The sequence below is a fragment of the Streptomyces sp. NPDC099050 genome, from assembly GCF_044759865.1.
In the GTDB taxonomy this organism is placed as follows: domain Bacteria; phylum Actinomycetota; class Actinomycetes; order Streptomycetales; family Streptomycetaceae; genus Streptomyces.
In genome coordinates this window covers 229,131-284,253 of the sequence record NZ_JBIWAE010000006.1, presented here as the reverse complement: position 1 = coordinate 284,253, position 55,123 = coordinate 229,131, and the positions used below count along the sequence as shown (strand labels likewise).

At 71.6% G+C, this 55,123-nt stretch carries 54 protein-coding genes, 2 tRNA genes and 1 riboswitch (2 of these 57 only partly in view); of the genes, 22 read left to right on the top strand and 34 right to left on the bottom strand.

Annotated features, from left to right (window positions below; genetic code table 11):
• On the bottom strand, window positions 1–162 hold the start of the coding sequence (locus tag ACIQV3_RS13410) for an extracellular solute-binding protein (protein WP_403712533.1). 1,119 nt of this gene lie to the left of the window's left edge; 162 of the gene's 1,281 nt are visible here — the first part of the coding sequence; it begins with the start codon at window positions 160–162; the stop codon falls past the left edge of the window.
• Window positions 163–458: 296 nt separating this feature from the next.
• Here ACIQV3_RS13410 and ACIQV3_RS13405 point away from each other — a divergent pair, with 296 nt between their 5' ends.
• The 6 genes from ACIQV3_RS13405 to ACIQV3_RS13380 all read left to right on the top strand — a co-directional run bounded on the left by ACIQV3_RS13405 (window position 459) and on the right by ACIQV3_RS13380 (window position 8,132).
• Window positions 459–1,223, top strand: coding sequence for a GntR family transcriptional regulator (locus ACIQV3_RS13405; protein WP_243336098.1), 765 nt, complete (start codon window positions 459–461; stop codon window positions 1,221–1,223).
• Between the two features lie 216 nt (window positions 1,224–1,439).
• On the top strand, window positions 1,440–3,593 hold the full coding sequence (locus ACIQV3_RS13400; protein WP_403712532.1) for a carbon starvation CstA family protein: 2,154 nt from the start codon (window positions 1,440–1,442) through the stop codon (window positions 3,591–3,593).
• Window positions 3,590–3,787, top strand: coding sequence for a YbdD/YjiX family protein (locus ACIQV3_RS13395; RefSeq protein WP_327304624.1), 198 nt, complete (start codon window positions 3,590–3,592; stop codon window positions 3,785–3,787). The genes ACIQV3_RS13400 and ACIQV3_RS13395 overlap by 4 nt, the downstream gene beginning before the upstream one ends.
• Before the next feature lie 88 nt (window positions 3,788–3,875).
• Window positions 3,876–4,373, top strand: a complete 498-nt coding sequence (locus ACIQV3_RS13390; RefSeq protein WP_403712531.1) for a GNAT family N-acetyltransferase — start codon at window positions 3,876–3,878, stop codon at window positions 4,371–4,373.
• 91 nt (window positions 4,374–4,464) lie between these two features.
• Window positions 4,465–4,547, top strand: a riboswitch (cobalamin riboswitch).
• A 181-nt stretch (window positions 4,548–4,728) separates the two neighbouring features.
• On the top strand, window positions 4,729–7,113 hold the full coding sequence (locus tag ACIQV3_RS13385; protein ID WP_403712530.1) for a ribonucleoside-diphosphate reductase subunit alpha: 2,385 nt from the start codon (window positions 4,729–4,731) through the stop codon (window positions 7,111–7,113).
• Complete coding sequence (locus ACIQV3_RS13380; protein WP_403712529.1) at window positions 7,113–8,132, top strand: ribonucleotide-diphosphate reductase subunit beta; 1,020 nt, start codon at window positions 7,113–7,115, stop codon at window positions 8,130–8,132. The genes ACIQV3_RS13385 and ACIQV3_RS13380 overlap by 1 nt, the downstream gene beginning before the upstream one ends.
• 52 nt (window positions 8,133–8,184) lie before the next feature.
• On the opposite strand, the gene ACIQV3_RS13375 is transcribed toward ACIQV3_RS13380, so the two are convergent.
• A complete protein-coding gene (locus tag ACIQV3_RS13375; RefSeq protein ID WP_403712528.1) occupies window positions 8,185–8,406 on the bottom strand; it encodes a hypothetical protein in 222 nt (73 codons plus the stop codon).
• 81 nt (window positions 8,407–8,487) lie between these two features.
• Between ACIQV3_RS13375 and ACIQV3_RS13370 the strand changes: the two genes are divergently transcribed.
• Complete coding sequence (locus ACIQV3_RS13370; protein WP_403712527.1) at window positions 8,488–9,471, top strand: helix-turn-helix domain-containing protein; 984 nt, start codon at window positions 8,488–8,490, stop codon at window positions 9,469–9,471.
• 204 nt (window positions 9,472–9,675) lie between these two features.
• On the opposite strand, the gene def is transcribed toward ACIQV3_RS13370, so the two are convergent.
• The 8 genes from def to ACIQV3_RS13330 all read right to left on the bottom strand — a co-directional run bounded on the left by def (window position 9,676) and on the right by ACIQV3_RS13330 (window position 17,501).
• Window positions 9,676–10,311, bottom strand: a complete 636-nt coding sequence (gene def / locus ACIQV3_RS13365; protein WP_389691486.1) for a peptide deformylase — start codon at window positions 10,309–10,311, stop codon at window positions 9,676–9,678.
• A gap of 65 nt (window positions 10,312–10,376) precedes the next feature.
• Window positions 10,377–11,387, bottom strand: coding sequence for a tetratricopeptide repeat protein (locus ACIQV3_RS13360; protein ID WP_403712526.1), 1,011 nt, complete (start codon window positions 11,385–11,387; stop codon window positions 10,377–10,379).
• 117 nt (window positions 11,388–11,504) lie between these two features.
• Entirely contained in the window at window positions 11,505–12,773 is a 1,269-nt protein-coding gene (locus ACIQV3_RS13355; RefSeq protein WP_403712525.1) for an HD-GYP domain-containing protein, read from the bottom strand.
• A complete protein-coding gene (locus tag ACIQV3_RS13350; protein ID WP_403712524.1) occupies window positions 12,770–14,455 on the bottom strand; it encodes an HD-GYP domain-containing protein in 1,686 nt (561 codons plus the stop codon). Before ACIQV3_RS13350 ends, ACIQV3_RS13355 begins: the two co-directional genes overlap by 4 nt.
• A gap of 227 nt (window positions 14,456–14,682) precedes the next feature.
• Entirely contained in the window at window positions 14,683–15,024 is a 342-nt protein-coding gene (gene rsrA, locus ACIQV3_RS13345; protein WP_403712522.1) for a mycothiol system anti-sigma-R factor, read from the bottom strand.
• Window positions 15,021–15,665 carry a sigma-70 family RNA polymerase sigma factor gene (locus tag ACIQV3_RS13340; protein WP_008741505.1) on the bottom strand — a complete coding sequence of 215 codons (645 nt, stop codon included), beginning with the start codon at window positions 15,663–15,665 and terminating at the stop codon, window positions 15,021–15,023. The genes rsrA and ACIQV3_RS13340 overlap by 4 nt, the downstream gene beginning before the upstream one ends.
• A gap of 290 nt (window positions 15,666–15,955) precedes the next feature.
• Entirely contained in the window at window positions 15,956–16,636 is a 681-nt protein-coding gene (locus tag ACIQV3_RS13335) for an alpha/beta family hydrolase (RefSeq protein ID WP_403712521.1), read from the bottom strand.
• 49 nt (window positions 16,637–16,685) lie between these two features.
• Complete coding sequence (locus tag ACIQV3_RS13330; protein WP_403712520.1) at window positions 16,686–17,501, bottom strand: SOS response-associated peptidase; 816 nt, start codon at window positions 17,499–17,501, stop codon at window positions 16,686–16,688.
• Between the two features lie 53 nt (window positions 17,502–17,554).
• On the opposite strand from ACIQV3_RS13330, the gene ACIQV3_RS13325 reads away from it, so the two are divergent.
• The 4 genes from ACIQV3_RS13325 (at window position 17,555) to ACIQV3_RS13310 (ending at window position 21,201) form a co-directional block, all read left to right on the top strand.
• On the top strand, window positions 17,555–18,268 hold the full coding sequence (locus tag ACIQV3_RS13325) for a M50 family metallopeptidase (protein ID WP_403712519.1): 714 nt from the start codon (window positions 17,555–17,557) through the stop codon (window positions 18,266–18,268).
• Window positions 18,269–18,344: 76 nt separating this feature from the next.
• The gene (aroA, locus tag ACIQV3_RS13320) at window positions 18,345–19,706 is read left to right on the top strand and encodes a 3-phosphoshikimate 1-carboxyvinyltransferase (protein WP_403712518.1); all 1,362 of its coding nucleotides are present in this window, start codon (window positions 18,345–18,347) and stop codon (window positions 19,704–19,706) included.
• An 8-nt stretch (window positions 19,707–19,714) separates the two neighbouring features.
• Entirely contained in the window at window positions 19,715–20,725 is a 1,011-nt protein-coding gene (rsgA, locus tag ACIQV3_RS13315; RefSeq protein ID WP_403712517.1) for a ribosome small subunit-dependent GTPase A, read from the top strand.
• A 152-nt stretch (window positions 20,726–20,877) separates the two neighbouring features.
• On the top strand, window positions 20,878–21,201 hold the full coding sequence (locus tag ACIQV3_RS13310; RefSeq protein ID WP_112447780.1) for a multidrug efflux SMR transporter: 324 nt from the start codon (window positions 20,878–20,880) through the stop codon (window positions 21,199–21,201).
• Here ACIQV3_RS13310 and ACIQV3_RS13305 read toward each other — a convergent pair.
• A complete protein-coding gene (locus tag ACIQV3_RS13305; RefSeq protein WP_403712516.1) occupies window positions 21,167–21,772 on the bottom strand; it encodes a TetR/AcrR family transcriptional regulator in 606 nt (201 codons plus the stop codon). The two genes, ACIQV3_RS13310 and ACIQV3_RS13305, sit on opposite strands and share 35 nt — an antisense overlap.
• Before the next feature lie 133 nt (window positions 21,773–21,905).
• On the opposite strand from ACIQV3_RS13305, the gene hisN reads away from it, so the two are divergent.
• Together hisN and ACIQV3_RS13295 are read left to right on the top strand one after the other, a co-directional pair.
• Window positions 21,906–22,709, top strand: a complete 804-nt coding sequence (gene hisN, locus ACIQV3_RS13300; RefSeq protein WP_403712515.1) for a histidinol-phosphatase — start codon at window positions 21,906–21,908, stop codon at window positions 22,707–22,709.
• 230 nt (window positions 22,710–22,939) lie between these two features.
• Window positions 22,940–23,347 carry a cyclic nucleotide-binding/CBS domain-containing protein gene (locus tag ACIQV3_RS13295; protein WP_250750305.1) on the top strand — a complete coding sequence of 136 codons (408 nt, stop codon included), beginning with the start codon at window positions 22,940–22,942 and terminating at the stop codon, window positions 23,345–23,347.
• Window positions 23,348–23,417: 70 nt separating this feature from the next.
• Here the strand turns inward: ACIQV3_RS13295 and ACIQV3_RS13290 are convergent, their stop codons facing one another.
• Complete coding sequence (locus ACIQV3_RS13290; RefSeq protein ID WP_403712514.1) at window positions 23,418–24,872, bottom strand: catalase; 1,455 nt, start codon at window positions 24,870–24,872, stop codon at window positions 23,418–23,420.
• Between the two features lie 149 nt (window positions 24,873–25,021).
• On the opposite strand from ACIQV3_RS13290, the gene ACIQV3_RS13285 reads away from it, so the two are divergent.
• Window positions 25,022–25,438, top strand: coding sequence for a Fur family transcriptional regulator (locus ACIQV3_RS13285; RefSeq protein WP_403712513.1), 417 nt, complete (start codon window positions 25,022–25,024; stop codon window positions 25,436–25,438).
• A 118-nt stretch (window positions 25,439–25,556) separates the two neighbouring features.
• On the opposite strand, the gene ACIQV3_RS13280 is transcribed toward ACIQV3_RS13285, so the two are convergent.
• From ACIQV3_RS13280 to ACIQV3_RS13265, 4 genes are all read right to left on the bottom strand, one after another.
• Window positions 25,557–25,630, bottom strand: a tRNA-Met gene (locus ACIQV3_RS13280).
• Between the two features lie 58 nt (window positions 25,631–25,688).
• Window positions 25,689–27,608 (bottom strand): tetratricopeptide repeat protein, encoded by a 1,920-nt coding sequence (locus ACIQV3_RS13275; protein ID WP_403712512.1) that lies wholly within the window; start codon window positions 27,606–27,608, stop codon window positions 25,689–25,691.
• A 202-nt stretch (window positions 27,609–27,810) separates the two neighbouring features.
• Window positions 27,811–27,884 (bottom strand) — tRNA-Met (locus tag ACIQV3_RS13270).
• A 44-nt stretch (window positions 27,885–27,928) separates the two neighbouring features.
• A complete protein-coding gene (locus tag ACIQV3_RS13265; RefSeq protein ID WP_403712511.1) occupies window positions 27,929–30,844 on the bottom strand; it encodes a UPF0182 family protein in 2,916 nt (971 codons plus the stop codon).
• A gap of 126 nt (window positions 30,845–30,970) precedes the next feature.
• Between ACIQV3_RS13265 and ACIQV3_RS13260 the strand changes: the two genes are divergently transcribed.
• Window positions 30,971–31,543, top strand: a complete 573-nt coding sequence (locus tag ACIQV3_RS13260) for a PPA1309 family protein (protein ID WP_403712510.1) — start codon at window positions 30,971–30,973, stop codon at window positions 31,541–31,543.
• A 30-nt stretch (window positions 31,544–31,573) separates the two neighbouring features.
• On the opposite strand, the gene ACIQV3_RS13255 is transcribed toward ACIQV3_RS13260, so the two are convergent.
• The 4 genes from ACIQV3_RS13255 to ACIQV3_RS13240 form a co-directional block, all read right to left on the bottom strand.
• Window positions 31,574–32,665, bottom strand: a complete 1,092-nt coding sequence (locus ACIQV3_RS13255; protein WP_403712509.1) for a PDZ domain-containing protein — start codon at window positions 32,663–32,665, stop codon at window positions 31,574–31,576.
• Window positions 32,666–32,736: 71 nt separating this feature from the next.
• The gene (locus ACIQV3_RS13250) at window positions 32,737–32,955 is read right to left on the bottom strand and encodes a hypothetical protein (protein WP_403712507.1); all 219 of its coding nucleotides are present in this window, start codon (window positions 32,953–32,955) and stop codon (window positions 32,737–32,739) included.
• Between the two features lie 106 nt (window positions 32,956–33,061).
• On the bottom strand, window positions 33,062–33,523 hold the full coding sequence (locus ACIQV3_RS13245; protein WP_403712506.1) for a molybdenum cofactor biosynthesis protein MoaE: 462 nt from the start codon (window positions 33,521–33,523) through the stop codon (window positions 33,062–33,064).
• A gap of 196 nt (window positions 33,524–33,719) precedes the next feature.
• A complete protein-coding gene (locus ACIQV3_RS13240) occupies window positions 33,720–34,883 on the bottom strand; it encodes an SDR family oxidoreductase (protein WP_403712505.1) in 1,164 nt (387 codons plus the stop codon).
• 191 nt (window positions 34,884–35,074) lie between these two features.
• Between ACIQV3_RS13240 and ACIQV3_RS13235 the strand changes: the two genes are divergently transcribed.
• A complete protein-coding gene (locus ACIQV3_RS13235; protein WP_403712504.1) occupies window positions 35,075–36,478 on the top strand; it encodes a zinc-dependent metalloprotease in 1,404 nt (467 codons plus the stop codon).
• Window positions 36,475–36,999 carry an NUDIX hydrolase gene (locus ACIQV3_RS13230; protein WP_403712503.1) on the top strand — a complete coding sequence of 175 codons (525 nt, stop codon included), beginning with the start codon at window positions 36,475–36,477 and terminating at the stop codon, window positions 36,997–36,999. Before ACIQV3_RS13235 ends, ACIQV3_RS13230 begins: the two co-directional genes overlap by 4 nt.
• Before the next feature lie 87 nt (window positions 37,000–37,086).
• Here the strand turns inward: ACIQV3_RS13230 and ACIQV3_RS13225 are convergent, their stop codons facing one another.
• From ACIQV3_RS13225 to ACIQV3_RS13210, 4 genes are all read right to left on the bottom strand, one after another.
• A complete protein-coding gene (locus tag ACIQV3_RS13225; RefSeq protein ID WP_403712502.1) occupies window positions 37,087–37,842 on the bottom strand; it encodes an AIM24 family protein in 756 nt (251 codons plus the stop codon).
• A 17-nt stretch (window positions 37,843–37,859) separates the two neighbouring features.
• Window positions 37,860–38,540 carry an AIM24 family protein gene (locus ACIQV3_RS13220; protein WP_403712614.1) on the bottom strand — a complete coding sequence of 227 codons (681 nt, stop codon included), beginning with the start codon at window positions 38,538–38,540 and terminating at the stop codon, window positions 37,860–37,862.
• A 29-nt stretch (window positions 38,541–38,569) separates the two neighbouring features.
• On the bottom strand, window positions 38,570–40,210 hold the full coding sequence (locus ACIQV3_RS13215) for a TerD family protein (protein ID WP_403712501.1): 1,641 nt from the start codon (window positions 40,208–40,210) through the stop codon (window positions 38,570–38,572).
• A gap of 138 nt (window positions 40,211–40,348) precedes the next feature.
• Window positions 40,349–40,972 (bottom strand): M48 family metallopeptidase, encoded by a 624-nt coding sequence (locus ACIQV3_RS13210; RefSeq protein WP_403712500.1) that lies wholly within the window; start codon window positions 40,970–40,972, stop codon window positions 40,349–40,351.
• A gap of 139 nt (window positions 40,973–41,111) precedes the next feature.
• On the opposite strand from ACIQV3_RS13210, the gene ACIQV3_RS13205 reads away from it, so the two are divergent.
• The gene (locus ACIQV3_RS13205) at window positions 41,112–42,218 is read left to right on the top strand and encodes a ThiF family adenylyltransferase (protein WP_403712499.1); all 1,107 of its coding nucleotides are present in this window, start codon (window positions 41,112–41,114) and stop codon (window positions 42,216–42,218) included.
• Window positions 42,219–42,223: 5 nt separating this feature from the next.
• Here ACIQV3_RS13205 and ACIQV3_RS13200 read toward each other — a convergent pair whose 3' ends face one another.
• Both ACIQV3_RS13200 and ACIQV3_RS13195 read right to left on the bottom strand, forming a co-directional pair.
• The gene (locus ACIQV3_RS13200; protein ID WP_403712498.1) at window positions 42,224–43,243 is read right to left on the bottom strand and encodes a tetratricopeptide repeat protein; all 1,020 of its coding nucleotides are present in this window, start codon (window positions 43,241–43,243) and stop codon (window positions 42,224–42,226) included.
• Window positions 43,128–44,060, bottom strand: coding sequence for a hypothetical protein (locus tag ACIQV3_RS13195; protein WP_403712497.1), 933 nt, complete (start codon window positions 44,058–44,060; stop codon window positions 43,128–43,130). The genes ACIQV3_RS13200 and ACIQV3_RS13195 overlap by 116 nt, the downstream gene beginning before the upstream one ends.
• 511 nt (window positions 44,061–44,571) lie before the next feature.
• On the opposite strand from ACIQV3_RS13195, the gene ACIQV3_RS13190 reads away from it, so the two are divergent.
• The gene (locus ACIQV3_RS13190; protein WP_403712496.1) at window positions 44,572–45,903 is read left to right on the top strand and encodes an ABC1 kinase family protein; all 1,332 of its coding nucleotides are present in this window, start codon (window positions 44,572–44,574) and stop codon (window positions 45,901–45,903) included.
• Between the two features lie 45 nt (window positions 45,904–45,948).
• Here ACIQV3_RS13190 and ACIQV3_RS13185 read toward each other — a convergent pair whose 3' ends face one another.
• From ACIQV3_RS13185 to ACIQV3_RS13165, 5 genes are all read right to left on the bottom strand, one after another.
• On the bottom strand, window positions 45,949–46,155 hold the full coding sequence (locus tag ACIQV3_RS13185; RefSeq protein ID WP_403712495.1) for a hypothetical protein: 207 nt from the start codon (window positions 46,153–46,155) through the stop codon (window positions 45,949–45,951).
• Window positions 46,156–46,268: 113 nt separating this feature from the next.
• Window positions 46,269–46,601, bottom strand: a complete 333-nt coding sequence (locus ACIQV3_RS13180) for a hypothetical protein (RefSeq protein ID WP_403712494.1) — start codon at window positions 46,599–46,601, stop codon at window positions 46,269–46,271.
• On the bottom strand, window positions 46,598–46,969 hold the full coding sequence (locus ACIQV3_RS13175) for a WhiB family transcriptional regulator (protein ID WP_112451933.1): 372 nt from the start codon (window positions 46,967–46,969) through the stop codon (window positions 46,598–46,600). The genes ACIQV3_RS13180 and ACIQV3_RS13175 overlap by 4 nt, the downstream gene beginning before the upstream one ends.
• 168 nt (window positions 46,970–47,137) lie before the next feature.
• A complete protein-coding gene (locus tag ACIQV3_RS13170; protein WP_403712493.1) occupies window positions 47,138–47,500 on the bottom strand; it encodes a hypothetical protein in 363 nt (120 codons plus the stop codon).
• A gap of 169 nt (window positions 47,501–47,669) precedes the next feature.
• Window positions 47,670–49,835 (bottom strand): ATP-dependent DNA helicase UvrD2, encoded by a 2,166-nt coding sequence (locus ACIQV3_RS13165; protein ID WP_403712492.1) that lies wholly within the window; start codon window positions 49,833–49,835, stop codon window positions 47,670–47,672.
• 240 nt (window positions 49,836–50,075) lie between these two features.
• On the opposite strand from ACIQV3_RS13165, the gene ACIQV3_RS13160 reads away from it, so the two are divergent.
• From ACIQV3_RS13160 to ACIQV3_RS13150, 3 genes are all read left to right on the top strand, one after another.
• Window positions 50,076–50,336: a mycoredoxin gene (locus tag ACIQV3_RS13160; protein WP_266904728.1), complete on the top strand. Its 261-nt coding sequence runs from the start codon at window positions 50,076–50,078 to the stop codon at window positions 50,334–50,336.
• Between the two features lie 138 nt (window positions 50,337–50,474).
• Window positions 50,475–51,401: an aldo/keto reductase gene (locus tag ACIQV3_RS13155; RefSeq protein ID WP_403712491.1), complete on the top strand. Its 927-nt coding sequence runs from the start codon at window positions 50,475–50,477 to the stop codon at window positions 51,399–51,401.
• Window positions 51,398–51,997, top strand: a complete 600-nt coding sequence (locus ACIQV3_RS13150) for a DUF4328 domain-containing protein (protein WP_403712490.1) — start codon at window positions 51,398–51,400, stop codon at window positions 51,995–51,997. The genes ACIQV3_RS13155 and ACIQV3_RS13150 overlap by 4 nt, the downstream gene beginning before the upstream one ends.
• A gap of 89 nt (window positions 51,998–52,086) precedes the next feature.
• Here ACIQV3_RS13150 and nudC read toward each other — a convergent pair whose 3' ends face one another.
• The 3 genes from nudC to ACIQV3_RS13135 all read right to left on the bottom strand — a co-directional run.
• Complete coding sequence (nudC, locus tag ACIQV3_RS13145) at window positions 52,087–53,040, bottom strand: NAD(+) diphosphatase (protein WP_403712489.1); 954 nt, start codon at window positions 53,038–53,040, stop codon at window positions 52,087–52,089.
• A gap of 99 nt (window positions 53,041–53,139) precedes the next feature.
• Window positions 53,140–54,549: a dipeptidase gene (locus ACIQV3_RS13140; protein WP_403712488.1), complete on the bottom strand. Its 1,410-nt coding sequence runs from the start codon at window positions 54,547–54,549 to the stop codon at window positions 53,140–53,142.
• Between the two features lie 10 nt (window positions 54,550–54,559).
• Window positions 54,560–55,123, bottom strand: partial view of a UvrD-helicase domain-containing protein gene (locus tag ACIQV3_RS13135; protein ID WP_403712613.1) — the final stretch only. Its footprint extends 3,414 nt past the window's final position; 564 of the gene's 3,978 nt are visible here — the last part of the coding sequence; its start codon lies off the right edge, out of view — the gene reads right to left on this strand; it ends in the stop codon at window positions 54,560–54,562.

Genomic DNA, 55,123 nt, shown 5'->3' with positions numbered 1-55,123 from the left:
CGCGTCGATCCAGGCCTTCGGCGCGGAGCCGTCCATCACCCAGACGGTGATCTCCTTGGGGCCCGCGTCGGCCTTGGCCTTGCCGTCGTCGCCGTTGCCGCACGCCGCGACTCCGGCCATCATTCCAACGACACTGACCGCCACGATGAGCTTGCGCTTCACGCCACCCTCCTCAGGGATGCTGCCTGCAACTTCCCTTGCCCGCCGCGGTGACTCAAAAAGCACCAAGTACTGCCCGTGGGGCCGGGATCCGATCCATATTGGTGTAGACCAGTAGCTGGAGCTTGGCCTAGACCTTTAGGGGTGTCAAGGGTCTAATGAGCGGGTGCTCGGTCCGTTATCGGACCGACACCTGGGGGAGGGAGGAGGCCCGCCCTCCCTCCCGTGTCACGATGTGACCGCACATATCGGAGGAGCCGGTGACGGCAACGAAACTGGAGTCGGGAAGGCGGGCGGCGATGGCCACCGAAGGGGCGATCACGGAGCCGGACAGCGGGGCGGCCACCCGCACGGCACGCGTGCCCAAGTACTACCGGCTCAAGCGCCACTTGCTCGATATGACCGAAACCCTTCCACCCGGCACACCGGTGCCGCCCGAGCGCACGCTCGCGGCGGAGTTCGACACCTCGCGGACCACGGTCCGGCAGGCTCTCCAGGAGCTCGTCGTAGAGGGCCGACTGGAACGGATCCAGGGCAAAGGAACCTTCGTCGCCAAGCCGAAGGTCTCCCAGCCGCTCCAACTCTCCTCTTACACGGAGGACATGAGGGCCCAGGGCCTGGAGCCGACCTCCCAGCTCCTGGACATCGGCTACGTGACGGCCGACGACACCCTCGCCGGTCTGCTCAAGATCGCCACCGGCGGCCGGGTCCTGCGCATCGAGCGGCTCCGCCTGGCCAGCGGGGAGCCGATGGCCATCGAGACCACGCACCTGTCGGCCAAGCGCTTCCCCGCGCTGCGCCGTTCGCTGGTCAAGTACACCTCCCTCTACACCGCTCTCGCCGAGGTGTACGACGTGCGCCTCGCCGAAGCGGAGGAGACCATCGAGACCTCGCTGGCCACCCCCCGGGAGGCCGGGCTGCTCGGCACGGACGTCGGCCTGCCGATGCTGCTGCTTTCACGCCATTCGCTGGACACCGACGGGGAGCCCGTCGAGTGGGTGCGTTCCGTATACCGCGGCGATCGTTACAAGTTCGTCGCCCGACTCCAGCGTCCCGCCGTCTGATTCGTAGTTGACTCTCGTTCCGCTATACGGACGGGGGGTTACGTCCAGCGGGCGGTCCCCCGTAGATTCCCTGCGCCGCTTACGCAGATGATCAACGAGGGGACGAGGATCATGACGGAACCAGGTCCGGAAGAAACACAGCCGGAAGCAACACGGTCGGTACGGGACGCGGCGAGTCCGGGCACCACGCCGGACTCGCCTTCTCCATCAGGGGGCATGTCTCCCAAGGCCGTGGCCGTGTGGGTGCTGGTCGGGCTCGTGGGGGCCATCGGCTGGGGCGTGCTGGCGCTCTCGCGCGGCGAGGAGATCTCGGCCGCCTGGCTGCTCGCCGCCGCGCTGGGCTCGTACGCGATCGGCTACCGCTTCTACGCGCGCTTCGTCGCGAACCGCGTACTGAAGGTGGACAAGACCCGCGCCACCCCCGCCGAACGCCTTGACAACGGTGTCGACTTCCACCCGACCGACCGGCGCGTGCTTTTCGGCCACCACTTCGCCGCCATCGCCGGCGCCGGACCGCTCGTGGGTCCCGTGCTCGCCTCGCAGATGGGCTACCTGCCCGGCACCATCTGGATCGTCGTGGGCGTGATCTTCGCGGGCGCCGTCCAGGACATGGTCACGCTCTTCTTCTCCACCCGGCGCAACGGCCGTTCGCTCGGCCAGATGGCCCGGGACGAGATCGGCCCGGTCGGCGGCGCCGCCGCGCTGATCGGCGTCTTCGCCATCATGATCATCCTGCTGGCCGTGCTGGCCCTGGTGATCGTCAACGCGCTGGCGCACTCCCCGTGGGGCGTCTTCTCCATCGGCATGACCATCCCGATCGCCCTCTTCATGGGCTTCTACCTGCGCGTCCTGCGCCCGGGCAAGGTCACCGAGGTCTCCGTCGTCGGTGTGGCGCTGCTGCTGCTCGCCATCGTCGCGGGCGGCTGGGTCGCCGAGTCCTCGCTGGCGGACTTCTTCACCCTGGAGAAGGAGACGCTGGTCCTCTGGATGATCGCCTACGGGTTCGTGGCGTCCGTCCTGCCGGTGTGGATGCTGCTCGCCCCGCGCGACTACCTCTCCACCTTCATGAAGGTGGGCACCATCGGGCTGCTCGCCTTGGGCGTGGTCATCGCCATGCCGACGCTGAAGATGCCCGCGATCACCGAATTCGCCTCGCGCGGCGACGGCCCGGTCTTCGCCGGCTCGATGTTCCCGTTCGTCTTCATCACCATCGCCTGCGGAGCCCTGTCCGGCTTCCACTCGCTGGTCTCCTCGGGCACCACCCCGAAGATGATCCAGAAGGAGACCCAGGTCCGGGTCATCGGCTACGGCGCGATGCTGACCGAGTCCTTCGTCGCCGTCATGGCGATCATCGCGGCCTGCATCATCGACCCCGGCCTGTACTTCGCCATCAACTCCCCCGGCGGGGTCGTCGGCGCCACCGTCGAGACGGCCTCGCAGGCCGTCACGAACTTCGGCTTCGCCATCTCCCCCGAAGCCCTCGCGCAGGCCGCGAAGGACGTGGAGGAGACCAGCCTGCTGTCCCGTACGGGCGGCGCTCCGACCTTCGCACTCGGAATGTCGGAGATCTTCTCGGCCGTCATCGGCGGCTCCTCGATGAAGGCCTTCTGGTACCACTTCGCGATCATGTTCGAGGCCCTGTTCATCCTGACGACGGTCGACGCGGGTACCCGCGTGGGCCGCTTCATGCTCCAGGACACCCTCGGCAACGTGCACAAGTCCTTCAAGGACGTCAGCTGGAAGCCGGGCGTCTGGTTCGCCAGTGCGGTCGTCGTCGGCGGCTGGGGCTACTTCCTGTGGGTCGGCGTCAAGGACCCGCTGGGCGGCATCAACCAGCTCTTCCCGCTGTTCGGCATCGCGAACCAGCTGCTCGCGGCGGTCGCCCTGGCCGTCTGCACCACCCTGCTGATCAAGTCCGGCCGGCTCAAGTGGGCCTGGGTGACGGGCGTTCCGCTGGCCTGGGACCTGGCCGTCACGCTCACCGCCAGCTACCAGAAGATCTTCTCGGACAACCCGAAGATCGGCTTCTTCGCGCAGCGGGACGTCTACCAGGACGGGATCGACGCGGGCAAGGTGCTCAAGCCCGCCAAGAACATGGACGAGATGCACACCGTGGTCACCAACGCCACGGTGGACGGCGTCCTGTCGGTCTTCTTCGCCCTGCTGATCATCATCGTGCTCGTGGACGCGGCCCGGACCTGCTTCAAGGCCATCCGCAAGCCCGAGTCGGTCACCATGGTCGAGGTCCCGTGGACCGAGTCCAAGCTCGTCGCCCCGGCCGGTCTCATCCCCACCGCCGAGGAGCGGGCCGAGCTCGCCGCGGCCGGACTCGACTCGGGCGGAGGCCGCGTGAAGGAGCCGGTCGCGTGACGCGCCTGCGCCACGCGCTGGGCCGGGCCCGGTTCTTCGTACGGGAGTTCTCGGGCGAGGCGGCCTACGACCACTACGTCGCCCACGCCCGCACGCACGACCCGGACGCGCCGGTCCAGTCGCGCCGGGCCTTCGAACGGGCCCGTACGGACGCCCGCGAGGGCGACCCGCGCGAAGGGTTCCGCTGCTGCTGAACCGCCGGGCCCCCGGGGCCGCCGCGTCCGCCGTCCACCCGACGGAACGCGGCGGCCCCTCCTCTTTCCCTGGCGCACACTCGATGCCATGGACATCATCATCAGGACGGCGGCGGCCGCCGAATACGAAGAGCTCGGCGAGATCACCGCGCGGGCCTACCTCGACGACGGACTGCTGGACTTCACCGAGGACGACCCCTACCTGAACCGGCTGCGCGACGTCGCCGGCCGGGCCCCCGACGGCGAGGTGCTCGTCGCGGAGTACGAGGGCACGCTGCTCGGCGGTGTGACCTTCGCCCCTCCCGGCAGCCCGCTGTGCGATATCGCGGGCCCCGGCGAGGCGGAGTTCCGGATGCTGGCCGTCTCCGCGGCGGCCCGCGGCCGCGGCGCGGGCGAGGCCCTCGTACGGGCCTGCGTGAGCCGCGCCCGGGAGCTGGAGGGCGTGGGCCACCTGGTGCTGTCGACCACGGAGAAGATGCTCGGGGCGCACCGGATCTACGACCGGCTGGGCTTCGTACGGACGCCGGAGCGGGACTGGTACCCGGTCCCGGGCCTCCCGCTGCTCACGTACCGACTGGAGCTCTAGCGGCGCACCGCATCCGAGGATCGACACAACATGTGGGGGCTACCGCAAGCACCGGCCCCCACATGTATGCTCGTGCTCGCTGTCGTCGCAGGGGAATCCGGTGAGAATCCGGAACTGTCCCGCAACGGTATGAAATGCACCGACTCGATCGGCGCATCCGCAAGTCCGAGGACCTGTCGACAGTGCTCCCGGTTCGACCGAACCGGGTGCAGACACGTCCGGGCCTCGCGGTTGGGCCGGTGGACGCCACGTGGCGCATGCGCACAGCCCTGCCAGGCACGCGCTCCCCCACGTGCGCCCCCTCGCGCCCCGCACCAAAGGTGTTCCCGGAGCCGAGCGAGGGAGAGCTCCCCCCGTGACCATCGCGCCTTCCGCACCGCGCGCCGCGTCCGACCCGTCCGCCCACGAGGGACCGGGGGCCGCGCTCCTGCGCACGCTCACCGAGCTGACCGCCGACCTGCCCGACACCGACCCCGGCCGGGTCGCTGCCGCCGCGCTGCGCGGCCGCAGCGCCGCCGCCGACGAGGCGGAGCTCCGTACGCTCGCCACCGAGGCGGCCGCCGGGCTGATCTCCGAGGACCCGGCGTACTCCCGCCTCGCCGCCCGCCTGCTGACGCTGGCCGTCCGCGACGAGGCCGCCGGCCAGGGCTCCACCTCCTTCTCCGGCTCCGTCGAGGTCGGCCACCGCGAGGGCCTGATCGCCGACCGCACCGCCGACTTCGTACGCCTGCACGCGAACCGGCTCGACGCGCTGGTCGGGCACGCGCTCGCCGAGGGCGCCGACGACCGCTTCGGCTTCTTCGGCCTGCGCACCCTGCACAGCCGCTACCTGCTGCGCCACCCGATCACCCGCCAGGTCATCGAGACCCCGCAGTACTTCATGCTCCGCGTGGCCTGCGGCCTCGCGGAGAACGACAGTGTCCAGGCCGTCGAGGAAGTGGCCTCGCTCTACCGGCTGATGAGCCGCCTGGACTACCTGCCCTCCTCCCCCACCCTCTTCAACTCCGGCACCCGGCACCCGCAGATGTCCTCCTGCTACCTGCTGGACTCCCCGCTGGACGAGCTCGACTCGATCTACGACCGCTACCACCAGGTCGCGCGCCTGTCCAAGCACGCCGGCGGCATCGGCCTCTCGTACTCCCGCATCCGCGCCCGCGGTTCGCTGATCCGCGGCACGAACGGCCACTCCAACGGCATCGTGCCGTTCCTGAAGACCCTCGACGCCTCCGTCGCCGCCGTGAACCAGGGCGGCCGCCGCAAGGGCGCCGCCGCGGTCTACCTGGAGACCTGGCACGCCGACATCGAGGAGTTCCTGGAGCTCCGCGACAACACCGGCGAGGACCAGCGCCGCACGCACAACCTGAACCTGGCGCACTGGGTGCCGGACGAGTTCATGCGCCGGGTGAACGCCGACGCCGACTGGTCGCTGTTCTCCCCGGCCGACGTCCCCGAGCTGGTGGACCTGTGGGGCGACGAGTTCGACGCCGCCTACCGCAAGGCCGAGGAGGCCGGCCTGGCCCGCAAGTCCATGCCCGCCCGCGACCTGTACGGCCGGATGATGCGCACCCTCGCGCAGACCGGCCAGGGCTGGATGACCTTCAAGGACGCCTCCAACCGCACGGCGAACCAGACCGCCGAGCCGGGCACCGTCGTCCACTCCTCGAACCTCTGCACCGAGATCATCGAGGTCACCAACGACGGCGAGACGGCCGTCTGCAACCTCGGCTCGGTCAACCTCGGCGCGTTCGTCGTGAACGGGGAGATCGACTGGGAGCGCCTGGACGAGACCGTCCGCACCGCGGTCACCTTCCTGGACCGCGTCGTGGACATCAACTTCTACCCGACCGAGCAGGCCGGCCGTTCCAACGCCCGCTGGCGCCCGGTGGGCCTGGGCGCGATGGGCCTCCAGGACGTCTTCTTCCAGCTGAAGCTGCCCTTCGACTCCCCCGAGGCGAAGGCCCTGTCCACGAAGCTCTCCGAGCGCATCATGCTCGCGGCGTACGAGGCCTCCTGCGACCTGGCCGAGCGCAGCGGCCCGCTGCCCGCGTGGGAGCGGACCCGTACGGCCCGCGGGGTCCTGCACCCCGACCACTACGACGTGGAACTGAACTGGCCGGAGCGCTGGGACGCGCTGCGCGCCCGGGTCGCGACGTCCGGGATGCGCAACTCCCTGCTCCTCGCCATCGCCCCGACGGCGACCATCGCCTCCATCGCGGGCGTGTACGAGTGCATCGAGCCGCAGGTCTCCAACCTCTTCAAGCGCGAGACCCTGAGCGGTGAGTTCCTCCAGGTCAACGGCTACCTGGTGCAGGAGCTCAAGCGGCTCGGCGTCTGGGACGCCCAGACCCGCGAGGCGCTGCGCGAGTCCTCCGGCTCGGTCCAGGGCTTCGGCTGGATCCCGGCGGAGGTGCGCGACCTGTACCGCACGGCGTGGGAGATCCCGCAGCGCGGCCTGATCGACATGGCGGCCGCGCGCACCCCCTTCCTGGACCAGTCGCAGTCGCTGAACCTGTTCCTGGAGACGCCCACCATCGGCAAGCTCAGCTCGATGTACGCGTACGCCTGGAAGCAGGGGCTGAAGACCACGTACTACCTGCGCTCGCGCCCGGCGACGAAGATCGCCCGCGCCGCGTCCGGCTCCGCCGTCCCGGCCGCCGCCACCCCGCTCCCGCAGGCCGTCGACGCCGACGCGCTGGCCTGCTCCCTTGAGAACCCCGAGTCCTGCGAGGCCTGCCAGTAATGAGCTCCACCGACACCACCAAGAACCTCCTGGACCCGGGCTTCGAGCTCACGCTCCGCCCGATGCGCTACCCGGACTTCTACGAGCGCTACCGGGACGCGATCAAGAACACCTGGACCGTCGAGGAGGTCGACCTCCACTCGGACGTCGCGGACCTCGCGAAGCTGACGCCCTCCGAGCAGCACATGATCGGCCGGCTGGTCGCGTTCTTCGCGACGGGCGACTCGATCGTCTCGAACAACCTGGTCCTCACCCTCTACAAGCACATCAACTCCCCGGAGGCGCGCCTGTACCTGTCGCGCCAGCTGTTCGAGGAGGCCGTGCACGTCCAGTTCTACCTGACGCTGCTCGATACCTACCTGCCCGACCCGGACGACCGCGCGGCCGCCTTCGACGCGGTCGAGGAGATCCCCTCGATCCGCGAGAAGGCGCAGTTCTGCTTCCGCTGGATGGACTCGGTGGAGAAGATCGACCGCCTGGAGACGGCCTCCGACCGGCGCCGCTTCCTGCTGAACCTGATCTGCTTCGCGGCGTGCATCGAGGGCCTGTTCTTCTACGGGGCCTTCGCGTACGTGTACTGGTTCCGCTCGCGCGGCCTGCTGCACGGCCTGGCGACGGGCACCAACTGGGTGTTCCGCGACGAGAGCGCCCACATGAGCTTCGCCTTCGAGGTGATCGACACCGTCCGCAAGGAGGAGCCGGAGCTCTTCGACGACGCGCTCCAGCAGCAGGTCGTCGACATGCTGAAGGAGGCCGTGGAGGCGGAGCTGCAGTTCGGCCGCGACCTGTGCGGTGACGGCCTGCCGGGCATGAACACCGAGTCGATGCGCGAGTACCTGGAGTGCGTCGCGGACCAGCGCCTGGTCCGCCTCGGCTTCCCGGCCGTCTACGGCTCGCAGAACCCGTTCACCTTCATGGAGCTCCAGGGCGTCCAGGAACTGACGAACTTCTTCGAGCGCCGCCCGTCGGCCTACCAGGTCGCGGTCGAGGGCACGGTCGACCTCGACGAGGACTTCTAGGCCCGAGGCGATCCGCCCCGCTTTCACGCACCCCTTCACGCGCCCGGCCGGGTCACCGGCCGGGCGCGTGGCGTACGGCGACGCGGGATGCGTGGGGGCGGGTCCGCTCGCGGCGGGTCCGGGTCCGGGTCCCGGTCCGCGGGGTGCTCGGTTGCCGCTCGGCCGCGCGGATCTGCCGGTCCAGGCGGCGCTCGCGCGCGGCTCCGTAGAGGGCGGGGCCCATGAGGAGGGCGGCGGCGGTCAGGACGACGAGGTAGTCGAGGAAGGTGTTCATGACTCCACTCTCGCCAGGACGGCCGAAACCCGACAGTGGCAGGACTGTCATGGAAGAGCGAATTACTGCCACACTGAGGTCATGGTGAAGCCTTCCTCCCTCAGCAACGTGGCCGTGGCCGTGGTGAACGGGGTCACCCCCTTCGAGATGGGCATCTTCTGCGAGGTCTTCGGGATCGACCGCAGCGGCATGGGCCTGCCGACCTACGATTTCGCCGTCTGCGCGATGGAGGAGAACCCGATCACCGTCGGCGACGGCCACTACAGCCTCACGCTCCCCCACGGGCCCGAGCGGCTGGAGGAGGCGGATCTGATCTGCCTGCCCGCCGACCGCGAGGCCCCCACCCGCGTGTACCCGGAGCCGCTCCTGGAGGCCCTGCGGCGGGCCGTGGACCGGGGTGCGCGGGTGCTGAGCGTGTGCAGCGGGGCCTTCATGCTCGGCGCGGCCGGGCTGCTCGACGACAAGCGCTGCACCACGCACTGGATGCACGCCCCGGCCCTGGCCCGCCGCTTCCCGCGGGCCAGGGTCGACCCGGACGTGCTGTACGTGGACGAGGGCCAGGTGATCACCTCGGCCGGCACCGCCTCGGGGATCGACGCCTGCCTGCACCTCGTCCGGCAGGAGCAGGGCGCCGAGGTGGCCAACACCATCGCCCGTCGGATGGTCGTACCGCCGCACCGGGACGGCGGGCAGGCGCAGTACATCCAGCGCCCGCTGCCCCGCACCTCCTCCTGCGACACGGTGGGCGAGGTGATCGGCTGGATGGCCCGCCACCTGGAGGAGGAGATCACGGTCGAGCAGCTCGCGGAGCGGGCCCACATGTCCGCGCGGACCTTCGCCCGGCGCTTCCTGCAGGAGACGGGGACCACCCCGTACCAGTGGGTGCTGCGCCAGCGGGTCCTGCTGGCGCAGGAACTGCTGGAGGCCACCGACGAGACGGTGGACGCGATCGCCGGGCGCTGCGGGTTCGGCACGGCGGCCGCTCTGCGCCACCACTTCCTGCGGACGCTGAGCACCACCCCGAACGCCTTCCGCCGCACGTTCCGGGGCCCGGCCGCGGCCTGACGGTCCGCCGGCGGCGCGGAGCACGGGGAACTCCGAGGACTCCCCGACCTTGATCGTTTTCGATAAGGTTGGGAGGTTCTGACTCCACAGGGGGCCCTCATGACGCGCCGCGGCGACTTCGGCTGGGACTGGTGCCCGCCCACCACGTGAAAGGCGCCCCGCTCCTGACCGGAGCGGGGCGCCTTTCGCCTGCGGGAGCCGGGGCTACGCGTTCGGAACCGTCTCGTAGCGCGGGGTGCCCTCTTCCATCTGCCGCAGCGCGTCCTTGCGGTCCCGCTTGGAGAGCCGGTCGATGTACAGGTAGCCGTACAGGTGATCCGTCTCGTGCTGGAGGCAGCGCGCGAAGTAACCGGTGCCGCGCACCTTGATCGGGTTGCCCTGCGCGTCCTGGCCGGTCACCTCGGCGTAGTCCGGGCGGGCCAGCGAGGCGTAGGCGGTGGGGACCGACAGGCAGCCCTCGTTCGAGTCGTCCAGGATGCGGGCGGCGGCCGGCAGCTCGACGAGCTTCGGGTTGATCACCACGCCCGTGTGGCGGTTGCCGTCGTCGTCCGGGCAGTCGTAGACGAAGACCTTGGCGTCGACGCCGATCTGGTTCGCGGCGAGGCCCACGCCCTCGGCGGCCTTCTGGCTGGCGAACATGTCGTCGATCAGCTGCGCCAGCTCGTCGCCGAACTCGGTGACGTCCTTGCACTCCCGGTGCAGGACCGGGTTGCCGACCACCGTGATCGGACGGGCGGTGCCGCGCTCGCGGTGGGCGAGCTCGCGCGCCTCACAGTCCTCGGTGTCCACGACGTACCCGTCGTTCACGCTCTCGACAACGTCGTTCTCCTGCTGCGCCATGTCCGCCGTACGCCTTCCGTAAGTCCACCAGTCACCGATGTGCCGGTACAGACTACGGCCCCGGCTCAGCAGACCTCTTCGAGATCCCGCCACTCCCGGGTGTCCGGACTGTCCGCGACCCAGCCGTCGAGGAGCCCGCGCACCAGGCCGGCCGGCGCCGCGATCCCGCACTCCCGCTCGGGCACCCACAGCGACCCGGACCCGCTCGTACGGTGGCCCAGCGGCCCGGGGTGACCCGGTTCGCTGTGGTCGTGCGGGTCCAGGTGCTCGCCGTCGCCCTCGCCGCTCGGCATCGCGCTCTCCGAGCAGGTCCGGCACAGCAGCCGCACCGAGGAGGACCAGTCCTCGGCGGCGAAGCCGGCGTCGGAGGCCAGCTGCTCCAGGGCGTTGCGGTCGGCCTCGGTGGCCGCCTCCAGGAGCACCACCCAGGTCGGCACCGGAGAGGGCGCCCACAGCTCGATCTCGTCGAAGACGGGGTACGAGGGTCCGGCCGCGGTGACGCGCTCGCCGTGCGGGACCCCGTCGTGCAGGACGACCTCGCCCCAGCGCCGCCCCGAGGAGGGCAGCGGGATCGACAGGACCTCCATGCGGGCCGGGTCCAGCCGGCGGCCCCAGACCACCTCGGCCTCGCCCTCGGGCGACAGCCGCACGGCCGCGCTCCCGAGCTCCATGCCGACCGGTTCGCCGTTGGCGTGGGCGCCGCCGGAGCCCGCGGCGTGCGGGTCTCCGGGCACCTTCAGCCCGTACGCCTGCCAGGCGCGGCGGGCCAGCGGCCAGTCCTGCAGCGCGGTCGCGGCGATGCCCACGTTCCACCAGTCCGGGGCACCGGTCTCCCGGTCGAGCAGGGCCACGGCCCGCAGCCCGGCGGCCCGCGCCTGCTCCCAGTCGTGGCGGAACTTGTGGAGCAGCGCCAGGTTGAACCAGGACTCGGACAGCCAGGGTTCCAGGTCCGCCGCTCTGGTCAGGAGCGCGCCCGCGTCCTCGTACCGACCGTCGCCGATCAGGGTGAACGCGCGGTCGGTGGCCTGCCGCCACGAGGCGGAGGGCCGGTGCCGTACCTTCCCGAAGATCCTCACGATTCCCGCCTGCCGGACACTCTTGCTGGGGACACTCCTGCTGCGAACACTCTTCCTGGGAACACTCTCACTGGCATCCAACCATGCCCACTCGGACGGCCGCTCATTACCCATGGGTTACCCAGGCGGGACGGGTCCGACTCTGGCACGTCCGCCCCGGGCGAGCACCCTGGCGAGGCATTCCACGATTTCCGTCTGATAGTCGTGCCCCGTCCCCAGGCGCAGCCGCTCCAGGGCCTCCAGTGAGCCGCCCGGGTGACGGGCACCGCCGACATGCCTGCTGAGGTCCTCGTACGCGTTGACCGCGCGCACGATCCGGGCGGCGACGGGCTGGTCACGGTACGGATCCGCTTGCAGCTCCACCACCACCGCGACCTCGGCCGGGACCCCCGTCTGGCGGGCCACCTCCCCGCCGAGCCCGGCGATCCGGCGGGCCTCGGCCTCGGGCAGCTCGGCGGTGGCCCCGGCCGGGACCGGGTCGACGAGGGAGAGCTGCCCGATGTCGTGCATCAGGGCGGCGTACTCCAGCACCGTGATCTCCCGCTCCGAGAGGCCCAGCTCCCGCCCCACGGCGACGCTGAGCGCGGCGACCCGGCGGGAGTGTCCGGGCCGGGTGTAGCCGGCGATCTCGGTGGCGCGGGCGAGGGAGGTGATGGTCTGGCGGTAGGTGGTGCGGATGGCGGTGATCCGGTGGAAGGACATCTGGGTCAGGAGCAACGGCACGCTGAAGACGGGCACCGCCCACAGGCCGGCGACGGCGACCCCGAGGGCCATGACCACGCCGGTGGCGCAGATCGCGGAGCCGATGCCCAGCTGGGCGCGGAGCTCGTCGCGCAGCAGCGGGGCGAACGGCCAGCCGGTCCGGGCCCCGGCGAGGACGGCGCCCAGGACGGCGTCGCACAGGGCCGTGAGCCCGAGGACGAAGACCAGGAAGAGCACGAGGTACGGGCCCTGGCCGACCCGGTGCTCCAGCTGCCCGGAGTTGTAGAGCGGCTGGAAGCAGACGGCGGCGAAGGTGACGGTGAGGACGCGGCGGGCCAGGTGGTCGAGGGCGGGGCCGCGGCCGCGCGCGATGTGCGGGACGATCCCGAGCAGCGCGGCGGCGACCACGACGGCGACGATCTGCAGGACCCCGTGGTGGGTGGGGGCTCCGGCGTTCTGCCCGAGCAGGGCGTACCCGAGCGCCCCCGCGGATCCGAGCGGCGCGGGCTGCTGGCGGGCGGCGTCGCCGCTGTCCCGGCGGGCGAGCTCGCCGATGGTGATCAGGGCGCCGAAGGCCAGCGCGATGCCCGGCTCGGCCAGCCCGTTCCACACGGTGTGCCCGACGGCGGCCACGGTCAGCACCCCGGCGGCCCCGCGCACGACGGCGACGGCCCAGCACCTCACGCGCCCGCTCCCGTCGCGGGCGCGGACGGGGCGCCGGGGCTTCCCGTCGCCCCCTGGGCGGCGGCTCCGGGCTCGGCGGCGGGCCCGGGCACGCAGTGGCAGGGGTCCCCGGATCCGGCGACGGGGGGCGGGTTCCCGGCCGGGCGGGCCTGGGGCGCGGCCCCGGCCGCGGCCGGCGAGGCTTGGGCGGGCAGTCCGGTCAGCGCCGCACCGGCGGGCACGGGCTCCCGTACGGCCCCCCGCGCCCCGGCGGCGGTGGCCTCGCCGGCGGTGGCCTCGCCGGCGCCGGCCGGGATCACCTGGAGGTCGTCGTCCGAGGTCACCTTCGGATGCCAGCCCTGCCGGCCGATCGCCTCGACCAGCGCCCGCACCATGTCCGGGTCGAACTGGGCCCCCGCGCAGCGCTCCAGCTCGGCGAGGGCGACCGGCACCGGCCGGGCCCTGCTGTACGAGCGGGTCGAGGTCATCGCGTCGAAGGCGTCGGCGACGGCCACAACCCGGGCCAGCACCGGGATCTGTTCCCCGGTCAGCCCGTACGGGTAGCCGGAGCCGTCCACCCGCTCGTGGTGGTGCAGGATCGCCGCTCGGGCCTCTCCCAGGAAACCGATGCCGCGCACCATCTCGTGTCCGTACTCGGGGTGGAGTTCGATGATCCTGCGCTCTTCGGGGGTCAGCGGTCCGTCCTTGCGCAGCAGCCGGGTCGGGACGCCGAGCTTGCCCACGTCGTGCAGGATCCCGGCGATGCGGACGACTTCGAGGCGTTCCTCGCCCATGCCCAGTTCGCGGGCGATCATCGCCGAGGCCTGTCCGACCCGCTCGCTGTGGCCGCGCGTGTAGCGGTCCTTGATGTCGACGGCCTGGACCAGCGCCCGGATGGTGGCCTGGTGGGCGGCGCGCTCGCGGTGGTACTGGGCGAAGACCCAGCAGGAGATGTACATCGGCAGCATGACGAGCAGTGCGGCCGGAAGTCCGTACGGGCTGCGCCACATGACGGCCATCATCAGCCCGGCGAGGCCGTGCACGCAGTGCGGGGCGAGGGACCGGGCCGCCAGGCCCCGCCAGGCGGTGGCGGCGGGGCGGCGTTCGGCGGCGGCCAGGATGCAGCCGTCGAGGGCGGTCAGCACCAGGCAGAAGACGACGGCCGCGGCGGCGGCGGGGAGCATCACGTAGGGGAAGTCGGCGACCCAGGCGGCCGGTCCGGCCGGTCCCGCCGCTCCGGCCGCTCCCACCGGCATCACGGTCCCGTCCGGCCCCGGCGGACCGGTACCGCCGAAGGAGCCGGTGCCCAGGGCCCCGGGTCCGCCCAGCAGACCGTAGACCTGCCCGGCGGTCCAGGCGGCTATGGACTGCTGCGCCCCGTGCCAGACGCGCCGCACTCCCGCGGGCCGGGCCGTCACGGTCCCGGCGAGTCCGCCGGGCAGGGCGACGAGGGCCGCGGCGGCAGGAGGCAGGAGGAAGACGGCGGCCAGCACCACCGGGAAGAAGGAGCCGAGGCCCTCGGGCACCCGGCGGCCCATGAGCGGGCACACCTTGACGAGTTCGCAGCCGAGGTAGAGCACGGAGAGCAGGCCGATGGAGGGCCATGGTGTGGCGGAGCCGGTGACGGCCGGGGCGACGCACGCGCAGGCCACCACGACGGCGCACACGACGTAGGCGCGCGCCAACGGCGGAAGTACCCGCATGGCGCTCTCCTCCCCCTGAGCCGTGCAAGTCAGGTACGAATCAAACCAGTACCGAATGGGGAGAATAAGTGGGGCCGGGAGCGAGGTGGGCCACATTTTCGCATTGCGCCATGCAGACGCCCCCGGATTACCACCTTTGAGTGAAGGAAGTACCCATCCGGGGGCGGCCGTTCGAGATTGTTCAATCGGGTACTACTTCATCGGCTGACTTGGCCGATTTTCATCATTCAGCCCGTCGCTGATCCCGGCATCGGCTCGGCGGCGACGGCCGGCTCGGGCGACGCGGCCGTGATGTCATGATCCGGCACGGCCTGACCCGAACGGATGAGCTCGATCCGTCCCATCACCTTCGAGCGCAGGTCGGTCGGCACGTCATCCGATCCGCAGCAGCGCTTGACCAGCTTCTTCACGGCCTGTTCCAGGCCGTACTTCTCCAGACAGGGATTGCACTCGCCGAAGTGCGCCTCGAACTTCGTGCAGTCGCTGTCGGGCATCTCCTGGTCCAGGAACTCATAAAGGTGGTCCAGGACCTCGGAGCACTCCGTCTCGTGTGCGTCTCCGCAGCTCATGAGCCCGAGCCTTTCAGGTCGTTCGACTCTCCCGCGCCCGCCGGAACGAGCCCGCGCTCACGGGCGTAGTCCTCGAGCATTCCACGGAGTTGACGGCGGCCACGGTGCAGTCGCGACATGACCGTACCGATGGGTGTACCCATGATGTCCGCGATCTCCTTGTACGCAAAGCCCTCTACGTCGGCAAGATAGACCGCGATGCGGAACTCCTCCGGAATGGCCTGGAGCGCTTCCTTCACGTCGGAATCGGGCAGGTGATCGAGAGCCTGCGACTCGGCGGAACGCAAGCCCGTCGACATGTGCGACTCGGCGCGCGCGAGCTGCCAGTCCTCGATCTCCTCGGCCGCACTGCGCTGGGGTTCGCGCTGCTTCTTGCGGTACGAGTTGATGAAGGTGTTGGTCAGAATGCGGTACAGCCACGCCTTCAGGTTGGTGCCCTCGCGGAACTGGTGGAACGACGCGTATGCCTTCGCGTACGTCTCCTGGACCAGGTCCTCGGCGTCGGCCGGATTGCGCGTCATGCGCAGGGCGGCCGAGTACATCTGGTCGAGGTAGCCGAGGGCGTCCCTCTCGAAGCGCGCATTGCGCTCCGGGGTCGTCTCCTCCGCGTGGCCTTCGTCGGTCCCGGCGACAGGACCCACCTCCTCCGACTGCGTGGCGGCTCCGAAAGCGGACCCGCTCGAATCGGAGAATAGTCGACCTTCCCGGTCGCCCGCCGCCCGAACCGAGCCGCGCTTGGGCGCGGGCAGCACTGTCCAGTCCAGGTCAGCGGCCTGCGGACGGTTCTGGCTGATGACCTGGGTCATGCGTTGCCTCTCCTCCGACGTCTTCCTTTGCGTACCGACATCCGGGACAACAGAAGGCCGCTGCGGCACATTCCCCGGCGGGGCGCGGTTTCCGGACCAAAGTCACCCCGGCGGCCGGACATGGGTCACACCGGCAGCCGGCCGAGCCACGCGGCCGCCGCCCCGGTGATCACCGCCAGGGCCTCCTCCTGCGTGGGACCGGTCCGCTTCGGCACGGCGAACCCGTGGTCCCCGCCCTCCACTTCCACCAGCTCGTACGAGGCTCCGCGCGCTCCCCGCGCCGGGAACTCCTCCGGCCGCCCGAAGGCGTCGCGGCCACCCTGGACCACCAGCGCCGGCCGCCCGGCCCCCAGCAGTTCCCCGGCCCGGGACTTCTCCGGCCGGCCCGGCGGGTGCAGCGGGAAGGCCAGCGCGAGCACCCCGGCCGCGCCCAGCTCCGCGGCGGTCCGGCAGGCCACCCGGGCCCCGGCGCTGCGGCCGCCCGCGACGACGGGCAGCCCGGGCTCCGCGAAGGCGGGCCACAGGGCGGTCCAGCCCGCGTCCAGCACCTTGGGCGCGGCGGCGACCTTCTTCCCGGCGACCCGCCAGGGCTGCTCGGCCAGCGCCACGGTGATCCCCAGGACGGGCAGGGCGGCGGCCAGGGCCCGGAGGTCCCGGGCCTCGATCCCGCCACCGGCTCCGTGGCCCAGGGCGAGCACCAGGCGGGCCCGGCCCGCCGGGGCCTCGTGCCAGGTGATGCGGGCCGCGCCCGCCGGGGTGTCGATCGTCTCGGTGCGCCCGGGGCGCTCGGCGCGCGTGCTGCTCATGCTCCGATGATGCCGGTCCGCGGCGGCCGTCGGGGTGACGCCCGGGCCGTCAGAAGAGCGTGCCCTCCTCCGGCCCGTCCAGTTCCTCCAGCAGTTCGGGGCCGTTGTTGCGGACGTTGCTCGCGGCCGTGGACACCGGATAGGCGCGCATCAGCCCGCCGGGCGGCGGCGCCAGCAGGGCCTGGAGCTCGTCGGGGTCCGTCCGCGCCGGGTCCAGCCAGGCGTCCCACCGGTCCGGGGTGAGCATCAGGGGCATCCGGGGGTGGATCTCGGCGAGCGAGCGCGGACCCTCGGCGGGGGCGACGCCGAGCGGTCCGGTCTCGGCCTCGGCGGTGATCACGGAGCAGGTGGCCCACCAGGCGAGCGGGTGCTCGTCGGGCAGGGTCCGGTCGCGCCAGAACTCGTATATCCCGGCCATGGCGAAGACGGAGCCGTCGGAGGGGAGGACGAAGTAGGGCTGCTTGCGCGCCCGCTTCTTCTTGCCCTCGACCTCCAGCCGACGCTCGTCGTGGGCGGTGACCCACTCGTAGTAGCCGTCCGCCGGGACGATGCAGCGGCGCTGCGCGAAGGGGCGGCGGAAGGAGGGCTTCTCGGCGATGGTCTCGGACCGGGCGTTGATCATCCGGGCGGCGCCGTCGGGGTTCTGCGCCCAGGACGGCACCAGCCCCCACTTGAGGACCCTCAGCTGGCGAACCGGACGCCTGCTCGGAGCGTCCTTCACAGGACGGTCGAGGACGACGTGGACCTCTTTCGTCGGAGCCACGTTCCAGTCCGGAGCCAGCACCTCCTCCGGCTCCCACCGCTCCACCCCGAAGACCTCGGCCAGCTCCTCCGGCCCACGACTGGCCGCATACCTTCCGCACATGGCTGCCACACTGCCATGTCACCCGATCGCCACCGCAAGGAGTCCGCCACCTCATGAACACGAGCACCACGGCCGGCCTGTGGGACCGGCTCACCGGCATACAGGCGGCGCCCGACCAGTGGCTGGTGATCGCGACGGGGCTGGCGGCGCTCGTGGCGGTGGGCCCCCGGCCCGTGTGGCGGCTGTCGCGCAACGCCATCACCATCGCCCACGAGGGCGGTCACGGGCTGCTGGCGCTGCTGACGGGCCGCAGCCTGGACGGGATCCGGCTGCACTCGGACACCAGCGGGGTCACGGTCAGCCGCGGCAAGCCCACCGGCCTCGGCATGGTCCTCACCGCCGCCGCCGGGTACACGGCTCCCTCGCTGCTCGGCCTCGGCGGGGCGGCCCTGCTCTCGGCGCACCGGATCACCCTGCTGCTGTGGGCGGTGACGGCCCTGCTGCTGGCGGTGCTGGTGATGATCCGCAACGCGTACGGGCTGCTGACGGTGCTGCTCACGGGCGCCACCTTCGTCCTGGTCTCCTGGCTGGCCCCGGCGGACGTGCAGGCGGTCTTCGCCTACGCCGTGGTGTGGTTCCTGCTCCTCGGCGGCGTCCGGCCGGTCTTCGAGCTGGGGGCCAAGCGCCGGGGCGGCGCGGCCCCGGACTCCGACGCGGACCAGCTCGGACGGCTCACCCACGTGCACCCGGTGGTGTGGCTCCTGCTCTTCCACGTGGTGGCGCTGTGCTCGCTCGTCGGCGGCGGCCGCTGGCTGCTCGCCCTCTGACCGACGCCTGTCCGCCCGCCGAGACTCCCCCGGTGATCAAGATCTGTGGCCATGGGAAGCCACTAAAGTGGGGGCCATGACCGAGACCCCCGCGCTCCCCGCCCTCTGGCCCGCCCCCCTCGCCGACACCGCCGTCCAGGCCACCGTCACCGTGCCCGGGTCCAAATCGGTCACCAACCGCGCCCTCGTGCTCGCCGCGCTCGCCTCCGAGCCGGGCTGGGTGCGCCGCCCGCTGCGTTCGCGCGACTCCCAGCTGATGTCCGACGCGCTGCGCGCGCTGGGCGTGGGCATCGAGGAGACGGTCTCCTCCAGCTCCGCCGGCGAGGGCCAGGCCGGTGAGGCCTGGCGGATCATCCCGACCGCGCTGCACGGACCGGCCACGGTCGACGTGGGCAACGCGGGCACGGTCATGCGCTTCCTGCCGCCCGTCGCCACCCTCGCCTCCGGCGACATCCGCTTCGACGGCGACCCGCGCTCCTACGAACGCCCCCTCGGCCAGGTCATCACGGCGCTGCGCACGCTCGGCGCCCGCATCGACGACGACGGCCGCGGGGCGCTGCCGCTGACCGTCCAGGGCGGCGGTGCCCTGGAGGGCGGGACCGTCGAGATCGACGCGACCAACTCCTCTCAGTTCGTCTCCGCGCTGCTGCTCTCCGCCCCGCGCTTCAACCAGGGCGTCGAGGTCCGGCACGTGGGCACCAACCTGCCGTCCATGCCGCACATCCGGATGACGGTGGAGATGCTGCGCGCGGCGGGGGCGCAGGTCGACACCCCCGAGTCCGGCGGCGAGAAGAACGTCTGGCGGGTCGCCCCCGGCGCCCTGCTCGGCCGCGACCTGGTCGTCGAGCCGGACCTGTCCAACGCGCAGCCCTTCATGGCGGCGGCCCTGATCACCGGCGGTACGGTCACCATCCCGGACTGGCCGCGCCGCACCACCCAGCCCGGTGACGCGCTGCGCCGGATCTTCACGGAGATGGGCGGCTCCTGCGAGCTGACGGACGCCGGCCTGGTCTTCACCGGCACCGGCAAGATCCACGGCATCGACGTGGACCTGGGCGAGGTCGGGGAGCTCACCCCGGGCATCGCGGCGGTCGCGGCGCTGGCCGACTCGGAGTCCGTGCTGCGCGGGGTGCAGCACCTGCGGATGCACGAGACCGACCGGCTGGCGGCGCTCACCAAGGAGATCAACGGGCTGGGCGGCGATGTCACGGAGACCGCGGACGGTCTGCGGATCCGGCCGCGCGCGCTGCACGGCGGCACGTTCCACACGTACGACGACCACCGGATGGCCACGGCCGGCGCGGTGATCGGCCTGGCGGTGGAGGGCGTGCTCATCGAGAACGTGGGGACGACCGCGAAGACCCTGCCGGACTTCCCGAAGATGTGGGCGGACATGCTCGCCCGGGCCGATGCGGCTCCGGCAGGCGTGGGAGCGTAGGGCCCGTCATGCGCAGGTACAACAAGAACACCGACGAGGACGACATCCGCCAGCGGCCCAACCCCAAGGGCAACCGGCCGCGGACGACCATCCGCCCCAAGCACGAGGACGCGGCCGAGGGCTTCGTCCTGACCGTGGACCGCGGCCGGCTCACCTGCCTGGTCGAGGACCGTCCGGTGCACGCGATGAAGGCCCGCGAGCTGGGCCGCAAGGCGGCGGTGGTCGGGGACCGGGTCTGGATCGTCGGTGACCTGTCCGGCAAGAAGGACACCCTCGCCCGCATCGTGCGGATCGAGGAGCGCAAGTCCGTGCTGCGGCGCACGGCCGACGACGACGACCCGTACGAGCGCGTCGTCGTCGCCAACGCCGACCAGCTGGCCATCGTGACGGCGCTGGCCGATCCGGAACCGCGCCCCCGGATGATCGACCGCTGCCTGGTGGCCGCGTACGACGCCGGGCTGGAACCGCTGCTGGTGCTCACGAAGTCCGACCTGACCTCCGCGGACAAGATCCTGGAGATCTACTCGACCTTCGGCCTGAACTACGTGGTCACCAACCGCGAGGAGCTGGCGACGGGCGACGCGGCCGAGCGGGTGCGCGAGCGCCTGAACGGCCGGATCACCGCCTTCGTCGGCCACTCGGGCGTCGGCAAGACCACGCTGGTGAACTCGCTGGTCGCCGAGGGCCGCCAGCGCGCGACCGGCGTGGTCAACTCGGTGACCGGCCGCGGCCGGCACACCACCACCTCCGCGCTCGCGCTGCCGCTGCCGGGCGGGGACGGCTGGGTCATCGACACCCCGGGCGTACGGTCCTTCGGCCTGCACCACGTGGACCCGTCCCGGGTCATCCTGGCCTTCCCGGAGCTGGTCCCGGGGACGGAGGGGTGCCCGCGCGCGTGCAGCCACGACGAACCGGACTGCGCGCTCGACAAGTGGGTGGAGGACGGCCACGCGGATCCGGCGCGGCTGTACTCGCTGCGGCGACTGCTGCAGACGCGGGAGCGCCGCGAGGGCGACTGACCGGGCGGGCGCCGGGCCGGGCGGGCGCCTGATCGAAGGGTGAAGGACCGGCGGGGTTTGCCGCCCCCGATGTCTGGTAAATGCATAATCGCACCAAGTGACGCCCGGGCCCGGCCCTTGAGCGCGTCACATGACGCGGGGAGGCGTACGCCATGGCGTGGCTGCTGGTCGTGGTCGCCGGGATCCTGGAAACGGGATTCGCGGTCTGCCTCAAGCTGTCGCACGGCTTCACCCGGCTGTGGCCGACCATCGCCTTCGCGTGCTTCGCGCTCGGCAGCTTCGGTCTGCTGACGCTGGCCCTGAAGAAGCTGGACGTGGGCCCGGCCTACGCGGTGTGGACCGGCATCGGGGCGGCCGGTACGGCGATCTACGGGATGGTCTTCCTCGGGGACCTGGTCTCCACCCTCAAGCTCGTCTCGATCTCGCTGGTGATCCTCGGCGTCATCGGGCTCCAGCTCTCGGGCTCGTCGCACTGAGCAGCCGCAGCAGCCCGGCCAGGCCCGTCCCCGGCTGCTCGGCCGGGGCGATCAGATAGGACAGCGCGATCCGCACGGCGAGCTCGCACCGCTGGGCTCCTTCCCGCCCTCCGCCCCGCTCCCCCGCCCCGAACGCGGCGCCGGCCCGCTCGCGGACCCCTCGGATCAGCTCGTCGGGCCCCAGCGCGGGCAGTCCCGGCCGGACCCCGCGGCCGGCCGGGACGGGTAAGTCGCCGTTCCAGCACCCCGTCAGCAGGGCCCGTACGAGGGGGCGCTCGCGGCCCGCGCGCACGGTCCACTCCGCGACCGCCACCGCCCCCTCGGCCGCAGCACCCGGGGCACCCCCAGCACCCGGGGCGGACAGGGCCCGGTCCACGCCGTCGAGGTACCAGGCCGCGTCGCGCCGGACCAGGGCGTGACCCAGGCCCGTCTTGCCCGCGAACTCGTTGTAGAGGGTCTGCCGCGACACTCCGGCGGCGGCGGCCACGTCGATCATCCGCACGGCCGGCCACGGGCGCGCCGCGAGCGCCGCTCCCGCCGCTTCGAGCAAGGACTCCCGGGCCGTGGGCACCGTCGCCTCCCCTGTGACACCTCCGGTCGACGCCTCCGTCAGAGTTGACGGACCGACAGATCCTGTCAAGGGTGCCCGTGCCGCACCGTGGACGCCCGCCCCGCCGTCCCGGCCGCCTCGGTAGGGTTCTGGCATGCCCGAGTATGACGATGACCTGCGCCTTGCCCTCGAACTCGCCGACGCGGCGGACGCCGCCACGATGGAGCGGTTCCGCGCCCTCGACCTGAAGGTCGAGACCAAGCCCGACATGACCCCGGTGAGCGAGGCCGACACCGCCACCGAGGAGATCATCCGGGCCGGGATCGCCGCCGCGCGGCCCTCCGACGCCATCCTGGGCGAGGAGTACGGCCTCAAGGGCGACGGCCCGCGCCGCTGGGTCGTGGACCCGATCGACGGTACGAAGAACTACGTGCGCGGCGTTCCGGTGTGGGCGACGCTGATCTCCCTCATGGAGGAGCAGGCCGACGGCGCCTTCCGTCCCGTCGTCGGCGTGGTCTCCGCGCCCGCGCTGGGCCGCCGCTGGTGGGCGGCGCGCGGCCGGGGGGCCTTCACGGGCGGCGCGCTCGCCGAGACCACCGCGCTCGGCGTCTCCGAGGTCGCCACCCTCGGCGACGCCTCCTTCGCCTACTCCTCGCTGAGCGGCTGGGAGGAGCAGGGGCGGCTGCCCGGCTTCCTGGACCTGACCCGCGCGTGCTGGCGCACGCGGGGGTACGGCGACTTCTGGCCGTACATGATGGTCGCCGAGGGCTCGCTCGACCTGTGCGCCGAGCCGGAGCTGAGCCTGTGGGACATGGCGGCCCTGGCGGTCGTGGTGGAGGAGGCCGGCGGCCGCTTCACCTCGCTCGACGGAGTGAACGGCGTGCACGGCGGCAACGCGGCGGCCTCGAACGGGTTGCTGCACGCGGAGATGCTCTCCCTGCTGCGCCCGCGCGGCTGACGCCCGCGCGGCGGGCGCGCGGCGGGCGCGCGACGCCCGCGCGCCACCGTGGCGGTGAACCTGCGCCCGTACGTGCCGAATGTGCCCCTTACGCGCCTCCTTGCCGACATTCCGCGTGCGTGGGAATCTGAGACTCCTCCCGCTTGTGCGCTTGTGAAGGGCTTCTCTAAGTGCGGCCCTTCGCGCGCACCCACCCAAGCGGGGGGACTCACCAGGAGGTGGCTCTCTTCATGCTCGTCCGTGACGCCATGAGCACCGTGATCCTCACCCTCGGACCCACTCACACCCTGCGGCAGGCGGCCTGTCTGATGTCCGGCCGGCGCGTCGGCGCCGCCGTCGTCCTCGATCCCGAACACAGCGGCATCGGCATCCTGACCGAGCGCGACATCCTCAACTCGATCGGCGCGGGCCACGATCCGGACCGGGAGTCCGTGGGCGCGCACACCACCAACAACGTGGTCTTCTGCACCCCGGACGCCACCGTGCAGGAAGCCGCCGAGGCGATGGCCCACGGCGGCTTCCGTCATCTGATCGTCCTGGAGCACGGCGGCCCGGTGGGCATCGTGTCCGTACGCGATGTCATCCGCTGCTGGGCCCCGGCGCGGCGCACCACCGTGCCCGCCTCGGTGCCCGCGTAGGAACGGCCGACGGGCCGGCGCCCCCTCACGGGGAGCACCGGCCCGTCGGCCTGCTACGGCAAGGCGTCGATCAGGCGCGGAGGGCCTGGACCGCGGCTTCCAGACGCTTGCCGAAGTCACCGTCCGCCTGGCGGAAGTTGTTGATCGCACGCTCGACGATGTCGTCGCGGGAGACCTTGGCGATGAAGCCGGAGAGGTTCTCGATCAGACGGGTCTTCTCGTCCTCCGAGTACAGGCGGTAGAGGTTGCCCGCCTGGACGAAGTCGTTGTCCTCGGAGTGCGAGGGCGCGGCGTGGTTGCCCGTGCCACCGGTGACGGCGGAGGAGACCCACAGCGGACGGTCCGTCTGGTGCGGGCCGCCGAAGCTGTTCGGCTCGTAGTTCTTGGCGCCCCCGTGGCGGCCGTCGTACAGGTGGCCGTCGCGGGAGTTGGTGCGTGCCTCGGTGGCGTGCGGGCGGTTCACCGGCAGGTGGTCGGCGTTGATGCCGACGCGGTAGCGGTGGGCGTCGCCGTAGCCGAAGAGACGGCCCTGGAGCATCTTGTCCGGGGACGGACCGATGCCGGGAACGAAGTGCGCCGGGGAGAAGATCGACTGCTCGACCTCGGCGAAGACGTTCTCCGGGTTGCGGTTGAGCTCCAGCTTGCCGATCTCGATCAGCGGGTAGTCCGCGTGCGGCCACACCTTGGTGAGGTCGAACGGGTTGAAGCGGTACTCGGCCGCCTCGGCCGCCGGCATGATCTGGACCTGGACGGTCCAGGACGGGAAGTCGCCGCGCTCGATGGACTCGCGCAGGTCGCGCTGGTGCGAGTCGGGGTCCTCACCGGCGAGCTGGTTGGCCTCGGCCTGGGTGAGGTTCTTGATGCCCTGGTCGGTCTTGAAGTGGTACTTGACCCAGAAGACCTCGCCGGCCTCGTTGTTCCACTGGAACGTGTGCGAGCCGAAGCCGTTCATGTGGCGGTAGGACGCCGGTATGCCGCGGTCACCGAACAGCCAGGTCACCTGGTGGGTGGACTCGGGAGACAGACCCCAGAAGTCCCAGACGTTGTCCGCCTCCTGCGAGCCCGTGTACGGGTCGCGCTTCTGGGTGTGGATGAAGTCGGGGAACTTGATGGCGTCCTTGATGAAGAACACCGGGGTGTTGTTGCCGACGAGGTCGTAGTTGCCCTCTTCGGTGTAGAACTTCAGCGCCCAGCCGCGGGGGTCGCGCACGGCGTCGGCCGAGCCGAGGTTGCCTGCGACGGTGGAGAAGCGCAGGAAGGTCTCGGTCTCCTTGCCGACCTCGGACAGGAACTTCGCCCGGGTCCACTGCGAGACGTCGCGGGTCAGCGTGAAGGTGCCGTACGCACCGGCGCCGCGGGCGTGCACCACGCGCTCCGGGATGCGCTCGCGGTTGAAGTGCGCGAGCTTCTCCAGCAGCAGCTGGTCCTGAACCAGAACGGGGCCGCCGATGCCGGCGGTCTCGCTGTTCTGGTTGTCAGCTACCGGAGCTCCGGCCTCCGTGGTGAGCGGTCCCTGCGTCGTCACTATGCGCCTCCTGCGTAAATTTGCTGCAAACCTGTCCTGCGCCCCTAACGTAATCGATCCTACGATGGACTTTGTCTAAGTCAAGTAAGCATCCAAATCAACACACGTTCGGGAGTTACACCGAATCCCCTCGCTGTTAGGCTGCGTACATGAGTGACCTGCTGGAACGACTTCGCGGACGCGGATGGCGCATGACCGCACAGCGGCGCGTCGTGGCCGAGGTGCTCGACGGTGACCACGTTCACCTGACGGCCGACGAGGTGCACGCGCGCGCCGTGGACAGGCTGCCGGAGATCTCCCGCGCGACCGTCTACAACACGCTGGGCGAACTCGTCACCCTGGGCGAGGTCCTGGAGGTGTCCACGGACCGGCGCGCCAAGCGGTACGACCCGAACGCCCACCGCCCCCACCAGCACCTGGTGTGCGCGCGGTGCGGGGCGATCAGGGACGTGCACCCGGCGGGCAACCCGCTGGCCGACCTGCCGGACACGGAGCGCTTCGGCTTCACGGTGTCGACGGTCGAGGTCACGTACCGCGGCGTGTGCCCCTCCTGCTCGGGGGCGTGACGGGGGCGTAGCGATGAAAGGGGGCCGGGGCTCGATGAGCCCCGGCCCCCTTTGCCGTCTGCGTACGCGAAACGACCGAAGGCCCGGATCCAGGGGATCCGGGCCTTCGGTTCTTCAGTAGCGGGGACAGGATTTGAACCTGCGACCTCTGGGTTATGAGCCCAGCGAGCTACCGAGCTGCTCCACCCCGCGTCGGTAAACCTGACTCTACGCGAGCACGGCGAGCAGATGCAAATCGGTTAACGGGGGTCTACGCGGATAGCTCCTCGGCCAGCGCCTCGCGCAGCCGGGCCGCCCGCTCGGAGACCTCCGCGGGGCCCAGTTCCATGGCGCGCACGCACCACTTCTGCCCCTCCGTCAGGTCTCCCTGCCGGGCCGCGAGCAGGCCCAGCCGCAGCGCCGCCCGCCCGTGACCGGCCACCGCCGCCCGGGTCCACCACAGCGCCGCTTCGGGCTCGTTGCCCTCGCGCGCCAGCAGCAGCCCCAGGTTGAAGGCGCCGTTGCGCGAGCCGGCCTCCGCCGCCTCCCGGTACCACCGCGCGGCGGCCCCCAGCTCGCCCCGCGCGGCGGCCAGCATGCCGACCCGGACCTGGGCACGCCGGTGCCCCAGCTCGGCGGCACGCTCGTACCACTCCTCGCTCTCGGTGCGCGCGGCTCCGCCCAGCGGTTCGCCCAGGGCCACCGGCTCCGGCGGCGGCGCCAGCGACTCCAGCAGCGCGGCCAGCCGGAAGGCGGCCTCCGCGCTGCCGCCGCCGGCCGCGCAGCGCAGGTGGCGCTCCGCCGCCCGCTCCTCGCCGTCGCGGACCAGCGCGATGCCGACCTGGAGCGCCGCGTCGGTGTGTCCCGCCGAGGCCGCCCGCTCGTACCACTTCAGGGCCGTGCGGTCCTCGTCCCGGCTGGCGAACAGGATCCCGAGGTTGAAGGCGGCGTCCACGCTCCCCGCCTCCGCGGCCTTCGAGAACCACGGCTCGGCGCCCTCCGCGTCACCGCCCTGCAGCAGCAGGATGGCCAGCGCGTTGGCCGCCTCGCGGTGTCCCGCGTACGCCGCGCGCCGGTACCACTGCTCGGCCGGCCCGGTCCGCTCCTGGGCGGCGCAGAGCAGCGCGAGGTTGTACGCCCCGTTCTGGTCGCCCGCGTCCATCGCGGCCCGGTACCACTTCTCCGCCGTCTGGGTCTCGCCGCGCGCGGCGTGCAGTGCGCCCAGCGCGTTCGCCGCGTTGCCGTCGCCGTCCTGGGCGGCCCGCAGCCACCAGGTGGCCGCGTTCTCCTCGTCACCGGCGTCGCGCAGCAGGAAGCCGAGGGCGCACGCCGCCCGTGCCTCGCCCTGCTTGGCGGAGGTGAGGTACCAGCGCCCGGCCTCCTTCAGCTCCCCGCGCGCCTCCAGCAGGGCGCCCAGGTGCAGCCCGGCGCGCCGGTGGCCGCGCGCGGCGGCCTGCCGGTACCACTGCTCCGCCTCGGCCGGGTCGCCCTTGCGCAGGTGCCGGGCCAGCCGGTACGCGGCCTCGCGGTGCCCCTGCTCCGCGGCGGCCCGGAACCACCGCTCGACACCCTTGTCCCCGCGGTGCTCCAGCAGGTCGGCGAGGCCGTAGGCCCCCAGGGCATGGCCGGATTCCGCCGCCTGGCGCATCCAGTACTCGGCGGCGGGCTCGTCGCCCCGCTCGCGGTAGTGGCGGCCCAGGGCGTGCGCGGCGGGAGCGGATCCGGCCACGGCGGCCACGCGCCACCAGCCGGCCGCCTCTTCGGGGTAGCCGCGCTGGTGCAGCAGGACGCCCAGGTTGTTGGCGGCCGCGCGGTCGCCCGCGCCGGTCGCCCCGCGCAGGTACGGCTCGGCTCCCGCGAGGTCGCCCCGGCGCAGCAGAAGAGCTCCCAGTACGCTCATCGCGCCCGGGTCCCCCTTGTCCGCGGCGACCCGGTGCCGGGCCTCCAGCGCGGCGTCGCCGGCCGCGTCGGTCAGCCCGAAGACCGCGTCGTCGAACAGCGCATCGACCGACACGACTGACACGTCCGGCGCGGTCGGCGCCGTGGCCGTGGTCCGTACCGCCCGCGTGGTCATCGCGGTCCGCACGTCAACGGCCTGAGCCGCCCCATCGGCCTCCGCATCCGATTCGGAGTCCGCCCTCACAAACCGCCCTGTCTCCAGCAGAGTTGACCTGTCCCCCATAAATCCCATCGTCGCATCACCTGCTACCCGCGTACACCTGGTATGTCGCAGTCAGTGAGGTCACTACAGCGTTTTGTCGACATGCCCACAGAGAGACAAGTCAAACACGCTCACACCCCAACTCACCCACCCCAGTGACCCCGAGTCGGCGAAAAACTCGATCGGGCATGACGAAGGCCCGGATCCATCGGATCCGGGCCTTCGTCTTCAGTAGCGGGGACAGGATTTGAACCTGCGACCTCTGGGTTATGAGCCCAGCGAGCTACCGAGCTGCTCCACCCCGCGTCGGTAAACCAACAGTAGCACGACGCGGGGTGGAACCATTACCGCTATCCGCTGGGCGTCGGGGTGGGCGCGGGCGCCGTCACCTTCGCCTCGGCCTCGATCGCCCGCTTCAGGGCGGCCTGCAGATCGCCCTGGGCCTTTCCGTACGCCGCCCAGTCGCCGGCCTTGAGCGCCGCGTCGGCGGCGTCGACCGCCTTCTGCGCGTCCGCGAGGGCCGCCTTGACCGTCGGGTCCTGGCTGCTCGGCGGCGGGGTGGTCCCGTCGCCCGGCGGGGTCGTCCCGTCGCCCGGCGGCTTGGTCGCCGACTCGGCCCCGAACACCACGTTCAGCGCCTTCTCGAGCGTGTCCTCGAAGGCCGTCTGGTCCCCGTAGGTCACCAGGACCTTCTTCAGCAGCGGGTACTTGAGGCCGCCGCCGCGCACGTACACCGGCTCGACGTAGAGCATTCCCTTGTCGAGCGGGACCGTCAGCAGGTTGCCGTACTCCACCTGGGAATCGCCCCGGCTCAGGATGTTGATCTCCTGGGCGATCTCCGGCTTGGAGTTGAATCTCGCCTGGACCAGCTTCGGTCCGTCCACCGGGTTCTGCGTGGGCAGCTTCAGCAACTGGATCTTGCCGTAGTCCGCGGTGGTGGGATCGGCGTTGACCGCCATGAAGGCGCTCAGGTTGTCCCTGCCGTTCGGCGTGAGCGTCGTGGTGAGCGAGAAGGCCTGGTTGGGATCCTTCTGGCCCGGCATCTTCATGGAGAGGTAGTACGGCGGAACCGCCGTCCCCGCCTTGGTGGTCGGGTCGTCCGGGACCGCCCAGACCTCACTGCCGCTGAGGAAGGTCTGCGGGTCCGTGACGTGGTAGCGGGTCAGGAGCTCACGCTGGACCTTGAAGAGGTCCTGCGGGTAGCGCAGGTGCTCCATCAGGGTCGGCGAGATGTCCTTCTTGACCTTCACCGTGCCGGGGAAGGCCTTCATCCACGTCTTGAGGACCGGGTCCTTGGTGTCCCACTGGTACAGCTTCACCGTGCCGTCGTAGGCGTCGACGGTGGCCTTCACCGAGTTCCGGATGTAGTTGACCTGGTTCTCCTGCGCGACCACCGCGCGCTGGGAGTTGGTCAGCGAGTCCGCCGTCGTGTCCCCGAGCTGCGTGCGGGACGCGTAGGGGTAGCCGTTGGTGGTGGTGTAGGCGTCCACGATCCACTGGACCCGGCCGTCGATCACCGCCGGGTACACGGCTCCGTCGATCGTCAGCCACGGGGCGACCGCCTCGACCCGAGCCTTGGGCGTGCGGTTGTAGAGGATCTTCGACTTGTCGTCGATGGCGCCGGAGTAGAGGATCTGCGGCTCGCTGAAGGCCAGGGCGTACGCGGCGCGGTTCACCGGGTTGCCCAGGCTCACCCCGCTGTCCCCCTGGTAGGTGGTCTCCTTCTCGCCCGCGTCGTTGGCGTAGTCGAGCTCCTTCTGCGGTCCGCCGACGATCGAGTACTGCTTCGTCTGCTCGCCGTAGTAGATCCGCTGCTCGTAGTCCCCGAGGTCGCCCTTCGCCGGCAGGCCCGACTCGGTGAACAGCGGCTCCCCGTTCGAGGTCACCTCGGTGCCCTTGGCCGCGACCACACCGAATCCGTGGGTGTAACGGAAGTGGTCGTTGATCCAGTTGTTCTTCGGGATGCCCGCGAGGTTGATCTCACGGAGCCCGATGACCGTGTCCTGGCCCTTGTACCGGTCGACCGCCAGCGTGGCCGGGAAACCGTAGTAGCCCTTGTTCTGCTGGAGCTGCTGGAAGGCCGGGGACACGATGTTCGGGTCGAGCAGGCGGATGCTCGCCGTGGTGTTGGCGTCCTGGCGGAGCTGCTTCTTGTCCGCCTTGGGGTCCGGCAGGCCCGGATAGTCCGTGACCGAGGCGTCGGCGACCCCGTAGGCGTCGCGCGTCGCCTTGATGTTCTTCTGGACGTACGGGGATTCCTTGGCCTGCTCGTTCGGCTGGACCTGGAACTTCTGCACGATCGCCGGGTACAGCCCGCCGATCAGGATCGCCGAGAGCACCATCAGGCCGAAGCCGATGACCGGGAGCTGCCAGGTGCGGCGCCACAGCGTCGCGAAGAACAGCACCGCGCAGATCGCCGCGATGGCGACCAGGATCGTCTTGGCCGGCAGGTACGCGTTGGCGTCGACGTAGCGCAGGCCGGTCCAGTTGTCCGCGGCCTTGAAGTCGCTGGACTTCACCGCGAGGCCGTACCGGTCGAGCCAGTACGCGACCGCCTTGAGCGTGACGAAGAGGCCGAGCAGCACCGACAGGTGGCCGGTCGCCGCGGCGGTGGCCCGCGCACCCGGGCTGGTGACGCGCAGTCCCCCGTAGAGGTAGTGCACGACGGCGGCGGCGATCACCGAGAGCACGACCGCGGCGAAGCCGAAGCCGAGCAGGAAGCGGTACCAGGGCAGGTCGAAGGTGTAGAACGACACGTCCAGGTTGAACTGGGGGTCCTTCGTGCCGAAGGGCACCCCGTTCACGTACATCAGCCAGGTCTTCCACTGGCCCGCCGCCGAGGCGCCCGCGATGAGGCCGACCAGGGCGGAGATGCCGAGGAGCAGCCACTTGCGGTACGGCGCGACGGTCATCCGGTAGCGGTCGAGGCTCTGCTGCTCCATCGACATCGCGCTGAGCGGCGGGCGCAGCCGGTGGGCCAGCCAGATGTTCAGCCCGACGGCACCGGCCATGAGGAGGCCGAAGACGGCGAAGAGGCCGACCTTGGTCCACAGGGTGGTGGTGAAGACGGTGGAGTAGTTGACGGAGCGGAACCAGAGCCAGTCCGTCCAGAAGCCGGCGAACATGATGAACGCCATGGCCAGGACGGCCAGCACGCCCAAGGTCATCAGAAGAGTCCGGGCGCGCCGGGACGGGCGGCCGACTCTCATCCGTGGCCCGGAGGGGCCTCCGCCGCGGTCCGGCATCTGGAAAGCCAAGGTGCGCACCTCGAAAGTCGCTGTGTGTAAGTGATGCTGAGAGTTTTCAAAGCATGGGCCCCCGATCGTAGAGCCCACTCATGCAACTTACTGAGGCTTTAGTCAGTTCCCGGTATCCGGGGGAAAGGAGGCAGGATGTTGCCCATGTCCAACCTTTCGCCGTCCCCCGGCACCCCTATGGCGGCAAGCCCGCTGACCCGTGCCGTCCTCGAAATCGACGAGTACGCCTCCACCCTCGGCTGGGACAAGCCCGCCCGGCTCTTCGCCCTGGTCGACACGGCCAGGCTGCGCAAGGAGGCGCCGGGCGTCGCCCGCCAGCTCGGCCTCGACCAGGACGACACGGGCAAGAACCAGCTCACCCCGATCGAGCAGGACGAGGTACCGGCCGGAACCCCGCTGGACAAGTTCCTGGGAACCCTCGCCTGGCCCCCGTCGATCCTGGGCTGCGCGCTGACCGTGGAGCGGCTCATGCTGCCCCCGTCGGCGGAGTCCTCCGTACCGGAGGGGCTCACCGACAAGCAGCTCACCCAGTGGGTCGCCACCCACCCGGAGCGCCAGGAGGTCCGGCTGACCGTGGGCGTCCTGCGCGACGGATCGCGCGAGTCGGCCGTGCGGCTGCGGGACAAGGACTCGGCGAACGAGGTGCTGACCGGCGCGACGCTGGTGCCGGGGCTCGCCGAGGCACTGGCCGCGACCTTCCTCGACTAGGCCGTCCGCGGGCCGGCGGCGGGGAAACGGTCAGGGCTTGGCGCTGCACTGCGTCAGCCCGGCCGTGTCCCCCTTGCTGATCTTCTGCAGCGCCTTCACGGCGTCGTCGATGGTGGAGACCTTCACGAGCGTCAGCCCGTCGGGCACGTCGCCCGCGGCGGCGGCGCAGTTCTCGGCGGGGGTCAGGAAGTACTGGGCGCCGGCTTGCCGGGCGCCGATGGTCTTCATCTGGATGCCGCCGATCGGGCCGACCTTGCCCGCGTCGTCGATGGTGCCGGTGCCGGCGACGAACTTGCCGCCGGTGAGGTTCTCCGGGGTGAGCTTGTCGACGATGCCGAGCGCGAACATCAGGCCGGCGCTGGGGCCGCCGACGTCGGCGAGCTTGATGTCGATGGTGAACGGGAAGGTGTGGTCGGTCCCGGCCCGGATGCCGACGATGGCGTGACCGTCGCCCTCCGCCTTGCCGGCGATGACCGTGACCTTCGTCGTGCGGGTGGGCTCGCGGTGCGCCTTCTCGGCCTCTGCGGCCTCGGCCGCGGGCACGATGGTGAACTCGACCGGCTCGCCGGGCTTGTGCTTGGTGACCAGCTTGGCCACGTCCTCGGGGGCCTTGACCGGGGTCCCGTCCACCGCCTTGATGACGTCTCCGGCGTGCAGCTTGCCCTCGGAGGGGCTGTCCTTGACCACGGACGCGACGATCACGCGGGCGGCGACCGGGATGCCGAGCTGCTTGAGGGCGGCCACCTTGGCGCTCTCCTGCGACTGGCTGAACTCCTCGGCGTTCTCCTGCGTGGACTCCTGCTCCGTCTTGCCGTCCGGGTACAGGTTCTCGTGCGGTACGACGATGTTGTCGCCCGCCGCCCAGCCGTACACGGCCTCCAGCAGGTTCATGTCGTAGTCCGCACCGGTGACGCGGACCGTCGTCATGTTCAGGTGCCCGGTGGTCGGGTACGTCTTGTGCCCCGAGATCTTCAGGACGGGCTCGCCGTGCGAGTCCCCGAGCGTGTTCACGGTCGGGCCCGGACTCATCTCGGAGTACGGGGCCTTCATGAAGACTCCCGCGCAGAGCAGCGCGAAGAGCATGAGGGTGGAGGCGAGCATCGTCGCAGTGCGGCGTGGCATGGATCGACAGTACGTGACGGCCCTGACGAGCGGCCCCCGGGGCCGGTCCGTACGGGGGGCCCGCCGCCGCGTCAGACGGAGTCGACGGTGTCCTTGTTGCGCTGCGCGTCCGCGCCCGCGCCCGCCTTCGCGGCGCCCGGTTCGCTCTGGCCCATGGCCTCGCGGAACCGCGCGTAGCCCGCCAGCTCGGATATGTCGCCGGCCGTGCGGTCGCGTGCCGCCCAGCTACCCCATATCGCCGCTCCGATCGCGGCGAACAGCGGAATCAGCAACCACGCCAAAGACGCCATGGGCGTGTCTCCCTACCCCGAGTTACATGTTGTTGGTGGCTTCAACGCTGCTGCCCGGGAGGGGGTTACGCAAATCGAGGGCGTGTTGCGCGTCCGAACGGGGCAATCAGCAGGCGCCGACCCACTCCTCCGTGCCGTCCGAGAAGGTCTGGTGCTTCCAGATCGGGACCTCGTGCTTGAGGTCGTCGATCAGCATCCGGGCGGCCTCGAAGGCCTCGCCGCGGTGCGGGCAGGAAACGGCGACGATCACCGCGAGGTCGCCGACGGCCAGGTCGCCGATGCGGTGGACGGCGGCCAGGGCGCGGACCGGGTACTTCCCCACGACCCGCTCGGCGACGCGGCGCATCTCCGCCTCGGCCGAGGGGTGGCAGGAGTAGCCGAGCTGGTCGACGTCCGCCCCGCTGTCGTGGTCGCGCACCGTGCCGACGAAGAGCGTCGTGCCGCCCGTCGCGTCGTCGCCGACGGCCTGGAAGACCTCGTCGATGGAAAGCGGGGTCTCACGGATTTCGAGCAGCCGGATCGGGTCCGGAGCGGCGTGCTCGCCGGGGTGGTCGAAGTGCGGTGCCATACCTTCCATCGTGCCCTAGCCGCCGACCCGGCGGAATAGCAGTTTCACCAGGTCCCCACCGGCCCCCTTGGAAGCCTCCTACAGAAACCACCGGGTCGCGGCGCCCCGCACGGGCAGCCTGCCCGTGCGGGGGTCCGGGGGCGGCGCCCCCGGGAACGGTGCCGCCCCGGAGGCCGCGCCCCGGCCCCGCGCGGAGTCAGATGCCCCGGCGGCGGCGCGCGGCGCGGATCGCGGCCGCGGCGCCCAGCAGCGCGACGGTGGCACCCGCGGCACCGGCCGCCGTGGCGTCCTTGCGGCCCAGTCGGCGCCCCGCCACCGTGTGCCGGCCCGCGACCTCCTGGAGGAGCTCAGCCAGCACCTCCTCGTTGGTCCAGCGCGGCCGCCACCCCGCCGCGTGCAGCCCGCTGACGCTGACCACCCAGGGGTGCATCGTGTACGCGAGGTCCCCCGCGGGGGACGGGGTGAGGCCGATGCGGTGCAGCCTGGCCGCCGCGCCCAGGGCCACGGCCGACGGGAGCTCCATGCGGCGGATGCCGCTCAGCTCCTCGACCTCCTCCTGTTCGAGCCAGCCCTCGCAGCCGACCGCCAGCTCTCCTTCGACCTTCTCCAGGGCCGCGTACTCCAGCGCGCTGACCAGGTCCTCGATGTGGCAGAACTGCCAGGTCGGACGGGAGCCCGCCACCACCAGGAGGCGCGGGGACTCGAAGTAGCGGGTCAGCGCGGTGTCCGTGCCGCCGACCAGGACCGCCGGGCGGATCACGGTGACGTTCAGGCCGGGGTGCGCGCGCGGCGCCCGGCGGCCCAGCCGCTCGATCTCCAGCAGGTCGCCGACGCCGGTCGCCTCGGCGGTGGCGCGCAGCTCGGCGTCCTCGGAGAGGGGGATGTCGTTGTCCGGCAACGCCCCGTAGACCATGGCCGAGGTGCAGAGCACGACCCGGTGCACTCCGGCCGCCGCGGCGGCGGTGAGCACGGTCTGGGTCCCCCGCACGTTGTACGCCGTACGGGCCGCCGGGTCCGTCTCCAGGTCGAGGTCGAGGGCCAGGTGCACCACGACGTCCGCGCCGCGCAGTTTCTCCGCGATCGCGGGGTCCCGTACGTCCAGGAGGTGCCACTGCGCGTCGGCGCACTCACCGCGCCGCTCGTCGATCGCGACGACCTGCTTGACCTCCTCGGACGCGGCCAGCCTGGTCACCAGCGCCGCCCCGACCCCGGAGGCGGCGCCGGTCACGGCGATCACGGGGCCTCGGCGCGCGGAACCGCCCGGGTTTCGCGTCCGGCGAACGCCCGGGGCGTCCTCGCCGTGCTCAGGGCGGTCTTCCGGGCCCTGTTCGTCCAAAGCGTGCGGATCTGGGGAACTCACCAGGCGTCTCCAGCGGTTGTCTTCAGTAGGACGCGCCGTGACGCGGACCCACCAGTTGATGTCCATCCTGCCGCAGCCCAGGAGTCAGCGGAGCACCGAGCCCGGAAGCGGGGTCTGGTGTCTACGCTGGGTGGTGTTGTCGACCCATTGCCCGCCGGCCCCGCCGGCGGCCCTACGAGCCGAGGAAACCCGTGAGCGACACCCCATTCGGATTCGGCCTTCCGCCCGAGGAGCCGGACAACGGCGACGAGGGCAAGCAGAAGGGCAACCAGGGCGGTCAGGGCGGCCCGAATCCGTTCGGGTTCGGCACGGGCCTGCCCGGCGGCTCCGGCGGCCCGGGCGACGCCGACAACCCCTTCGCCGCCATGTTCGGTTCCATGAACCCGAACGACCTCGGCGCCGCCTTCCAGCAGCTCGGCCAGATGCTGAGCTACGAGGGCGGTCCGGTCAACTGGGACATGGCCAAGGACATCGCCCGCCAGACCGTGGCCCAGGGCACCTCGGACGGGGTCAAGGACGCCAGCGTGGGCCTCGCCGAGAAGTCGGCGGTCGAGGAGGCCGTGCGCCTCGCCGACCACTGGCTCGACGACGTCACCTCGCTGCCGTCGGGCGCCGCCACCGCCGTGGCGTGGAGCCGCGCCGAATGGGTCGAGGCGACCCTGCCGGTGTGGAAGGAGCTCGTGGACCCGGTCGCCGAGCGCGTCGGCGCGGCCATGGGCAGCGTCCTGCCGGAGGAGATGCAGGCCATGGCGGGCCCGCTGCTCGGCATGATGCGCTCCATGGGCGGGGCCATGTTCGGCCAGCAGATCGGCCAGGCCGTGGGCACCCTCGCGGGCGAGGTCGTGGGCTCGACCGACGTCGGGCTCCCGCTGGGCCCGGCCGGCAAGGCGGCCCTGCTGCCGCTGAACATCGAGAGCTTCGGCAAGGACCTGGGCGTCTCCTCCGACGAGGTGCGGCTGTACCTGGCACTGCGCGAGGCCGCGCACGCGCGCCTCTTCGCGCACGTGCCGTGGCTGCGCTCGCACCTCTTCGGCGCCGTCGAGGGGTACGCGCGGGGCATCAAGGTCGACACCTCGAAGCTGGAGGACGTGGTCGGCCAGCTCGACCCGTCGAACCCGGAGCAGCTTCAGGAAGCCCTCCAGGGCGGCATGTTCCAGCCGCAGGACACCCCCGAGCAGAAGGCCGCGCTGGCCCGTCTGGAGACGGCGCTCGCGCTGGTCGAGGGCTGGGTGGACGCGGTCGTGCACGAGGCCGCCAAGCCCCGGCTGACCTCGGCCGACGCCATGCGCGAGACCATGCGCCGGCGGCGCGCCTCGGGCGGTCCGGCGGAGCAGACCTTCGCGACGCTGATCGGGCTGGAGCTGCGTCCGCGCCGGCTGCGCGACGCCTCCCGGCTGTGGGCCTCGCTCACGGACGCGCGCGGCGTGGACGGGCGCGACGGGCTGTGGGAGCACCCGGACATGCTGCCGACCGCTTCCGACCTGGACGACCCGGACGGGTTCGTGCACCGCGAGCAGCTGGACTTCTCCGAGATCGACAAGATGCTGGGCGAGGCCGCCCAGAAGCGCGAGCAGGACGGCGACGACAAGAAGTGACCCTGCACGAAGACGCGGTCCTGGTCCTCAAGGGCTACGAGGGCCAGCCCGAGCTGCGCGACGTCTACCTGGAGCACCTCGCGGCCCATCCGGACGGGGTCTACAAGCCCTGCGGGGCGGGCCACATCACCGGCAGCGCGCTGGTGATCGACCCGGAGCGGGAGCGCGTCCTGCTGACCCTGCACAAGAAGCTGGGCATGTGGCTCCAGATGGGCGGGCACTGCGAGCCGGGTGACGCCACCCTCGCCGGGGCGGCCATGCGCGAGGCCCGCGAGGAGTCCGGCATCACCGCCGGACTGACCCTGCTGCCCGGCGGCCCGGTGCTCCTGGACCGGCACCCGATCCCGGCTCCGTGCAACTGGCACCTGGACGTGCAGTACGCGGCTCTGGCGCCCGCCGGCGCCCTCGAAGCGATCAGCGACGAGTCGCTGGACCTGCGCTGGTTCCCGTACGCCCGGGTGGCGGAGGTGGCCGACGCCTCGGTGGTGCGGCTGCTGGAGGCGACCCTGGCCCGGCTCTGAGCCGGCCGGACACGGGAAGGGGCGGCCCCGCCGATGCGGGGCCGCCCCTTCCGTCCGTCCGTACCCGCAGGTCCGTCCGTACCCGGATCAGTTCCAGGCGTTGTTCTGGTTCTGCGCGTGGGCGCCCTGCTGGCCCATGCCGAACTGGGCGGCCGCGCCCTGCCCGATCTGGGCGTTCTGCGGCGGGAGCGCCTCGCTGGGCTGCACCAGGGCGAAACCGGTGCCGAGGAAGCTCAGCTCCCAGCCCTCGCCCGTGTTGCCGCGCCGCCGCCAGACGCCGGCGGAGTGCGTCTGGGCCTGCATCTGCACGCGCAGCGAGGTGGACCAGGCCACGATGGCGTCCGCGTCGGCATTGACGTACTTGTCGGGCGTGACCTGCATCATCAGCGGCTGCCCGGAGGTCATCAGCGCGACCTTGCCGCGGCCGGTGATGTTGAGCTGGTACTTGCCGGAGCCGGAGATCCCGTACTGGCTGTCCACCGCGATGGCCTCGGTGTGCAGGGTGGAGTCCAGGGCCAGCACGTAGCTGCTGTCGACCGTGAGGCCTTCCTGGTCCACGTCCACGACGTGGACGTACTGCGCCAGGTTGGCCAGGTAGACCGTGCCCTGTCCGGAGCAGCGCATCAGGTCGAGGCCCTCACCGGTGCGGGCGCGGGCATTGCGCTGGTTGGTGCTCTGGTACTCGCCGTCGAAGTCGATGATCCCCTGGTAGGCGACCATCGCGCCCTTGCGGGCGAGCACGTCGTCGGAGCCGGTCAGCGAGACCCGCAGCAGCTGCGGGTTCTGGACGGCGTACCGCTCCTGGGTCTGCGCCTCGGCGTGGGCGAAAAGTGAGCTCTGCATGGTGTGTCTTCTCCCCCTCAGCCCCGGGCCCGGAGCCGGTCGGTGCTGTCCTCGCTGGGCTGTACGACGACGATGCCCTGGCCGGAGAAGGCCATCTGGTAGGCCTCCCCGCTGCCCCGGCCAATCATCGACGAGGCCTTGAAGCTGCGCTTGCCCTTGATCTTGAGGTTCGGGGACCAGGCGACGAGCGCGTCGGGGTCGACGTACGTCTCGTCCTCGCCGCGGCCGCAGTCGACCACCATCGGCGTGCCGCGCGAGGTGATCGCGACCCAGCCGGTGCCGGAGACCGACACGTTGAACAGGCCCTGTCCGGCGAACTTGGCCATGCCCTTGACCCGCTCGACGCCCCACTGGAGGTGGGCGTCGAAGGCGAGCAGGTTGGTGCCGTTGACGGAGAGCGAGTCGTTGTTGAGGTTGATCACGACCACGTCCGCGCCGTAGTCGGCGAGGTAGAGCAGGCCGTCGCCGGAGGCCTTCATGAGCGGGGCGCCCTCGCCGGTGAGCCACTGCGAGGCCATCTGGCGGACGGCCGGCGGGTTGGGCTCGTACTGGACGAAGCCCTCGTAGGCGACCATCGATCCGGTGCGCGCGAAGAGGTCCTGGCCGCTCTGCATGGCGACCTTGAGCATCGCGCGGCCGTGGTTCTCCATGCGGGCCGTGACGGGGGTCGGGGCGTAGCCCGCGAGCTGCTGGTTCAATGAGTTCATGGCATTCATGTGGGGCTCCCTCAGACCTCGTACGGCTGGACGACGATGAAGTTGCCGGGGGCGCCGCGGAACTGGAGGTTCACGGTCTCCCCGCTGTGGCCGGGGTAGGCGTTGCGGCGCAGCCGGACCTGGCTGGAGATGATCACCTGGGCGGCCGAGGACCACGCGACGATGGCGTTGCTGTCCGCGAAGGTGGTCGGGGTGACGGGCAGGACGACGGGCACGCCGTGCGTCTTGACGATCACCGTGCCGGTGCCCTGGAACTGCATGGTGAACAGTGCGCCGCCCGGGATGCCGTGGCCCTCGATGCGGCGGATCTCGTGCTGGAGCGACTCGTCGAAGGCGAGGACGTTCTCGGCGGAGACGCAGATGCCGTCGCCCTGGAGCTCGATGGCGTGCAGGTGGGCGCCGGTCTCCGCGAGGAAGACCTGGCCGCGGCCCGTGCAGCGCATCAGCTGCATCTCCTGGCCCGTGGCGTTGCCGACGACGCGGCCGGCGAAGCCCGCGCCCTTGTAGCTGAAGTCGACCTTGCCCTGGTAGAGCACCATGCTGCCCTGGCGGGCGAGGACGGCCTGGCCGCCCATGGAGAGGTCGACGCGCATGAGCTGCTGGTTCTGCGGGGTCCAGCGGGCGCCGGTGGGGGCTTCCTTGTACGGCTGGAGGGCGGCGGCGAGTCCGGCGCCGGCGGCGGGCACCGCCTGGGCGGGCTGGCCGTAGCCCTGGGGCTGCTGCCCGAAGCCGGGCTGCTGGCCGTACGGGGGCTGCTGCTGGCCGGGGACCTGGCCGTACGAGGGCTGCGGCTGCTGCCCGTACGGCGCGGGGGCCGGGGCGGGCGGCGGAACCTGCCCGTAGGGCGCGGGGGCGGGCGGGGCCAGGGGCGCGCCCATCGGTGCGGCCATGGTGGGGGCCGCGTGGACGGGCTGCTGGTACGGCGCGGGGGCCGGAACCTGGGCGGGCGCCTGGGCGGGCGCGGGCGCCGGGGCCTGGGGCGGCGCGCCGAAGGAGGGCGCCGGGGCCGGGGGCTGCGTCTGGGCGGGAGCACCGAAGGAGGGTGCCGGGGCGGCGCCCTGCGGCGGCGGGGCGAAGCCGGGCGCGCCGGCCGGGGCCTGCGCCTGCGGCGCGGGCTGCTCTTCCTCGGCGACCTCGCCGCCGAAGTTCTGGAGCAGCGCGGCGAGCCCGCCGTCGAAGCCCTGGCCGACGGCGGCGAAGCGCCACACGTCCTTGAGGTAGAAGTCGCCGATCATCAGCGCGCGCTCGGTGCTGAACTCCGAGCCCGAGAAGGAGTACCGGACGACCTCCTCGCCACCCGCCACGATGCGGATGTAGCCGGGGCCGACCTGCGACATCTGCCCGGCGCCGTCGATCGAGGCGGCGAAGGAGAGCTTGTGGATGTTGGCCGGAATGCGGTCCAGGGTCACCCGGAAGGACTCCGTGTCGCCGGACTGCGCGCCGAGCTGCTGGATGGACTCCTCCGGCGACTTCGGCTGGTTGAAGAAGACGAAGTAGCGGTCGTCCGAAAGCTGTTCGTTGGCGTCGAGGCCGAAGCAGCTGATGTCGATGGCGAGCCCGGGCCCGGCGATCTGGACACCCACGTAGAGGTCCGTGCCCGCCGTCAGATCACTGATTTTGGCCTTGTGACCGCGCTGGAATTCCCTGGCCATACGTAAGACCGTCCCCCATCCCGACTGTGAATGCGTGCCGCTCAGGCTAACGCCAACCTCGGACATCCGGCCAAGTCGGTACCGACCCGGTACATATCACGAGGTGTGACATCTCGGACAAATAGCAGGTAATGGGGATTACTCCTCTCGGGCGGCCGGAACTTTCGGAAGGCGTTCGGCGGCGACGACTCCTTCGAGGTACCCGCGCGCCCGCTCGGTGCGCGGGTACGCCTCCAGCAGTTCCCAGAAACGGGGACCGTGGCCCGGCACGAGGAGGTGCGCCAGCTCGTGCAGCAGCACGTAGTCGACGACGTACTCCGGCATCCCCTGGATGCGGTGCGAGAGCCTGATGCTGCCTTCGGCCGGGGTGCAGGAGCCCCAGCGGGTGTTCTGATTGGTGACCCAGCGGACCGTGCGGGGGCGGGCGCGGCCACTGAAGTACTGCTCGGACAAACGCCCGGCGCGCTCGGCGAGTTCCGCGTCCCCGAAGGTGCGTTTGCTCTCCTGCGCCGCCAGCTTGTCGAGCATGACGCCCACCCAGCGCCGCTCCTCGGCCTCGGACATCCGGGCAGGGATGAGGACGACCGTACGATCACCCTCGCGGTAGGCGGATACGGTCCTTCGGCGGCGCGCGCTCCGGCGGACTTCGACGGCGCGCTGCGGTGGATCGGCTGACACGCCATGACGGTACCCGCTCGCCACGGCGGAAGTCCCGCCCCTCCCCGGGTCGAACACGAACCGTTGCGCGGACGGCTGCACCATTCATTTCATATACCTAATACCCCTCACCTGTGGACAAAATCGCGCAGGCTTTTCGCGGGGCGGGCAATCTTGCGGAAAGCGACGCACTCCCAGCGGAATGCGGCGCGCGAATCGAACCGCGAATCGAGGGAGGGCCACGATGTATCCGAAGGTGAAGCCGGCGCTGGCGCGGGCGTGGCGGGATCTGCAGACGGTGCAATTCGGGGTGACGCCCGCCCACGCGGTGGTGCTCGGCCCCGTGGACACGGCGACGGGCTCGCTCCTCGACCTGATCGACGGAACGCGCGGCATGGAGCTGCTCCGGTCGGAGGGCAAGGTGATGGGACTCCCCGACGGCCGGGTCGACGAGGTGGTGCGCAGGCTGGCGGCGGCCGGGCTGCTCGACGACGCCACGGCGGGCGGCCCGCACGCCCAGGCGGTGCGGGACCGGCCGGAGGCCCTGGAGCGGCTCGGCCCGGACCTGGGGTCGCTGTCCTTGGTCCGCCCCCGGCCGGGCGGGGACTTACAGGGTGTCGCCGCCCGCCGGGTGATACGGGTTCAGGTGCGCGGGAGCGGCAGGGTGGGCGCGGTGATCGCCTCGGTCCTGGCCGGAGCGGGCATCGGCCGGGTCGAGGTGCTCGACGGGGGGCGCGCCCAGCCGGCGGACGTGGCGCCGGGCGGTCTGGGCCCCGGCAGTGTGGGACGGCTGCGCGCCGAGGCCGCGCGGACGGCGGTGCGCGACGCGGCTCCCGGACGCGGGCCCCGGGCCGGGGAGAGCGAGGGGCCGGAGCCGGGGCTGGCCCTGGTGGTGGTCGCGCCCCGGGACGGCCTGCAGTCCTGGGCCCCCGATCCCCAGACGGCGGCCGACTGGATCACCACCGGCACCCCTCACCTCTACGCGGGAGTACTGGAGGGCACCGGGCTGGTGGGACCGCTGGTCCTGCCCGGAGCCACGGCGTGCGCCGGCTGCATGGAGCGCGACCGGATCGACCGGGACCCGGCCTGGCCGCGCATGCTGGTCCAGTGGCGCTCGGCCCACCGCCGCCGCACCGCCGCCGCTTGCGACCTCGGCCTGTCCACCGCCGTGGCCGGCCTGGCCGCGGCCCACGCCCTGTCCTTCCTCGACGGCGAACTCCCCGCCTCCACCGCCACCCGCTGGGAGGCCTCCCTCCCGGCCCTCCACTGGCAGTCCACCCCGGTGGACCCTCATCCGGACTGCCCGTGCGCGGCGGCGAAGGTTCCGGCGGGGCAGGGGGCGGGGACATGAGGGGGCTACGGGGGCGGTTCGGCCGCGAGTCGCTCCTCAAGCACCGCGCAGAACCCCTCGATGCGGGGCTCGGCGGACGGGGTCACAGGGATGAGGCTGCGAAGGTTGACGATCAGTGCGCGCAGTTGCCCGGGCGCCGGAGCGGCTTCCAGAAACTCCGCGAGGCGCTGATCGGCCTGCTGCCAGTCGGGCATCAGGCAGTGGGCGAGCAGGAGGGTGTCCGCTTCGAGGACATCCTGCGCCGCGGCCTCGGCGGAGGTCAGCAAGTCGATCACGCGCCTCAGGTGGTGGTCACGGTCCGGATGCCGGAGCGCGGCCTTGACCACGGCCATCTCGTAGTGCGCCCAAGGGTCGTCGGGATCCAGCGCGAGAGACCGGGTGAGATCGGCGAGCGCCTCGTCATGGCGGGCGAGCAGGCGGTGGGTCAGACCTCGGGCGGCCAGTGTGGAGGCACTGTCGGGAAGGAGCCCGACGGCGCGGTCGTAAGCGGCCGACGCCTCCTCGTGCGAGCCCAGCACCCGACGGTGGTCGGCACACCTTCTGATGGCCCAGCCGTTGCCGGGGCTCACCGCGAGGATGTGCTCCCAGTCGGCGAGGGCCCGCTCGAAGCGGCCGAGCCTCGACCAGGTCCTCGCGCGCAGGAAGAGGGCCCACTCGCCATCCGGCTCGATCGCGAGAGCGCGATCGAAGTCGGCGAGGGCCTCTTGGTACCGCTCCAACGACAAGTGACTGTCTCCGCGTCCGGCGCATGCCCGGCCATCACCCGGATCGAGCTCGATGACCCGGGTGTAGTCCACCAAGGCATCCTCATGGTGCCCGATCGCCCGGTGGGCATCGGCTCTGCCTGCGATCGCAGGGGCATCGTCGGGACTGAGCTCGACGGCCCTCGCGAAGTCAGCCAACACCTCCTCATGTCGCTCGAGTTGACGAAGCGTAAAGGCTCGGCTGATGAAGACCCAGCCCTTGTTCGAGAACAGTTCCACCGCACGCCTGAAGTCGTCGAACGCCTCCTCGTAACGCCCCATGGACACGAAGGTCCTCGCCCGATGGACCAAAGCCCAGGCATGGTCGACGGGCTGGACGGCGAGCGGACGCGTGAGGTCGGCCAACGAGTGCACGTACCGGGCGTGGTGGTGAGAGAACCGGTGATCCCGGCCGCGGAGTGTCAGGGCCGTGGCCCGGCCCTCGGCGTCGAAGCCGGCGCGGCCGAGGAGAAGGGTCGGCGCAGAGCCGGTGGCAGGCCTCTTGGAGTCGGTGGCCGCGCCGGCTCTCGTCCGACCACCACCCCTCGGCCGGGGCGATCGCCTCCTCCAGGTGCTCGCGGCGCCTTCGGAGGGCATCGGCCAGCCGGGTGTGGAGCCGCTCCCACCGGATCGGGGACTGCCTGCGCTGCAGGCGCAGCACCGCGCCTCGGACGACCTCGTGGTGGCGACAGTGGCCCGAGCGGTCGGTGACGAAGGGCATCGACCGGAGCCGGCCGAAGAGTTCGGCCGCCTCCTCCTCGACGACCCGTTCGTCGGTGACTCCCTTTCCGGTGAGGAGGAGGCGTGCCTCGGCCTCGGTGAAGGCCTCCAGCGGACAGTCGGTGACCAGGTCGTGCCAGTCCTCCCAGGTGCGGGCGGCCAGCTTCGACTGCCCGGCCAGGGTGACCAGCACGTTCGCGGGGAACTCCCCGTGGCGTTCGCTGCCGGGCACGTCGCGGAGCCAGGAGTCAAGCATCGGTCCGGTGCGCTCGTAGGTGTCGAAGAACAGCGCGATCCAGGGGTGTTCGCGGGCCACCTCGGCGAGCTCTTCGAGGAACACCGGGGTCAGCGTGTCCAGCGGGGAAGGGACCAGTTCCACGTCGCCGTGGTCGCGCAGCCGGGTGCTGAGCAGGGCCTTGACCCGGTCCGCGCCGGCGGCGACCTGGTGGGGGTCGACCGCACCCGTGAACGCGCCGGCACCCGGGATCAGGCCGAGCCCGGCGAGGCCCGAGCTGCGAGGCGATCATGCTGGAAGGAGACGGAGGCGGGCCGCCCGCGTTCGCCGGATCGGGCCCGGTGGCGGCCGCGAGGACTCCGGCGTCGGCCTCGTGCCGGCGCCGGCGGTAGGTGGCCACCAGCTTGTCGACGGCCTTCGCAGCCAGGCCGCGCCGGCCCCTCCACCGGTATTACGCGGCCCGCTCCACCACCGTGTTGTCCCATGGGGGCGACCGCCGTCCGCCGACCGGTGGATTCCCGCCGGGTTCCGGGCAAGAGACTCGGACGGGGTGGGCGCGGAGGGTCATGACAGGATGCCTTTGGCCGGGAAGGCCTTCGGGGGCTCCCCCCGGACCGTCGCTTGCGGCTCAGCTGTCTGGGAATTGGAGGGGCGCATGTCTGATCTTCCCCGGAAGGCGGTCACCCGTACCGTCAAGCTGGCCGCGCTGCCGCTCGGCATAGCGGGCCGGGCCACTTGGGGGCTCGGCAAGCGGATCGGCGGCAAGTCGGCGGAGATCGTGGCGCGTGAGCTCCAGCAGCGCACCGCCGAGCAGCTGTTCCGCGTACTGGGAGAGCTGAAGGGCGGCGCCATGAAGTTCGGCCAGGCGCTCTCGGTCTTCGAGTCCGCGCTGCCCGAAGAGGTCGCCGGGCCCTACCGGGCCGCGCTGACCAAGCTCCAGGAGGCGGCCCCGCCGCTGCCAACGGCCACCGTGCACCAGGTGCTGTCGGAGCGGCTCGGCGCGGACTGGCGGGAGCTGTTCGAGGAGTTCGAGGACAAGCCCGCGGCGGCGGCCTCGATCGGACAGGTGCACCGGGCGGTGTGGCACGACGGCCGCCAGGTGGCGGTCAAGGTCCAGTACCCGGGGGCCGGCGAGGCCCTGCTGTCGGACCTGAAGCAGCTGGGCCGGTTCGCGGGGCTGCTGGGGCCGCTGATTCCGGGCATGGACATCAAGCCCTTGATCAAGGAGTTGCGCGACCGGGTCTCGGAGGAGCTGGACTACGAGCTGGAGGCCGAGGCCCAGCGGACGCACGCGGACGCCTTCGTCGGCGACGAGGACGTGGTCGTGCCGGACGTGGTGCACCAGGGCGACCAGGTGCTGGTGACCGACTGGATCGAGGGGACTCCGCTGTCGGAGGTGATTGCCGACGGCACCCCGGAGGAGCGCGACCGCGCCGGACAGCTGCTGGCCCGGTTCCTCTTCTCCGGTCCCGCGCGCACCGGGCTGCTGCACGCCGATCCGCACCCGGGCAACTTCCGGCTGATCTCCGGGGCGGACGGGCGGACGCGGCTGGGCGTACTGGACTTCGGGACGGTCGACCGGCTGCCGGGCGGCTGGCCCAAGCCCATCGGCCGGTCGCTGCGGATGGCGCTGGACGGTGATGCCGAGGGGGTTTACGGGCACCTGCGCGGGGAGGGGTTCGTGCGCGAGTCCATCCAGCTGGAAGCCGATGCGGTGCTCGACTATCTGAGGCCGATGCTCGAACCGGCCGAAGCCGAGGAGTTCACCTTCACCCGGACCTGGCTGCGCGGTCAGGCCGCGCGGATCGCCGACCCCCGCTCCCCCGCGCACCAGTTGGGCCGGCAGATCAATCTGCCGCCCTCCTACCTGCTGATCCACCGGGTGACTCTGAGCACCATCGGGGTGCTGTGCCAGCTCGGCGCCACGGTCAGGCTCCGCGAGGAACTGGACTCCTGGCTGCCGGGGTTCCTGCCCGACGAGGACTGAGCCGGGGCCTCTCGGCGGGCGGGAGCGGGCGGGCGCGGTCGGGGCTCACCACCAGGCGGAGTCGAGGCGGCCTTCGATGGCGCGGAGGTTCGCACGCGCGCAGTCGACGCAGAAGTACTGTCTGGTCCCGTTCTCCACGGAGCACGTCCAGGTGGGCGGGGGGCCGGCCGGGGACTGGGCGCCGCAGCGCGCGCAGACGACGGGCGGGGCCTCGGTTCCCGGCGGCGGCGGGTGGGGAGTCGGCTGGTCCACCTCCAGACGATATCCCCGTGGGGGCCGGCGCGGGGGCCGCAACGCACCGGGGGGACCGGCCCCTTCGGGCCGGTCCCCCCGGTGTTTCACTCCGAGCCGTCTCCGGCTCTCACTCAGTGCATGACGGCCATGGCCAGCGCGCGCCGGGCGCGCAGCGAGACGCGCTCGGCTCGACGCTGCATGCGCCGCGCGGCGACCAGGCGTACGGCGCGACGCTCGGCGTCGACCTCACGCATGCGGTCGTCCATATGGGCACGAGCCAGGGCTTCTGGGATGAGTTGCATTTCGCGGGTCCTGTTCTGACGCGAGGTGTTCGCGCCTGCGGTGATGAAGTCTGCGGTGGCGGCGCCGTGCGGCTGCTCGCTCGTGGTGGCGTGGGGGGACATGAAGGCCTGCTTCAGGGGGTCGTGCGTGAGGGGGCGGTCGATGGTTCCGTTGGCGGTCATGCCGCGACAACCGGGTTCTTGCGCGGACGGCCACGGGGACGCTTCCGGGCGACGACGACACCCTGGACGAAGAGCTCGCCTCCCCAGACACCCCAGGGCTCGCGGCGCTCCAGCGCACCGGCGAGGCAGGCCTCGACCAGCGGGCAGGTGCCGCAGAGGGACTTCGCGTACTCGACGTCGGCCGGGGACTCGGCGAAGAAGACCTCGGGGTCGTAGGTGCGACAGGCGACGGGCACGCCGAGGTTCTCGATGGCGTCGTCGAGCGCGGTCAGCGCGGTGAGGGGAGTCAAGGTGGAGTCCTCCGGGACTGCGGGCGGGGAGAGGGTCTGGCTCTTCGGTACGGACGGGGCGTGCGCTTCGAGTTGCACGGTGGTTTCTTCCTCGTCTTGTTCGTCTAGTCGTTCCGGCCGGTCGGCCGGGGGCGGCTGGGGTACCTCGCCCCTTCGGTCCGTCGCCCCCTGTTCGGGGACAAACAGAAGGGCCGCGGATCCCGGAGGGGGTTCCGCGGCCCTGAAGGCGCCGGCCTGATCGTCAGATCAGACTGGATCACTCCAGGGTTCGAGCCCGCGGTAGGCCCACATCAGGTGGTGCTGCTTCTTCGTCTGCTGCGTAAATCCGGCATTGGCGGCACCGGCTGCGGCCGCAAAGGCATAGGCGCCATGCGCCTGGGCTTCTGCTGCCAGTACTGCCACCGGTGCCTGGGTCGGTCGCTCATTGCGGTCAAGGACCAGCAGCGCGCTCGGCGCGGCGGGCCGGACGGGGCTGTCAGCGCAAATGGCGGACAGACCGGTGACCGGCAGACCGGTACCCGTGAGGGCAAGGAGAGTGGAGGAGCCGAGGGTGCGGGAAGCGGCGACCGAGCGATCGGTCATTTTGGTGGTGGTGGTGAAGTTGGTCACTGGTCTCGCCTCCTCTCGGCGTCTCGGGGACTTCGGCCCGGAGGCCTGGTCCCATGCGTATTCGGATAAGTACAGCACGGATCAGGGGCTTCGGAGAAGCCACCGTTTCCGTTGCTAAGAACCTATGGGGCTTCGCTGGGCATGTGCAAACTATTTTTCCGACGAGTTTCTACGCGTCGTCAGGATCTTCCGTCCCAGGCTCCCCACCTGCGCAGATGGCCAGCACATCGGCTCCGTACCGCTCGAGCTTGCGGGCACCCACGCCGGAGATCATCGAGAGCTCTCCCTCCTGCGAGGGTGCGGCCTCCGCGATGGCCATCAGCGTCTTGTCGGTGAAGACGCAGTAGCCGGGCATGCCCTGCTCCTTCGCCTGGACGGCACGCCAGTCGCGGAGCCGCTCGTAGAGCCCTTCGTCCATGTCCGAAGGGCAGTCGTCGCAGCGCATCAGTTTCAGCTCGCCCGCGTCGGTCAGGGTCTTGCGGCAGACCCGGCACACGGCCGGCCCGCGGCGGCCCCGCTTGCGGGCCCCGGGCTCGGCCGGACCGCCCGGCCTGCTTCCCGGCGCCAGGGAGCCCGGCCTCAGGCCGTTCAGGAAGCGACTGGGCCGCCGCGACCCGCGGCCGCCGGGAGTCCGGGAGAGGGCCCAGGAGAGCGTCAGGTGGTGCCGGGCGCGGGTGACGCCGACGTAGAGCAGCCGGCGCTCTTCCTCGACCTGCTCGTCGGTCTTCGCGTAGGTGATCGGGATCATGCCGTCGGTCAGGCCCACGAGGAACACGGCGTCCCACTCCAGGCCCTTCGCCGCGTGCAGCGAGGCGAGGGTGACGCCCTGGACGGTCGGGGCGTGCTGGGCGGCCTTGCGCTCGTCCAGCTCGACCGTGAGGTCGGCCAGGGTCGCGGCCGGTTTGCTGCGGGCGAAGTCCTCGGCGAGCCGGACGAGCGCGGCCAGCGATTCCCACTGGTCGCGGACGGCGCCGGAACCGGCGGGCGGTGCGCTGGTCCAGCCCGTGGAGCTGAGCACGGCCCGGACCTGGGAGCCGAGCTCGACGACGTCGTCGAGCAGCCGGTCGTTGCCGCCGGAGCGGGCGGCTCCGCGCAGGGCGAGGATCGCCTTCTGGACCTCGGCGCGCTCGAAGAAGCGCTCGGCTCCGCGCAGCTGGTAGGGGACTCCGGCGTCGGCGAGCGCCTGTTCGTAGACCTCGGACTGGGCGTTGATGCGGTAGAGCACGGCGATCTCGCCCGCCGGGACGCCGGCCGCGACGAGGTCCCGGACCCGGTGGGCGATGCCCTCGGCCTCGGCGGGCTCGTCGGAGTATTCGGCGTAGACCGGGTCGGGGCCGGTCTCGCGCTGGGAGACCAGCTCCAGGCGGTGCTCGGCGGCGCGGCCCTTGGCCTGGGCGAGGAGCCCGTTGGCGAGGTGGACCACCTGGGGGGTGGAACGGTAGTCGCGGACCAGCTTGACCAGGGTGGCCTGCGGGTACTTGGTGCGGAAGTTCAGCAGGTGGTCGGGGGTGGCGCCGGTGAAGGAGTAGATCGTCTGGCTGGCGTCCCCGACCACGCAGAGGGTGTCGCGCTCGCCGAGCCACAGGTCCAGCAGCCGCTGCTGGAGCGGGCTTACGTCCTGGTACTCGTCGACCACGAAGTGCTGGTACTGGGTGCGGATCTGTTCGGCGATGTCGTGGCGGTCCTGCAGGATGCCGACGGTGAGGAGCAGCACGTCCTCGAAGTCGATCATGCCGCGGTCGCGCTTGAGCTGCTCGTACGTCCCGTAGATCTGGGCGATCTCGGCCAGGTCCCGGGGGGCCTCGCGGCCGGCTTTGCGGGCGGCCGCCGGGTAGTCGGCGGGCACCGTCTGCGTGACCTTCGCCCACTCGATCTCGCCGGTGACGTCGCGCAGCTCGCCCCGGTCGAGGCGGATGCGGCAGCGCGCGCCCGCCTCCGCGACGAACTGGATCTTGCGCTCCAGCAGCCGGGGCACGTCGCCGCCGACCGCCTTGGGCCAGAAGTACTGGAGCTGGCGCAGGGCGGCGGAGTGGAAGGTCCTCGCCTGCACGCCGCCCGCGCCCAGCTCGCGCAGCCGGCCGCGCATCTCGCCGGCGGCGCGGTTGGTGAACGTGACGGCCAGCACACTGGCCGGCATCAGCTGGCCGGAACGGACCCCGTAGGCGATGCGGTGGGTGATCGCCCGGGTCTTGCCCGTACCGGCGCCCGCGAGCACGCACACCGGCCCGCGCAGGGTCGTCGCGACCTCGCGCTGCTCCGGGTCCAGGCCCAGGAGCACCGCGTCGGCCGAGTCGGCGCCGGCCGTGAAGGATGAGGAGTGCGTTGCTGATGTCACCCCGCCAGCTTGCCAGGTCTCCCGGGGAGGCCGGGAAATCCGTCCACAGGCCGCCCGCGCTCGTCCGACAGGAATCTCGTCGGACAGGAATCTCGTCCGACAGGAGCACGGTCGTACCGGAGCGGGGTCCTGCACCTGACAGGCGGCCGGCGGCCGGGGCCGGGAATGGCCGGGCGGTCCCGTACGTTCAATCCCTCGGGCCAATCGGACCAACGAGCAACCACGAATGGAGTGCGCAGCATGCAGGACGCGGGCACGGTCACGATGTACAGCACGACCTGGTGCGGCTACTGCCGTCGGCTGAAGAGCCAGATGGACCGGGAAGGCATCGCCTACACCGAGATCAACATCGAGCTCGACCCGGAGTCCGCGGCGTTCGTGGAGAAGGCGAACGGCGGCAACCAGACGGTTCCCACCGTCCTCGTCACCTCCGCCGCCGGCAGTGAGTCGGTCATGACGAACCCGAGCCTCGCCCAGGTCAAGCAGGCCCTCGCGGTGTGATGTCCCGCCGTCCGACGTGCTGAGCAGCATGCACGGAAAGCCCCCGCCCCGGCGGGGGCTTCTGCGTCTGGGGGCCGGTCAACTGCCCTGTTAGCGTGACCCCTTGATCGGCTCGATCAAGGGGGAGGAAACGTCCACGTGAGTACGACCGTGTTCCGCATCGGCGGCGATCTGGAAGTGCGCAGGCTCGGTTTCGGGGCCATGCGCCTGCCCACGGACCCGGGCCCGGACCGCGAGAACTCCCTCGCGGTGGCCCGGCGGGCCGTCGAGCTGGGCGTGACGCTGATCGACACCGCCTTCATGTACGGCTGGGGCGCCAACGAGGAGCTGCTGGCCGAGGCCCTGCACCCTTACCCGGACGGGGTCCAGGTCACCACCAAGGTCGGCATCGCCCGGTCCGTCCCCTCGGGCGAGTGGACCCAGGACGCGCGGCCGGCCGCGCTGCGCGAGCAGGTCGAGCAGGCGCTGCGCCGGCTGCGCGTCGAGCGGATCGGACTGCTCCAGCTGCACCGCCTCGATCCGCGGACGCCTCTGGCCGACCAGATCGGCACGCTGCGGGACCTGCGGGCCGAGGGCAAGATCGGCCACATCGGGCTGTCGGAGGTCACCGTCGGCGAACTCGCCGCGGCCCGGGAGATCACCGACATCGCGAGCGTGCAGAACCGCTACAACCTGCTCGACCGGGCGCACGAGCCCGTGCTCGCCGCGTGCGAGGAGGCGGGCATCGCCTTCCTGCCCTGGGCCACCGTCGCCTGGGGACAGTCCGGGACGACGGCCGAGATCGCCGCCGTGGCGGCCGAGGCCGGAGCCACCCCCACGCAGGTCGCGCTCGCCTGGCTGCTCGGCCGCTCGCCGGTGGTCCTGCCGATCCCGGGCACGTCCCGGATCACCCACCTCGAGGAGAACCTCGCCGCGGAAGGCCTCCGGCTGACCGTTGCCCAGCGGGCCCGCCTCGACCGGCTGTCCGGCGAGGGCGAGGGCCAGGGCCAAGGCCAGGGCCAGGGCCAGGGCCAGGGGAACCAGAAGGAGCAAGGCGAGCAGGGCGAGCAGGAGGAGCAGGCATGAGCCAGTACAACGTGCCCGTGGGGGAAGCCGCGATACGCGGGCCCCGGTACCTCTTCCGGAACCCGGCCGGACCCGCGCTCGTCGCCCAGTCGCTGATCGCCACCTCGGCCCTGACCGACGTCTACGTCATCGCGACCGGCGGCAAGGACTCGCCCTGGCTCGCCGAGGAGATGGTGCCGTTCCCGGCCGTGCTCCAGGTGGCCTGCTGGATCGCGTTCCTCGTCTGGTTCCGGCGCGTGCGCTGCAACGCCGAGGTCCTGGCACCGGGCAGCCACAAGTACACCCCGGGCTTCGCCCTCGGCGCCTGGATCATCCCGCTCGCCATGTGGTGGCTGCCCCGGCGCATCACCCTCGACATCCACCGGGCCGGCGGCCCGCCCCGCGACGCCTGGCTGATCAACGCCTGGTGGTTCGTCTGGCTCCTCGACGGCCCGCTCTCGGTCGCCTTCCACTTGCTGGTGCTCGACCACACGGACTACCGCAACCCCGTCGACGAGGGCCTCAACATCCTGTGCGCGATCCTCGCGATCGCGGTCATCCGCCGGGTGAGCGCCGCGCAGCCGGCCGGCCCGCTGCCCTACCTGAACATGACCTGACGGGCAGGACCCGGCGGGCAGGACCCGGTGGCCTCGGCGAAGGCCCCCGCCGCGGCGGGGGCCTTCGGCGGTGTCCGGGGCGGCGCGGGTCAGGCGGTCGCGACCGGCTTCGGGAGGGGCTTGCCGTACCAGAGCTCGACCAGGCGGGCCGCGATGGAGATGCCCGCCGGCGGGAGGACCTCGCCGGTCTCGATCGCCGAGCGCAGGTCGTCGCGGGAGAACCAGCGGGCCTCCTGGATCTCGTCCCCGTCGACCTCGATGTCGAAGGTGACGGCGCGCGCCGTGAAGCCCAGCATCAGGCTGTACGGGAACGGCCAGGGCTGGCTGGCGACGTATTCGACCTCGCCGACCTTGACGCCCGCCTCCTCCCAGACCTCGCGGATGACCGACTGCTCGATCGACTCGCCCGGCTCCACGAACCCCGCGAGGGTGGAGAAGCGGCCCTCCGGCCAGTGCACCTGGCGGCCCAGCAGCGCGCGGTCCTGGTCGTCCGTGACCAGCATGATCACCGCCGGGTCGGTCCGCGGGTAGTGCTCGGCCCCGCAGCCCGGGCAGCGGCGGATGTGCCCGGCCGCGGCGACCACCGTGCGCTCGCCGCAGCGGGAGCAGAAGCGGTGCATGCGCTGCCAGTTCTCCAGCGCCACCGCGTGCACCATCAGCCCGGCGTCCCGAGCGGAGAGCAGCATTCCGGCCTCGCGCAGCCCGGCGGGGCGGGCCGACTGGTCCATGCGGCCGGGCAGCGAGTCCTTCTGCAGCGCGAAGTACCGTACGCCGTCCTCGTCGGTCCCCAGGAAGTACCGGTGCGTCTCGGTGACCGGGGCCTCGAAGGCCGGGGTCATCACGATCGCCGTCGCGCCGTCGGGGGTGTCGTCGATCAGCACCTGGCCGCCCGAGACCACGAAGACGCGGGTGCTGGGGTGGCTCCAGGCCGCGGCGAGCCACGCCTCGTCGAGGCGGTGGTGCGCGGCGCGGTCGATGCCACTGGGCGCGGCCAGCGAGATCGGGCGCTCGGACTCGGTATGGGTGCTCACAGGTACTTCCAACTCCCCCGGTGGTGGGACACAGGCAGGCTCAGCAGGACGGACGGGTGTGCGGCGGCGTGTGCGGCGGCGTGCGTGGCGGTGCGGGGCGGCGGGGCGTCGTCATGTCCGGGCCGGCTTCCAGTGGGCGGCCAGGTCGCCCCAGAGGTAGGCGGCCGTCTCGACGCCCTTCGTGAGCAGGTCGAGCTCGACCTTCTCGTTCGGCGAGTGCCAGCCGTCGGAGGGCACGGAGATCCCGAGGAAGAGGACGGGGGCGTTCAGCACGTCCTGGAGGTCGGCCGCCGGACCCGAACCGCCTTCACGGGTGAAGCGGACCTTCTGGCCGAAGGCCCGGCTCATGGCGCGTACGACGGACTGCAGCGCCGGGTGGTCCAGCGGGGTCAGGCACGGCCGGGTGGGGGCGCCGAAGGTGATGGAATGCCGGATTCCGGCCGGGACGCGCTCCGCGACCCAGGCCGTGACGGCCGTCTCGACCTCGTACGGGTCCTGCCCCGAGACCAGGCGGAACGACAGCTTCAGGTGCGCCGAGGCGGGCACGATCGTCTTGCCGCCGGGTCCCTGGTAGCCGCCGCCGATGCCGTTGACCTCGGCGGTCGGGCGGGCCCAGACGCGCTCCAGGGTGGAGTAACCGGCCTCGCCCGAAGCCGCGTACGACTTGGCCGTACGGAGCCACTCGCTCTCCTCGAAGGGGAGCTCGGCGATCAGCTCACGCTCCACGTCCGTGAGCTCGGCGATGCCGTCGTAGAAGCCGGGGATCGTGACCCGCTCGTCCGCGTCGTGCAGGGCCGCGACGAGGCGGGCGGCGACGGTGGCCGGATTCGGCACGGCGCCGCCGAAGGCACCCGAGTGGATGTCCTGGTCGGGGCCGAACAGGTCGATCTCGCAGTCGGCGACGCCGCGCATGCCGGTGCAGACGGTGGGGGTGTTCTCGGACCACATGCCGGTGTCGGAGACGACCACGACGTCGGCGGCGAGACGGGCCGCCTCGCGCTCCACGAGGGCGCGGAAGTGCGGGGAACCGGACTCCTCCTCGCCCTCGACGATCAGCTTGAGGTGCACGGCGGGGGCGGACGCGCCGGTCGCGGCGAGGTGGGCCCGGACGCCGAGGGTGTGGAAGAAGACCTGGCCCTTGTCGTCGGCGGCGCCGCGCCCGTACATCCGGCCGTCCTTGATCACCGGCTCGAACGGGTCGGTGTGCCAGCCGTCGGCGAGGGCGGCGGGCTGCACGTCGTGGTGCCCGTACACGAGGACGGTGGGGGCGGCGGGGTCCTCGCTCGGCCATTCGGCGAAGACGGCGGGGGCGCCGGCCGTCCGCCACACCTCGGTGACCGGGAAACCGGTCTCCTTGAGCTTCGCGGCCAGCCAGTCCGCGCTGCGCCGTACATCGTCCGCGTGCTCGGGCTGGGCCGAGACGGAGGGGATGCGGAGCCAGTCGGCGAGGTCGTCGAGGAAGGCGGCGCGGTGTGTGTCGATGTACGTGCGGACGACGCTGTCCGCCGGGGTGTCGCTCATGGCCACGAGCCTAGCCGTCCGTTCGATGGTCACCTTCCGTGTCCGTTTTGCCTTGGAGGATCTGCTCAAGACGAGCGCGGTCCGGGAGGTTGCGGGGGTGGATGACGCGGCCGCTGCGGACGTGCAGGAACACCGCCGTGACCTGGGCGAGGGGGGTGTTCGTGGCTTCCGCCCAGGCCAGGCGGTAGACGGCCAGCTGGAGGGGGTCGGCCTCGGTGGTGCGGCCGGTCTTCCAGTCGACGATCTCGTAGCCGGTGGCGGTGCCGTCCGCATCCGCGGTGCGGTAGACGGCGTCGATCCGGCCTCGGATCACCCGGCCGGCGAGGGTGAGCTGGACCGGGACCTCCATGCGGTACGGGGTCCGGTCGGCGTACGGGCTCCGCTCGAAGGCCGCCTTGAGGGAGTCGAGGTCGGCCTCGTCGGCGATGTCCTGGTCGGAGGCGTCCCCGGATCCGTCCCCCGCCGGGGCCGCGGCTCCGGGGAGGTCGGTGAGGGGGTCGAGGACGTCGAGGTGGGGCAGCGGGAGCTCGTCGAAGCGGGACTCCACCCACGCGTGGAACCGGGTGCCCTGGCG

What these genes read in the sequence shown, in the direction of transcription:
- rsgA (WP_403712517.1), top strand. Translation starts at nt 19,715, where the DNA reads ATGCGCAGGTACAACAAGAACACCGACGAGGACGACATCCGCCAGCGG.
- ACIQV3_RS13375 (WP_403712528.1), bottom strand. Translation starts at nt 8,406, where the DNA reads ATGAACACCTTCCTCGACTACCTCGTCGTCCTGACCGCCGCCGCCCTC.
- ACIQV3_RS13310 (WP_112447780.1), top strand. Translation starts at nt 20,878, where the DNA reads ATGGCGTGGCTGCTGGTCGTGGTCGCCGGGATCCTGGAAACGGGATTC.
- ACIQV3_RS13150 (WP_403712490.1), top strand. Translation starts at nt 51,398, where the DNA reads ATGAGCCAGTACAACGTGCCCGTGGGGGAAGCCGCGATACGCGGGCCC.
- ACIQV3_RS13215 (WP_403712501.1), bottom strand. Translation starts at nt 40,210, where the DNA reads ATGGCCAGGGAATTCCAGCGCGGTCACAAGGCCAAAATCAGTGATCTG.
- ACIQV3_RS13180 (WP_403712494.1), bottom strand. Translation starts at nt 46,601, where the DNA reads ATGACCGCCAACGGAACCATCGACCGCCCCCTCACGCACGACCCCCTG.
- ACIQV3_RS13200 (WP_403712498.1), bottom strand. Translation starts at nt 43,243, where the DNA reads ATGGGGCGTTACGAGGAGGCGTTCGACGACTTCAGGCGTGCGGTGGAA.
- ACIQV3_RS13350 (WP_403712524.1), bottom strand. Translation starts at nt 14,455, where the DNA reads ATGCGGGTACTTCCGCCGTTGGCGCGCGCCTACGTCGTGTGCGCCGTC.
- ACIQV3_RS13250 (WP_403712507.1), bottom strand. Translation starts at nt 32,955, where the DNA reads ATGGCGTCTTTGGCGTGGTTGCTGATTCCGCTGTTCGCCGCGATCGGA.
- ACIQV3_RS13160 (WP_266904728.1), top strand. Translation starts at nt 50,076, where the DNA reads ATGCAGGACGCGGGCACGGTCACGATGTACAGCACGACCTGGTGCGGC.
- ACIQV3_RS13140 (WP_403712488.1), bottom strand. Translation starts at nt 54,549, where the DNA reads ATGAGCGACACCCCGGCGGACAGCGTCGTCCGCACGTACATCGACACA.
- ACIQV3_RS13285 (WP_403712513.1), top strand. Translation starts at nt 25,022, where the DNA reads ATGAGTGACCTGCTGGAACGACTTCGCGGACGCGGATGGCGCATGACC.
- ACIQV3_RS13380 (WP_403712529.1), top strand. Translation starts at nt 7,113, where the DNA reads ATGAGCTCCACCGACACCACCAAGAACCTCCTGGACCCGGGCTTCGAG.
- ACIQV3_RS13335 (WP_403712521.1), bottom strand. Translation starts at nt 16,636, where the DNA reads ATGAGCAGCACGCGCGCCGAGCGCCCCGGGCGCACCGAGACGATCGAC.
- ACIQV3_RS13210 (WP_403712500.1), bottom strand. Translation starts at nt 40,972, where the DNA reads ATGGTGCAGCCGTCCGCGCAACGGTTCGTGTTCGACCCGGGGAGGGGC.
- ACIQV3_RS13325 (WP_403712519.1), top strand. Translation starts at nt 17,555, where the DNA reads ATGAACACGAGCACCACGGCCGGCCTGTGGGACCGGCTCACCGGCATA.
- hisN (WP_403712515.1), top strand. Translation starts at nt 21,906, where the DNA reads ATGCCCGAGTATGACGATGACCTGCGCCTTGCCCTCGAACTCGCCGAC.
- ACIQV3_RS13405 (WP_243336098.1), top strand. Translation starts at nt 459, where the DNA reads ATGGCCACCGAAGGGGCGATCACGGAGCCGGACAGCGGGGCGGCCACC.
- ACIQV3_RS13260 (WP_403712510.1), top strand. Translation starts at nt 30,971, where the DNA reads ATGTTGCCCATGTCCAACCTTTCGCCGTCCCCCGGCACCCCTATGGCG.
- ACIQV3_RS13330 (WP_403712520.1), bottom strand. Translation starts at nt 17,501, where the DNA reads ATGTGCGGAAGGTATGCGGCCAGTCGTGGGCCGGAGGAGCTGGCCGAG.
- ACIQV3_RS13255 (WP_403712509.1), bottom strand. Translation starts at nt 32,665, where the DNA reads ATGCCACGCCGCACTGCGACGATGCTCGCCTCCACCCTCATGCTCTTC.
- ACIQV3_RS13400 (WP_403712532.1), top strand. Translation starts at nt 1,440, where the DNA reads ATGTCTCCCAAGGCCGTGGCCGTGTGGGTGCTGGTCGGGCTCGTGGGG.
- ACIQV3_RS13190 (WP_403712496.1), top strand. Translation starts at nt 44,572, where the DNA reads ATGTCTGATCTTCCCCGGAAGGCGGTCACCCGTACCGTCAAGCTGGCC.
- ACIQV3_RS13245 (WP_403712506.1), bottom strand. Translation starts at nt 33,523, where the DNA reads ATGGCACCGCACTTCGACCACCCCGGCGAGCACGCCGCTCCGGACCCG.
- ACIQV3_RS13390 (WP_403712531.1), top strand. Translation starts at nt 3,876, where the DNA reads ATGGACATCATCATCAGGACGGCGGCGGCCGCCGAATACGAAGAGCTC.
- ACIQV3_RS13275 (WP_403712512.1), bottom strand. Translation starts at nt 27,608, where the DNA reads ATGGGATTTATGGGGGACAGGTCAACTCTGCTGGAGACAGGGCGGTTT.
- rsrA (WP_403712522.1), bottom strand. Translation starts at nt 15,024, where the DNA reads ATGAGCTGCGGAGACGCACACGAGACGGAGTGCTCCGAGGTCCTGGAC.
- ACIQV3_RS13370 (WP_403712527.1), top strand. Translation starts at nt 8,488, where the DNA reads ATGGTGAAGCCTTCCTCCCTCAGCAACGTGGCCGTGGCCGTGGTGAAC.
- aroA (WP_403712518.1), top strand. Translation starts at nt 18,345, where the DNA reads ATGACCGAGACCCCCGCGCTCCCCGCCCTCTGGCCCGCCCCCCTCGCC.
- def (WP_389691486.1), bottom strand. Translation starts at nt 10,311, where the DNA reads ATGGCGCAGCAGGAGAACGACGTTGTCGAGAGCGTGAACGACGGGTAC.
- ACIQV3_RS13295 (WP_250750305.1), top strand. Translation starts at nt 22,940, where the DNA reads ATGCTCGTCCGTGACGCCATGAGCACCGTGATCCTCACCCTCGGACCC.
- ACIQV3_RS13225 (WP_403712502.1), bottom strand. Translation starts at nt 37,842, where the DNA reads ATGCAGAGCTCACTTTTCGCCCACGCCGAGGCGCAGACCCAGGAGCGG.
- ACIQV3_RS13205 (WP_403712499.1), top strand. Translation starts at nt 41,112, where the DNA reads ATGTATCCGAAGGTGAAGCCGGCGCTGGCGCGGGCGTGGCGGGATCTG.